The sequence below is a fragment of the Legionella dresdenensis genome, assembly GCF_042649825.1.
Lineage (GTDB): Bacteria > Pseudomonadota > Gammaproteobacteria > Legionellales > Legionellaceae > Legionella_C > Legionella_C dresdenensis.
On record NZ_JBHSAB010000002.1, the window covers coordinates 1 to 56970 of the forward strand.

Genomic DNA, 56970 nt, shown 5'->3' on the forward strand with positions numbered 1-56970 from the left:
GGTTTCCCCATGTGAAAGTAGGTCATCGCCAGGGCTTTATTAAAGCGCAGGTTGGGCTCTAAAGCCCAACTCTCCGTTACCAATCAAATCCAAAATCAAATACAAATCACCCAGTAGGTTGGATCGTTTGACCCAACATGAAGCCTAAAAAACTCCTTTAAATACATTATTAAAATCCCCTCTCTTAAAAATACAAAAAAATAACAAATTAACTAATTTTCATATATTTATTTTACTAATTTAAGGTTATAAAATAAGCTCATTCAAAAAAGGAAGAGGAAAGGAATAGCACTGTATGATAGTCCAACACATACACCAATTTATGAAAGATTTATCAAATCTTGAGCAATTAAGAGATTATGATCAAAATTTTTTACGCCAGTTCAATGATAAATTCAAAGATACCGAACCCGGCAAGAACTTCATGACCGAAAAGGAAGAAAAAGAGGCCATTACATGGTTGCTTTTATGCTTTGAGGAAAGATGGAAAAAAGTATTTGATAAGGCTGAAGACTATACTTTTATTCAGACACGCGCTAATGCTGCCTGGGAGAAATTAGGCCTTGAACTTAGCAAGGCAACTGGAAAACCTTTTTTATCTGTTTTAATGAGTACCCTGTCAACGCAATACAGTTTTAATCGATTACGGGATGCTGAGCAGGATCCCCGCCGTCTCCTTATTGGTGATAACAACCCGGACAAATCCAATTGGTATAAAGTTGGTGATTTGATAAAAAGGTTAAACGATAAAGGTAACCTGACTCTGTTTGAAGGAAATAACCGCACTGCGCGTGCTTTATCCATAAGAGAATTATGGCGTATCCGTAATAAGACGAGCCAGGGCTCTTTATGGCAAAAGATTCTCAATGAAAACCATTTAAATTACGAAGACCGCGATTTACGATGCCGTGGTAATTTGTCTTCCGAGCTGATCCGGCTCTTTTCTGAAATGGCTGAGCAATATAAAAGGGACGTAGCTGCCAATTCTGATGGTAAAAATTTCGAGCAGGCTTTTGAAAAACTAAATCAGCAGTTGATGCAGGCTAATTGTCTCGATGCGCTATATTTTTATGGCATACCTGTTAGTTTTAATGAAAAAAAGTACTATCTTGCAGAAATTCTGATTAACTGTCTTGATCGCAGTCCTGATTTACAGGAAAAATTGGATGCGGCGTCTGACGCTTTAACCCGGAATAAAGAACATATTAAAGCACGCTATTTTGATCTGAATGAGATTGATCGTTTTTATGATGAACCAGGCGTCAGTTTGCCTGAATCCTGCAAAGTAATACTTGAAAGCATTACCAAAGCAAAACATATAACCGTCGGCATGTTTGATAATCTGGCATTATTATTTAATTCTTATGGTGTTATTACTGAGACCAAAAGGGATAACATTACTTCGGAGTTAATCCGCCATTGGGCGCCAAAATGGCGTATAACAGATGAAGTGCCTCACCACCTGTTATCGCTTTTGCATAATTTAATTGAAACTTACGTAGAAGCGGAGCAGAGTAATAACAATCACATACTTTGGAAAAATACTTTAATTGAATTCCTGAATATATTAGCGCAATATCCCTTGGCTGAAACAAATAATTTTTATAGTGTCCCTATTAAAGTCGAAGGAAAAGACTATCCCATACTTGAAATAGTGCTGGCTTTTTTTACTCCTGATGAGTCGCTTTTAAAAAAACTAATTGAAACTTCACGGTGGTTATGTCAAAAAAACCCCTCTTTAATTATTGACTATCCTCACTTTGAAGCAGTTTACCAGGAGCTTGGACTTGGTAAAGGGTTTACAATTACTACGTTAAAAAAGTTAATCGATCAACTGCCAACCGATACTTTTGGTAAATCGAATAAGCGATTTGAACAGCTTAAATTGCAAATTGCCACTGAGACCACGATTAGCAGAAAAATGCTCGAAACATTAGAGCTATTATGCCAACAACGTTTCAAAGAGGTAGTTGATACAGCCAGTGATTATTTTTGGTCGATTAATCTGTCAGCTATAACTATTCCGAAACAAAAAGAGATTCATGAGCAAATCATAGTTGAACGAGCGGCTTTGATTTATTTAGCCCAGACTTTGCAGGGAGCAGGTTTAACGTCAAATGCATATCAGTTTTTGTTGGGAATCAGGCAAACCCACATTTCGTTAACTGGCGAACTGATTACCAATTATCCCTTAAGTGACTATATCTTATCAGATGATGGCAGGAATTTGATTTCATTAAGGGTCACCGTTGCTGAATCCAGGAGAACCGGACTATTTTATAATTATAGTGAATTGGAGCCAGGCAGTACGGTCAGGCCAAAACGTTTCACTCACAAAGAAATAAAAAGACTGGAGCATGCTGAATCTGAATATACGAATGCGTATATAACATTTGTCATGAATGAATCCGGAGACAATCCTGGTATAGAGGTAAGAACATACTATGCTTTAAAAACATTACTTGATAAGAGCCTCCATGAAATTGGCTGGAGAGACGATTATAGTAAAAGAGAGCAGAGCGAAGCTGATGATGCCTATGATGAATTTTGGAAGTTTTGCGACGAATTACCTTCTGATGAACTGGATCGGCTTTATAATCAACGAATTCATTATCGTGAGCTGAAATTAAATGTTGAAAAAAACATCTCGGTCAAAGAATTATTACGGGATATACGAGTAAATAATCGTTGTATTGCTGTATATGGAAAATTTTTATTTCAACTGGTAACAGAATTTGTTCCCTGGGTTAAATTCCGTAAGGATCTTGAAGAAAATGAAGATTTAAAGGCTATTCGAGCCAAAGAACCAACCAGAGTATTGCGTGATTATAAGGCGCTCGGCATTGGCGAATTACGGCGTCGTGTTTTGATTATCACCTATTCGCTCCTGACGCATAAATTCAGTTATACACCCTGTACTGGCAATACGGTGTGCCTGGATAGTAAATATAAGAATACAGTAACACGTACTGGCAGCAGTATATTTGAATTTATTTCAAACAATATAGAGAAAATGTTTAGTAATTCAGGTAGTGAGCCAGACTTTTATTTGCTATTTCTGGAGTTAATGGAAGGTATTGTCAGAACATCGTTGGAAGACAAAAGCCCTACCCGTTATCCTGATACGGAACAATGGTTGAGGTCAATTATTGATGGTACGCTATTTAATAAAGCACCCTTCTTTCCACCAGGCAATATTTTAACAGTTTTGTTAGCTGATTTTAAAAGAAAGGCAAATGACAAGGCATGCAAAAAGACAATCGATGACATATTAACGATTGCTTCGGAAAATAAACACGTTTTAATTAAATGGGTAGGAATAAATATCTGTTTGAGCAAGTACCTGGAATCATTGAGAACAACGGCAAAAATCCAATTACTGAATAAATTGCGGAATCTGGCAAAACCTGATGAAAACGAGATAGAGCAGATTTTATCCAAAAACAGTCCATCTGTCATTCAGAAATCTCCACGAGGAATTTTTGGTTCGCAGAAAGTCGCAACTCAAATGAGTGAAGAATTATATATCAAAGCATATAATGTATTAACTGAAACATTTTGCGGCGAAAAGACTATTGGAAAACAGTTTGTACCTGGAAAGTCAGTTTTGGAACAACAGCCAGAGCCTTATGCAGTGCAGCCTAATGTAATAACGGAAGCAAGGATTGCAGCGCTGGTTTGCGTTTAAGTTCTTTGTTCGCAAAGACGTACTATCCTGGCGTGCCATCTATTATTTTCAGCAAACTGCCGTAGCGGCTTTGGGCAACCGCGCCTGCGTCAACAGCAGCTAATAAAGCACAACCTGGCGAGTCATAGTGATTGCAGTTACGGAATTTACAGGATTTCGCCAATGCTCTGAATTCCCGAAAGCCATAAAGAATATCCGATGCCGGCATCTGCCATAGGCCAAACTCCCGCACGCCTGGAGAATCAACCAGAGCGCCGCCATCAGGTAAATGATAATAATAGGAATTGCTGGTAGTATGGCAGCCTAATTCAGAGATAACAGAAATTTCGGCGACAGCGATTTCTTTTTCATTGGGTAAAATTCGATTAATTAATGACGATTTACCAACTCCGGATTGGCCGACAGTTACACTAACCTGATCACGCAATACTTGTTTAAGCTGATCAAAACCCTCGCTATCATCCTTGCAAGTAAAAATAAGTTTGTAGCCAAGGCTCTGGTAAACCGAGATGAGGCGCGCCTGGATATCAGCGCAGGGAATGTCAGTTTTATTCAGGATGATTACCGCGTTTAAATCCAGATTTTCTGTCATCACCAGATAACTATCCAACAAGGCCCAACTTAATTCCGGTTTAGGCGCAACGACGATCAGCACTTGGGTGATATTAGCGGCAACGGGTTTATTCCCGCCGCGTTTATCTGTCCGTTCCAGTACCGAGGCGCGGGGGTAACGGCTGACTACAACCCCTTGTTCCGTGTTGGCTGATTGCCAAATTACTTTATCGCCAGCAACCAGTGAATCAATATTGGGCCTGATTGAGCAATGAATACGGTGACCATTCTCATCTTCAACAACCGCGTGGCGGCTGAATCGGGTTAAGACCAGGCCGTCATGATTGTTTGAAGAAGCGCTATCGTCAGTGCGATACCTGGCCTGGATTTTTTCAATCCGTGCTGTTTGCTGTTTATTGATTCGCCTTTTACTCATGGTTACAACATGGTTTATAATAGTTTAAATTGTAATTGTATACCTTTTGTATACCTTCAGCTAGAAATCAGGAATGGCTTGCAGTATGAAAATTTATCTTGTTGGCGGCGCAGTACGCGATCAGTTGCTGGGTTATCCGGTGACTGAGCATGACTGGGTTGTTGTAGGCGCAACGCCAGAGTTAATGCTGGAGCAGGGTTATACTCAAGTCGGCAAGGATTTTCCGGTATTTTTGCATCCCAAAACGCGGGAAGAATATGCTTTAGCGCGTATGGAACGAAAATCGGCGCCAGGTTATTACGGATTTCAATGTGATTTTAGCAAAAGCGTGACGCTGGAAGAAGATTTGCAACGGCGTGATTTAACTATCAATGCCATCGCAATGGATGAAAAGGGCGAATTAATCGATCCTTACCAGGGCGCAAAAGATATCGAGGCAAAAATTCTGCGCCATGTTTCACCTGCGTTTGTTGAAGATCCGGTTCGGGTTCTGCGGCTGGCCCGCTTTGCTGCGCGTTACCATCATCTTGGCTTTACTGTTGCCAATGAAACCCGGCTGTTAATGTATAATATGGTAAAACAGGGTGAGTTAACCCATTTGGTTGCCGAACGGGTATGGCAAGAATGGTATCGCAGCCTGACGGAGCGCAATCCGGAACAATTTTTGAGCGTCTTACGGGCATGTGGGGCGCTTGCAGTTGTGCTGCCTGAAATTGATGCTTTGTTTGGCGTACCTAATTCAGTACACTATCATCCTGAAGTCGATAGCGGTATTCATACGTTGATGGTATTGCAGGCAGCGGTCAAATTATCTGATAAACCGTTGGTCCGGTTTGCGGCTTTAGTTCATGATCTTGGTAAAGCGCGGACTCCCATGACTGCGTGGCCTAAACACCATGGCCATGAAGAGGGCGGGGTTGCTGTGATTGAACAGCTATGCGAACGCCTGCGGATACCGACAGACTATCGTAAATTTGCGGTCATGGTTTCACGCTACCATTTGAATATCCACCGCCTGTTTGAACTGCGGGCAAACACTATTGTTAAAGTGCTCGACCGGACCGATGCTTTCCGCCGGCCTGAGCTGTTTGAGCAACTGTTGTTAGTTTGTGAGGCGGATGCTCAGGGTTGCGGCCGTACTATCGATTACCGGCAAGCACAGGGCTGGCGTTATATTCACAGTGAATGCCTGAAAATTTCTGCACAAAAAGTCATTGAGCAAGGTTTTCAGGGTATTCAGGTAAAAGAAGAGTTACACCGGCGGCGAGTCGCTTGTGTTGAAATAATTTTAAATAGTTGGAAACATAATGAAAAACAACAATAACCTGATTTGGCTGGATTTGGAAATGACAGGCCTTGATCCGGAGAAAGATCGGATTATCGAGATTGCAACGATCGTAACTGATTCTGATCTGAACATTCTTGCAGAAGGTCCAGTGCTGGCGGTGCATCAATCCGAAGAGTTACTGGCAGGTATGGATGACTGGAATACCAGACAGCATAATCAGTCAGGTTTGGTAAAGCGGGTGCGCGAATCGTCCGTAACCGAGGCGGAAGCCGAACAAGAGACCATTGATTTTCTACGGCCGTTTCTTGACGCCGGCAAATCACCGATGTGCGGCAATAGTATTTGTCAGGACCGACGATTTTTATATAAATATATGCCGCAGCTGGCTGCTTTTTTTCATTACCGTAATCTGGATGTCAGTACTTTAAAAGAACTGGTCAAAAGATGGCGGCCGCAACTGTTAAACGGTGTTATCAAGGATTCCAAACATCTGGCGCTGGACGATATCAGGGATTCGATTGCCGAACTTGTGTATTATCGTCAGCATTTTATCAATTTATCAGGTGAAAAAAATGACCCTGCGTGAAAAACTTGAGCTGCCTGACGGCGCTGATAAATTATTACTGCATTCCTGCTGCGCTCCTTGTTCGGGCGAAGTAATGGAAGCGTTATTGTTTTCTGAAATTAATTTTTCAATCTTTTTTTATAATCCCAATATACACCCAATCCAGGAGTATGAGATTCGCAAGCAGGAAAATATCAAATTCGCTGAAAAACATAATATTCCTTTTATCGATGCTGATTATGATAAAGACAACTGGTTTGAGCGAGTCAAAGGGCTTGAATGGGAACCAGAGCGCGGCAAGCGTTGCACAGCCTGTTTTGATATGCGGTTTGAGCGTACAGCGTTATACGCCGCTGAACATGGCTTTCCTGTAATCAGCAGCTCGCTGGGGATTTCACGTTGGAAAGACATGAATCAGATTAATCAATCAGGTATTCGTGCGGCCGATCGTTATCCGGGAATGGTGTATTGGACATACAACTGGCGTAAAGACGGCGGTTCAGGCCGGATGTATGAAATTGCCAAGCGGGAAAACTTTTACAAACAGGAATATTGCGGCTGTGTTTATTCGTTGCGGGATACCAACAACTGGCGTAAGCAGAATAATCGCGATAGGATAAAAATCGGAATAAATTATTACGATGAAGAGCAATGATTGCAGGTTGGGTCGTGTCGACCCAACATTATCATAATTCAAATAAAGGAGTTTTCGCATGGGAAGCCACCATCACAACCATGATCACAGCGACCATTCCCACAGTCATTCACATGCAGTTCCCGCAACGTTTAACAGTGCTTTTTTAATTGCTATTATTGCAAATGGCCTGTTTGTTATTTGCCAGATTACCTTCGCTTTTCTTGCCAACTCTTCCAGTTTGCTAGCTGATGCCGTGCATAACCTGGGTGATGTACTGGGGCTTGTGCTGGCATGGATTGCCAATAGCTTGCTGAAACGCTCGCCAACAGCAAGCACGACTTACGGCATGAAGAAAACCTCTATTCTTGCAGCGCTTGCCAATGGGATCATGCTGGTGTTTACCTGCGGCGTTATTGCAACCGATGCAATATATAAATTGTTTTCGCCGGGGGAGGTCAATGCCTTATCGGTAATGATTGTTGCTGGTATTGGTATAGTCGTTAACGGAACGACGGCAGCTTTATTCCTGCGCGGAACCGATGATTTGAATATCCGCGCCGCGTTTCTGCATCTGGTCTATGACGCCCTGATTTCTGTAGGGGTCGTTATTGCCGCACTGATTATCTATCTGACTGGCTGGGTCTGGGTCGATCCGGTAGTAGGGATTTTGATTGCATTGATAATTATTAAAGGAACCTGGTCATTGTTTACCGACAGTTTCCGGTTAATTATTGATGGTGTACCGCGCGAAATTTCATTGGCGCAGGTTCAGGAGTTTTTACAGGCTGAGCAAGGGGTTAAGCAAATTCATGATTTGCATATCTGGGCGTTGAGCACTAAGGAAAATGCGCTGTCTGTCCATTTGTGGATGCCGGAACAGGAACTGACTGATGAGGCTCGGCAGCGTCTTATTAAAACATTAAAAGAAAAATATAATATTCATCATGCAACAATTCAGGTGGAGCGTAGCCTGGATTTTTGTGATGATGCTTGTTAATTTCAAATTCCCTCTCCCCAGCCCTCTCCCGATACGGGAGAGGGGGTAAAGTGCAATAGATTCCCTCTCCCCAGCCCTCTCCCGATACGGGAGAGGGGGTAAAGTGTAATAGATTCCCTCTCCCCAGCCCTCTCCCGATACGGGAGAGGGGGTAAAGTGTAATAGATTCCCTCTCCCCAGCCCTCTCCCGATACGGGAGAGGGGGTAAAGTGCAATAGATTCCCTCTCCCCAGCCCTCTCCCGATACGGGAGAGGGAGTAAAGTGCAATAGATTCCCTCTCCCCAGCCCTCTCCCGATGCGGGAGAGGGTTAAAGTGCAATAGATTCCCTCTCCCGTATCGGGAGAGGGTTAGGGAGAGGGCATAACAGGAAAGCTCATCACAAACCGCGCATACTCCCCCTCCTGCGAACTACAGGTAATATCGCCGCCAAAATGATTCATAACCAGTTTGCAAAACGAAAGCCCAAGCCCGGTGCCCATGAAGGTGGTAGTATAAAAATGGCTGAATAATCTTGCCTGTTGCCGCGTAGACATCCCTTTGGCGGTATCCTCAAAATACAGCCGGTTACAATCAGAATCTGTTTCCGTCCATACCGTAATGCAGCCTTTTTGAGCGGTTGCTATAGCATATAAAGCATTTTTGATTAAATTAAACAGAATATGCTGCATCAATAATTTTGAGCCTATAAATTTAAAATCGCCCTGCAGGCTTATCAATTGTTTTTCTTCATCGTTTTTAAACGGATACCTCGCCAGTGCTTCATTCAGGCATTCCGCCATGGAACAAGGCTCCATGATGCAATTTTGCAATGAATGGTCGCGTCCGGCTTTAATCAGCAACATATCGATAATAGTATTCGCGTAGTCAGTTTCGCTGATAATGCGCTGATTGACCTCCCTTAATTGTTGTAGCCGGGAATCCCGTAAAGTGTGCTGTAGCAGACCGTGTTCTTTGGCCAGCAAATAGGCTTCAATAAGTTGGGGGAAATAGTGGGTGCTGGCAGCCGCACCGCTTTTTATTCCCAATAATGGGGTTCGCAGCTCATGGGCGATCATCCCGGCTGCGGCGGCAATGCCATCCAGCTTTTGTTGCTGCAGTACAGCGGTTTTGTGACTGACTGCTGAGCCGGCCGCAATCACAAAGATGACCATCACCAGCATTTCCATATGTTCTTCGCCAAACATCATTAGCGGTAAACTCAAATAATGAATAATGAAAGCAATTCCCCAGCCCAGAACAATAAAAATGACCAGACTTGGCAGATCAACCAGCAAGACCAGTAAAAAAACACTGCACAACAATGACATAGCTGAAATGACGCTGGCATAATTCATTAAAAATGAAAAAGCGAAAAAAAACGATAGCGAGTAAAGAATGGTACAAAACCAATACCATGGTAAATACCGTTTCCACCGCTCTGGCCAGTAAGGCGAAAGCACAAGCCCCAATCCCAGAAAGCTGCCGATAAGCCGTAGAGATAAACTTTCATAAGGCTGAGGGAACCATTCGGTCCAAATCCAGTAAAACAGCGGAAAACCAAAACAAATAATAAATCCGACAGCAACCACCTGATGCATGGAATAAGACAGGCTTCGCTGCATGGCATTATGAATATAAGCAATCAGATTCGTTATCAGTTTCATCATTCAACACATTTAGGGATGCCTGATTATCTATGCTATCATGCCTTATTTATCTTTTACCAATTTCTGTCATGCACAATAACGTATTACGAATTGCCACCCGTAAAAGCCCGCTGGCGCTCTGGCAAGCACAATTTGTTGGTGATCAGATTAAACAGTACTGGCCTGAGTTAACCATTGAGCTTGTTCCCATGCTGACATCCGGGGATCGTTTTTTAAAAGACAAATTGCAAGCCATTGGCGGTAAAGGGCTTTTTGTTAAAGAACTGGAAGAGGCGATGCTTGCCGGCCGGGCGGATATTGCAGTCCATTCCATGAAGGATGTGCCGGCCCAATTACCAGATGGCTTACAGCTTGCCGCTACCTGCAGGCGCGATAATCCTTTCGATGCGCTGATCAGCATAAAATATGATTCCCTGGAATCATTGCCGGTAAACAGTGTAATTGGAACAACCAGTTTACGCCGTCAGTCACAACTTTTGGCTTATCGTCCTGATCTGGTTATTAAGCCATTACGCGGTAATATTCAGACTCGGCTGGCCAAACTGGAGAGTGAAGAGTTTGACGCGATAATCCTGGCCGCAGCTGGCCTTGAACGTATGGCCTTGGATCAGCATATCCGGCAAATCCTGGATGACCGGTTGATGCTGCCAGCTTGCGGACAGGGAGCTTTGAGCATAGAGTGCCGAAGTAATGATGCCGTTATTCAGCAGATCTTGCAGCCCCTTAACGATAGGGTGACTGCGGCCTGCGTTAATGCGGAACGGTTGGTTAATGGTTTGCTGGGGGGGAACTGCCATGTTCCGCTTGCAGTATACTGTTCTCCTGAACAGGAGCAGCAAATCAGACTACGCGCCAGGGTACTTGCACTGGATGGCTGCATTGTCATTGAAGATACGCAAAACGGCAAACTTGCAGAGGCAAATGAACTGGCGCAACAATGTGCAGACAATCTGCTGGCTAAAGGGGCCGCTGAGCTATTAAGCAATGATCATGGCCAGGATTGATTTGACAGGATTACGGGTGTTGAATACCCGGCCCTTTCCTCAGAATAAGCCCTTAAGCAGGTCAATCACCAATGCTGGCGGTGAAGTTATCGAATGCCCTGCTTTGGAGATTGTTGCTAATGCTTTCCAGCCGCCGGAACATGGCAAAGCGGATTATGCCATTTTTACCAGCGCCAACGCGGTGACTTACGCGCAAGCCAGTCTGAAAAACTGGCCGCAGCATATGCAAGTGATAGCCATTGGCCAAGCAACCGCGAATGCTCTGCAGCAATACGGCATTACAGTAACTGCTATTCCAACTTCCGCGGACAGTGAAAATCTGTTGGCATTGCCAATGCTGCAGCACATCAGCCAAAGCACTATCTTGTTGTTTAAAGGCGTGGGCGGCAGGACGCTGATTGCTGACACATTAAGACAACGTGGAGCTCATGTAATCGAGCTGGCTGTTTATCAACGGGCTATGCCGCGAATAAACCAGGAACAATTGGCAGCATGGTGGCACAATGACGCAGTCGATATTATACTGTTTACAAGTCATGAAGTTATGTTAAATATTTTCAAGCTGTTTGGCGAACAGGCTCATGCATGGTTAAGGCACAAACCTTGTCTGGTTTTTGGCGATCGTTTGGCTAAAGAAGCAAACCGGCTTGGTATAGTTACAATAATAATAAGCGCCCCTGAAACCATTTTAGAAAAATTACATCATTTCAACCAAGGATTAACCCATGGCAACAAGCGATGATGCACAAAAAGAACTTCAACCCCAGGTGCAGGAAATAAAAAAATGCCGCTGGCAACACTACCTGCTTTTACCGGCTGCCGTTCTGGCACTTATATTATCTGGTTACAGCAGTTATCAGACCTGGCAACTCAAATCACAGGCTGGCCGAATTCAGACCGGTTTACAGGAGGATCTGGCTGCGTTCAGAATGAGTCAACAGGATGCAAATAACCAGTGGCAGACTGCCAGTCAGGACCGACAGCAAAAGTTGCAAATACGGGTCGAGGAACTGAATAAAACCCTGAAGACAGCCCTACAACAACGCTTTTATCAGAAACAGGACTGGTTATTATTAAAGGCGCGTTATCTGCTCGAACTTGCCCAGATTAACGCCCATTGGAGTAAAGACCAGCAGACAACAGTTGTTTTATTACAGGAAGCTGACAAGGTTCTGCAAGATACGGCTGAACAGAGTATATATCCGGTTCGGCAGGCGATAGCTGATGAGATTGCCCAGATTCAGGCCAACCCCGCTGTTGATATTGTCGGTATTTTAAGCAAACTTGATGCGGCTCAAAATACGGTCACCCAATTGCCGGTACGTCGACAGACAACTCCTGTAACAAGCGGCGCTGAAAAAACGACGCAATCGGCATGGCGTGAGCGTCTGAGTGAAAATATCAGTCTGCTTGAGAAGCTGGTTGTGATCAGGCACCATAACAAGGATATCAAGCAGATGCTGTCGCCGGTTTATCAATCACTGCTCATTGAAACCATACGGATGGACTTGCAGGAAGCGCAATGGGCCGTATTACAGGGAAATTCAACGATTTATCAGCAAGCGCTGGCTCAAGCCTTGCGTGAGATTAAACGGGTATTTGAACAGAATGCTCAAGGAACGCAGGCATTAATCAGCCAGCTTGAAGCCTTGCAGCAGAATAAACTGGATATCGCACGGCCGCAGTTAGAGCAATCATTGTCGCTGCTTAACCAGTTTATCGAACAGAAAACGCAAGTACCGATGCCCGCAACAGAAGGAAATCCGCAATGATTAAACTCCTGCTGCTATTTGCTGTATTACTGGTTTCAGTCTGGGTGGGTGTGCAGTTAAGCCATGATCCGGGCTATTTGTTAATCGCGATTAATCATTGGACGGTTGAAACGACTCTCTGGGTTGCTATCACTGGTATGATAATTGTGTTTTTGTTATTGCATGGCTTACTGGTATTATTGAACCGGCTCCATCGGTTGCCAGAAAACTACCAGCAATGGAAAGTAAAACACCGGACGCAAAAAGCGCAGGCAAAAACCCGAAAAGGGTTAATTGAATTCAGTGAAGGGCATTGGCAATCTGCACAAAACCATTTAATTAAAGCGTTGCCGAATACTGATACGCCTTTAATCAATTATCTGACTGCGGCGCGCGCGGCACAGGAGATGGGTGATAATCAGCTGCGGGATGATTATCTGCGTGAAGCACAACAATCAATGCCTGATGCCAAAATCGCGGTCGAATTAACCCAGGCGCAGTTACAACTGGCCAATCAGCAATGGGAGCAAGCGTTGGCAACCTTGCGCCACTTGCAGGATATGACGCCGCACCATGCCTATGTGCTTAAATTGCTGACCAAACTATATCAGGAAGTGCGTGATTGGCCGCAGCTGATAGCCTTATTGCCAGAACTACAGAAATACAAGATTTTTACCGGTTTAAGCTTTGAAAAATTGCGGCATCAGGCTTATTTGCAGGCTCTGGCTGACATGCTTCGTTTGTCGCACGCGGATGCTGCGCGTAAATTAATGGACAGTTTACCCAAACCCTTACGCTATGATCCAGAAATTAACGCCAGCTACTGCGAATTTCTTATTAAGGACAGTCAGCAGCAACAGGCTGAAACCATTTTGTACCGCTGTCTTCGCCATCAATTTAACAGTAAATTAGTGGCTCTGTACGGTAGAATTAATGTCAATGACCGGCAGTTGACTTTTGTTGAATCATTATTAAAGAAATATCCCGATTCAGCGGAGCTTTTTCTAGCCGCCGGGAGGTTATGCCTCGCCCATGAGTTGTGGGGAAAGGCCAAGAGCTATTTTGAACAGAGCATTGCCATTAAAGCAATGCCTGAAACCTATATGGAACTTGGCAAGCTGCTGGAACGCTTTGGCGATCAGGGTGATGCAATGCAAGCGTACCAGCAAGGCTTAAGCCTTAGCTTATAGAGACAAAATTCGATCTATATCTTCCTGAGTGAGCGGTGTTTCTTCTGCGTTGTTGGAAAAATCAGGGCTTTGTGGGGCGTAGTTTGTGGTTGATAGCTTGCTAATGGCATCCGCGAATTGGAAGCGATACATCGAAGACTGGTCTGGTGAGCTGTCCTGCACGGCTCCTTTCTGCATCGTTGGCTTATTGGGCGATGCTTTATCTCTTTTATTGAAAAAATCAGAGCCTTGTACGCTCGTGCTGGTCTGAGAGTTAGCTCGTTTTTGCCTCACCATTCTGGCAGTATCTTCAATTCTTGATGGTAAGGGGCGTTTGTTAGCTGGTTTTGTTGGAGTTGGCGGGCATGTTATATTTGAGGAAAACAATTGTTTGCCATCAATCTCTCCCATTGTCAGCCGCCGCGGTGCGGTATACGTGCGTGTAACAGGTTGTTGTGGCTGATCTTTCATTTTAGTACATATATCTTCAGGTAGTGTGGCTACCCAGGCGTTTAATTCATCGGCCTGAGCAGAATATCTAACAATATCAGGTGATTCAACTAATTTGAAGTTTGCTGCCAGAGGAATTTTGAGATGTTCGCGGTTAACAATAAATATAGCCAAGGGCCATTTGACGCGGTCAAAGATTGGTGTGAAATCACCGCTTTTGTTATTAATATTTTCAATGGTTGTGTAATCAGCAGATAAAGTAATAATACCTGCTGCAATTGATTTGGCGTCGAGATGGGTTATTGCCCCAGTCATTTTCCAATGCGCGAGGATTGGACCGCCATCACCGCCCTCGAGTGTAAACCAGAGGTTATAATGTGCATCAACCAAATAACGTAGTTCTCTTTTTTTAGCGGCTCTTTCAGTCTTCATCAGTTCGATTAATTCTGGTAACTGCTCAAGAGGATATACCTCAGCGTTATTGTTTTTTGGTTTTGTATTCTTACTATGCACGGCGGTAATTTTTTTTTGATTTTCAGTAAAGGGCCGAAAAAGGGTGGAAAGCGTCATAAAAAAGTCTCATTGAGTTAAAATTAATCAATTATAATTTTTTTGAACAGAAAAGAAAAGAGTTTTGGTGAAAAAAAGTGGCGTAATCAAATTTTTCCTCAAAGGAGTGTTGGGCTTTACAGCCCATTCTACAGGGTTTGAATGATATTAAAGCAGCAACAATTCTTCTGCATCAATCTCATCAAGATAAGCATAATAAGATGAAATGCGGTTTTTATCAAAGGCTGGCGCAATACCCTGAATATGAGCATATAGATAATCAGATTGGGGCGCTACCTGGTGGCCGGTTATAAGCGGCAGCGGTAAATTCTGCTCATCCAGCCGGCTGCGATAAAGAATTTTCTCGCCATTTCTGATTTGATTAATAACATCCTGGCTTGCTCCCCGGCTTGCTGCCAGTTCAGCATCGGATTCGAGCCGGGTTTTATGTTTGACAATCAAAGTACTAGCCTTTGCATCATTGTCCAGCAGAAAATAATTGCCATCTTCATCGGAAACATAATGCTCAATAATCATTTTCTGGCGGCAAAAATCTCTGAAAAAGCCTGCGAAGGTGCGATCGAGCAAGTTGTCGGATAAATGCAGCGATAACCTGCGTACCAGACTGTTGGACATATTTTGAAAATATTGCCATTGCAAATCATAAATACTTTGAGTAATTAATTCAGCGGCTTCGGGGTCGCTTTTGTGAATATAGCGTTGGATTAAGCCCTCATTAAAGGCTTCCACGGCCAGCTTTTCCTCAGCTTTGCCGGTTAACAGGATTTTCTTGATATTACTGTTGCTCAGACGCCGGCAAAACTCGAGCCCATCCATGCCAGGCATGGCATAATCAACCACCACTACCGAGATTTCGGCAAAACGCCGTTTATTATACATTTCATTACAAATTGCTGCAAAGTTGTTCTGATTGTTTTCATTGTAATAATTATGACAGCGCTGTCCCAATGTACTGATTTCAAGATTTTTTTTATGAATAAAGTCAAGGGCATCAAAAGGAGAATCAAAAATGCGATAGGCAAGACCTTCATCCAGCTGGAGTACAAAATTGAGCAGAAAATCCCGATTGTCATCAATAAATAATGCAGTGCTAGGAAAATAGCAGGCCGGTATAGAAAAATATTGCATAGCTCCTCCTGAGCAAAAACTCCTGTGACAGGCTGTCTACAAAAATAACACGATTATCAGGTTCTGTGAACCAAATTTAACAGGTTGAAAATATGTCGTCTTCGCTAATGCCCGCAAAGACTCACGATACTCACTGCCATTAAGTTAAGAATACTGTCATTCCCGCGAAGGCGGGAATCCATTTATCAGGTTGGCTCCTTACCTTGTTTGATGGATGGATCCCCGCCTTCGCGGGGATGACACATACTGCATACTTAAAAATAACAGCCATAGATTGCATGTTCACGGCCAGTCATATAAGCCCAATAGCGATCGCCATATGACCAGTGCCAGTACTCAGTTGGATAATTCACAAAACCGGCTTCTCCCAGTACCTGGCACATGATGCGGCGATATTTTTTAGCCTGATCCGAAATCAGCTTACAATCGGTTTCTGAAAGAAGCGCATCAGTATCAGACAGCCAGTCCGCCGGGTGGAGGCCCATATCAACCACACAATCATTTTGATCAACCAGATAAACATCAATAGCAGCGCCGGTTGCATGAGGCGGTATATTGGGTGTGCCATCCAGATTAAGCACCGGAGAAATCAATTTCATCGTTTCATTAAAAAGCTGCTGGTGACGCCAGTCAGGATGACAGGCTGCAATTTGCCGGTAACGCTCTTCAAATAACGTTTTTTGCAGAGACAGGCTGCGGTAGCCCTCATACAGGCAGAATTTCAGATTGTCAGGCAGCGCTTTCTGCGCACTCAGCAGGCGCCGATAGACTTCACTGCGCATTTTGGTGTAATCGGTATTATCCGGGATTTCTGGTGATGGGCCGATTAATATCTGATTATCCTGACGGATATCGATTAACGGATCGTGGTTTTCCTGTACTGGTATGGCCAGAATTTCCGGCGCTGCAATTAGTATAATCTCATTGGTATCTATTACCGTCATGGTACACCTCCTGATCCTGACTAAGAATATATATCTCCATTGTGCCAAAAAATTTTCAATAACGCATCAGGGAAAAATTTCTGTATACCCGATAAAGCTGAATATGGTATTTTGGGATATTGATATTTTACCAAGTTTTTGGAATGACATAGTCTGGAAAGGATAATATGCGTTGTTTGTGGTTGATATTGTTAATTGTTACCGGGGAAGCCCATGCTGCAGATGGCAGCCGCCAGGAGATTGAGCAGCGGATTCAGCCGGTCGGCAAAGTCACGATTGAATCTGATGCTGTTGTGCCGCCTGCTGAGGAACCGCAAAAAACAGAGCCTGGACGGGCAACCTATCAGCAATATTGCATCGTATGCCATAAAGATGGTCTTGCCGGTGCGCCCAAATTCCGCAATACTGAGGATTGGAAGCCGCGGCTTGACCAGAAGAAGCTGGACGGGTTGGCAGCATCAGCCATTATCGGGCTTAATGCCATGCCAGCCAAAGGAACATGCTCGGGTTGTAGCGAGCAGGATATTAAAGATGCCATTCAATACATGTTGCCTGAATCATGAATAAAATAACTTACAGACAGTGGCAGGGAGCCGTTTTTATTATCAGCCTGATAGTGCTTTATCTCTCCCTCTATTTTCAATATGTCAGGGATTTACAACCTTGCCCCTTGTGCATTATGCAGCGTGCCTGCGTCATTTTGCTGGTGATCTTAAGCATTATCGGCATTATGGCCGGCCAGCGGAAGGCGACCCGAATCTTGACAATCCTGCAATTGTTTGCTGGTATCGCCGGGTTATTTTTTGCGGCGCGTCAATTATGGTTGCAATCATTGCCTGCCGATCAGGTTCCCGCCTGCTTGCCTGGTCTTGATGTATTGTTTAAGTACTTCCCATTAAGCGATGTGTTGCATGCGTTGTTTTGGGGGGCTGGTGATTGTGCTGAAGTAGATTGGCAATGGTTAGGCGTTTCTATGCCTGGATGGGCGGCATTGTATTTTGTAGCTATGATAGGGGCGGCTTTTGTGACTCAGTTAAAGTATACCCGTTTACAAGCCCCGTGAGCTTGGCTATTATTGCCTTTTTGTTAATTTGATGACCATGACTGCATTTTCTTGTCAGCTACTGCATAAATACAAGCACAATCAAGCACGCGTTACCCGGGTAACGACACCGCATGGCGAGTTCATAACGCCAGTGTTTATGCCGGTTGGAACCCGGGCCGGGGTTAATAATATGATGCCTTCGGAGCTTTGGCAAGCAGGCAGCCAGATTATATTGGGCGGTAATACCTATCATATGTTGTGCGCTCCAGGCATGGAGATTATTGAGCAGGCCGGCGGCATGCATCCTTTTATGGGATGGCATGGCCCTATGTTGACGGACAGTGGAGGGTTCCAGGTATTTAGCTTATCCAGAAATCAGCAGATATGTACCATTGATGAAGAGGGCGCGCATTTCAGTTTGCCGGATAGTAGCCGTCTGATTCATATGACGCCGGAAATGTCGCTGGAAACCCAGAAAATTATCGGCGCCGATATCATTATGGCTTTTGATCAATGTACTCCTGACAGTGCATCACGTGAGGATGTCCAGCATATTATGGCACGCACTCATCGTTGGTTAGGGCAGTCAGTCAATTATCACCAGAATAACCCCTTATCACGTTATGGCAACCCCCAGGCGCTTTTTGGCATTATCCAGGGCGGCATATATCAGGACTTACGGCGAGAAAGCGCTGAGTGCGTAGTAGCCATGAATACCGATGGTGTAGCCATTGGCGGTGAAACCATCGGTTTTGATATGGTAAAAACGGTGGAAATTATTCGCTGGGTGAATGATTTATTACCGGAACATAAACCCCGCTACAGCATGGGGGTTGGTATGTCGCCGCAGGATTTGCTGGATGTGGTTGCCGAAGGAATTGATATGTTTGATTGCGTGGCGCCAACCCGCAATGCCCGGCATGGCGCGCTTTATTGTGGGGAAATCGTGCGTGACGGCCATTGGCTGCGTTTTGCCAGCGACTATGAAAATCAGCGTCTCCAAATTAAAAAAGCGGCATTTGCCAATGATTTTTTGCCAATAATGGCTAGCTGCCGCTGCTATACGTGCCAGAATTATTCTCGCTCAGCTTTGCATCATTTATTTAAACAAAAAGCCAATTTATTTACCGCACTGGCCAGTATTCATAATATCCACGTTATGCATGATGTTTGTGCTAAAATGCGGGATTTGATTACTGGCGCGATTTCACAGGAGAACTCATGATTATTGTTACTACTTCGCTGGGCGAGATTCATATCAAGCTTGATGATGAAAATACCCCGGATACGGCTGATAATTTCCGCAGCTATGTCAACTCCGGCTTTTATGATGGCACAATTTTTCACCGGGTTATTGGCAATTTTATGATTCAGGGCGGTGGTTTAACTCCCGAACTGACTCAAAAAGAAACTCAGGAGCCTATTAAAAACGAAGCAAAATACGCGCAGCCAAACAAACGAGGCACAATTGCCATGGCTCGTACCGCTGATCCGCACTCTGCTACCGCGCAATTTTTCATTAACCTGGTTGATAATGCCTTTTTGAATTTCAGCGCTGAAAATATGCAGGGTTATGGTTATTGCGTATTTGGTGAAGTAGTTGAAGGAATGGATGTTGTTGATGCCATTGCCAAAACTGCAACTGGAAACCGCCGTGGTTATTCTGACGTTCCGGTTGAAGATATCGTTATTGAGAAGGTTGTTGAAGTAGAGTAATTCGTACTTTTGTCCCCCTCTCCCGTATCGGGAGAGGGCTGGGGAGAGGGTTAAAATGGTTAAAATGCAAGAACAGCTGGTGAATTTGATTGTTCAACGATTAAGCGATGAGAAAGCGCAGTTACAACAGCAGTTTGCCCGAGAGCATGCAATCAAAGTTGCCCGGCATTTTGTACTCGATAATCTGCTGCCTGTCGAAATAGCCGAGCAAATACACGCTCATTTCCCCAAGCCGAAAGAAATGCATGTGATTAATAGCCCCGGGCGGTTGAAATTAAAATACAGCCACTTAAAGGATACCGCCAGTATAATTCGCGACATCAATGCGGCTATTCAGGACCCACGGGTTGTTGCGGTAATAGAAGAGATAACCGGAATCAGTCAGCAAATTCCCGATACCTCCCGCTTTTCCGGAGGGGTAAGCGCATTGCTGAAAGGGTATTATATTAACCCGCATCTGGATAATTCCCATAATGTTGAAAAGAAGCAATACTATCGCACGGTCAATGTTCTTTATTATATCTCGCCGGACTGGAAGCTTGAGAATGGCGGTAATTATGAACTATGGGATGCTGCTGTGGAACAACACATTGTGGTTCCGAGTTATTTTAACCGGTTAGTCGTTATGGAAACCAACAGCGCCTCCTGGCATGCTGTAAGCCCGGTGGTGTGTAATGAGCCGCGCCGCTGTGTGTTTAATTATTATTTTTCACCGATATCGCCAGAAGGGCGAGAATATTTTTTCGACGCCCCATCTTTCAGGCCGCGTCCGGAGCAGAAAATACGCCGCAGGATTATTAAGTTAAAAGACAGGTTGTTTGGCAAGGCCTGGTAGGTTGGGTCATTTGACCCAACAAAAGAGGGTGAATAATGGAAATGGGGTCAAATGACCCAACTTACAATGATTTTAACAGTTTTGCTTTAGTTTCCTCATCTACGAACGCATGCTCAAGCGCCATCCGGGTGAAATCTGTCATCTGAGCATCAGAAAACTGATGAAATGCCTGAATTCGCTCATACTCATTTGCCAGATTAGTACGGAAAAATGGCGGATCATCTGAATTTAAACTCATTTTGACGCCGGCATCCATTAACTGTCTCAGCGGATGGTTTTTTAAATCAGGAAATAACCCCAGAGCAATATTACTGTGCGGGCAGATTTCCAGGGCAATATTATTGTCAACCAAACGGGCAATAGTTTCTGGAGAATGCATGGACATTACTCCATGACCTATTCGAGTAACAGGCAAATTATCCATTGCTTCCATCATGCCGCTTGCCGGAGCGAATTCACCCGCGTGGACCGTGCAATACAAGCCGCCTTCTGAGGCAATTTGATAGGCTCTTTTAAACAGTTTGGGAGGGAAATTAAATTCATCGCCGCCCAATCCGAAACCGGTAACGCATGGAATATTATCTTTAAGCGTCTGAACCGCTACTTTTTCTGCCGCTTCTGCACCAAAATGGCGTACTGCGGTGCTGATAATACGGCCAACGATATGATATTTTTCTTCGGCATCGTCAATGGCCTGCTGAATAGCCTTCAAATGTTCAATAGACGGTATACCGCTTGCCTGTTCCGCATGATCAGGCGAATACATCATTTCAACATAAATCCCGCCGCTTTCAGCGGTAGATTTCAGATAATCAAAAGTAATGTCATAATAATCCAGCGGGTGTTTGATCACTGCCGCCACTTCATCATAAGCTTTTAAAAAATCAAGAAAATCGTCATAAAGATAACTTTTATCATCTTCAGATATCAACCCCGTTGGCAGAGTGATTTTATTACGGTCAGCAATCTTACGTGCTAAATATGGTGGGATAGTGCCTTCCAGATGCACATGTAACTCAGCTTTCTTTATAGTCATTATTTTTATCATCCAATAACATTAGTGAGAGGACGGCAGTCTACAGAAAAAATGGTAATCGTTCCAGATAGAATTATACTGGGCATGGTAACCTGAGCAAAAACGCGATAAAATCGGGATAGTTGAATAACCAGGAATAATTAATATATGAGCAGTTCAAATGATCTTGATAAGGCTTATGTCAGTCCTTACGATAAATTCATGTATAAATTTGATCAGGAACATGAAAAAAGCCCTTCTCAAATAAAAGAAATTAACAAACACAAACGTATCGCCAACCTGCGCGATAATGCAAATCCGGTAGACGACTCAGACAGCATCTGGGAACAATTCTAACTAGTAGACTTGATGCAGTAATAATGTTGAAAACTTACAACCTGTTGCACTACCCAATCAGGGCGTGCAACAATTTATAAGCCGCGATAGTCAGTACGGATGCTATGGGTAAAGTCAGTATCCAGGACATAAAGATATTGCGGATGACAATCAAATTCAAAGCGCCGATACCTCTTGCCAGACCAACACCCAGTACAGCGCCCACTAAAGTCTGAGTCGCCGATACAGGAATCCCGGTGCTGGTTGCAACAACAACCGTGGTCGCAGCAGCCAGGGTGGCGGCAAAAGCCCGGCTGGGCGTTAACGCAGTAATCGAGCTGCCTACCGTTTCAATCACTCTTCGCCCATAAACCAGTAAACCGGATACCACTCCAATACAACCAAGCAGAGTAATCCAGGCAGGGTAATTATCAACACTTAATGACTGAAAGGGATGGGTAAGCAGGCTATAGATGATTGATAACGGTCCAACTGCCAGGGCTACATCGTTAGAGCCATGAGCAAAAACCATTGCGCATGCAGTTAACGCCATTAATACCGCAAAGTATTTTTCAACCTGCAAAAACCGTTCACGTCTTCTGATTTGCGGTTGTTCAGGAATGTGTCGGATTACAAAAATGCCGATAAGGGTAATCGTTATACTGGTTGCCAGCGTAACAGCCAGCTCCTGTTTCAGGTTAAGGCGGATATCAAAATGGTTTAGACCTTTAAAGACTGTGATAAACGATAAAATCGTACCAACCAGGAATAAATACACTGGAATATAAATTTTTGCTTTGGCAAGCGGATCGCTTTTAACAAAAATGGTTTGCTGGATACTGATAAATAACACATAACCGGTGATGCCGGCGATTAATGGCGAGGTTATCCAGCCTATGGCAATATGAGAAACCTGTTCCCAATGCACGGCATCCGCGCCTAGAACTACACTGCCGAAACCAACCATGGAACCAACCAGGGCATTGGTAATGGACACTGGGACGCCCAGGTAGCTTGCCATATTCATCCAGAACGTACAGGCGAACAGGACGCCCAGCATGCCTTCAACCAGAATCAAAGGTTGTTCTGAGAGCTGACTGCTGTTAATGATGCCGTCGCGCATGGTTTCAGTCACCCCGCTGCCGCCTAAAAAAGCGCCGGCGAACTCAAACACAATGGCAATAATCATCGCCTGGCGTACCGTAATCGCCTTTGAGCCCATAGTGGTGCTCATGACGTTAGCCAAATCATTCGCCCCGACTCCCCAGGTCATGAAGAAACAGAGGGCAACCGCACAACTAAGTAATATAATCGAATAATCCATCTAACATTTTACCGAGCAATAAGAATTTGAAGCTGACCGCCAACTATCTGGGCCTGGTCAGCAAGATCGTCAATCCATTGAACCAGTTTGTATAGAAAGACTACCTCTATCGCAGGAAGATCCTCTTCCATTTCAAAAATGCGATGTCTTATATCGGCAAGTTTGTCATCACTGTCGTGTTCAATTTCGTCAAGCGCCATAATCATGTCTTCGACGATTTTGACTTCACTGCCGCGAAATCCTGTCTCCAATAACTCATCAAGTTCGTTAATCGCTTTGCAAGCCTGCCGTGATGCATCAATGCAGCGGCTGAGCAGGGAAAAGAACGGTTGCTGCAGATTCGCAGGTACTATCATCCGGCGGCTGATAATCAAACCGGCAATATCTTCTACTTTATTGGCGATACGATCCTGTGCGCTCAACAGCTCCAGCAAATCTGTGCGGGATACCGGAAGAAACAAACCGGTAGGCAGATGCAGCCGCAAATCACGTTTTATGACGTCAGCTTCTTTTTCGAGCGCTGCAATTTCCTGTTGTATTTTACCGGCGCTTTCCCAATCCTGAATTTGCACAGCCTCAAAAAAAGGGTGCAGCTTCTTGGCACACTGATGCACTTTGTGCATGTGCTGTTCGATAGGCTTGATCGGAGACGGTCCGAACATGTTAAATATACTTCCCATAATGGATGTATACCTGAGTGTAGGTTGGCGAAAGTATACCGCAAGTTTGGCTTATGTCACGACTTTTTTTGTGTGAGACCGTTATCAATATGTCCTATATTTCAACTAAACTAAATGAAAAACCAGGCATGGAGCGTACAGAAGTGAAAAAATATATCGTGTTATTGTGGTTGCTAAGCGGAAGCCTTTTTGCTGCCGGCATGATGACGAAAGTCATTAATTTACATTATCAGCAGGCGCAAACTGTAATTCAGCTTGTTCAACCCTTATTACAGCCTGGAGAACAGATAACAGGCAACGGACAGACTCTGGTCGTCAAAGTGTCGCCGGAAACGTTAACGCAAATCCGGCTGGTACTGAATAAAATCGATGTGCCTCCCGTTACTTTCCGGGTTACAGTTTATCAGGGCGATCCCAATTTTTTAAGAAACCAGAATAGTATCGGACTAAACATTAGCACCCAATCGCGTGCACGTCTTAAACGTTATCAATCGGTAACAGTCCTCAATGGAGAATCGGCATTTATCAGTTCCGGCGATGATCAGCCGTTGGTTAGCACAGTAGGCGTTGGATTATGGACAGGGGTAGGTTATCAACGCCGTCAGGTACAAAACGGATTGTTGGTTGAGCCGGTTTTACAGGGGCAGCAAGTAAAACTGGTAATCAGGCGTATCCGGGAGCAAACCAGTCCGGTTAACAATCAGGTGATTCAGCAGCAGCAAGTGGATACTACGATTATGGCGCCCTTGAATGAATGGGTAAACCTGGCTGCAGCAGAGGGGCCGCCAGCGGGGGCTAATACTCAGATGGTTATTCATGCCGGCAATAGTTTTGCCAGGTATTCCAATGTTTATATTAAGGTTGAGATTATAGGGCGGTAAATAGAACCCAACAAAATAATCTTGACTTCATTTGGCAATGACCAAACAATATCCGCTGGTTATTTTTATTGGTATAGCTATGCATATTCAGACTATTCACGCGCGTGAAATCCTTGACTCAAGAGGTAATCCGACTGTTGAAGCGGATGTTATTTTAACCACTGGCGAAACCGGCCGAGCCTGTGTTCCCTCTGGCGCTTCAACCGGTACACGTGAAGCATGCGAGCTCCGTGATGGTGATAAAAGCCGTTATCTCGGTAAGGGCGTAGCCAAAGCTGTTGCCCATGTTAACCATGAAATAAATAATGCTTTGCAAGGGTATGATGTCAGCAATCAGGGGCAAATCGACGCTCGTCTGATAGAGCTGGATGGAACAGAAAATAAATCACGTCTCGGCGCCAACGCCATTCTGGCCGTGTCGCTGGCAAGTGCACGCGCTTACGCCGCAGCGATTAACAAGCCTTTATATCTGGCATTAAATCAAGGCGAACAAATGTCGCTGCCTGTGCCAATGATGAATGTGTTAAATGGCGGTGCGCATGCTGACAATAATGTTGATATTCAAGAGTTTATGCTCATGCCGGTCGGAGCGCCTGATTTTGTAACGGCATTGCAAATGGGCACGGAAGTGTTTCATAGCTTGAAATCAGTCCTGAAAAAGCAGGGATTAAATACTGCCGTAGGCGATGAAGGCGGCTTTGCGCCGGATCTGAAATCAAACCGGCAAGCGCTTGATATGTTATCGCTGGCGGTCGAGCAGGCTGGCTTTAAGGTAGGGGGCGAGATTGTGTTTGCTTTGGATGTTGCTGCTTCAGAACTCTATAAAAATGGTGTTTATCATTTGGCTTCAGACAATAAATCGTTAGATAGCCAAGGCATGGTTGCTTATTATCAGGAGCTGGCAGCATCGTATCCTATCGTGAGTATTGAGGATGGCCTTGATGAAAATGACTGGGCAGGCTGGCAGCTATTAACTCAGGCGCTCGGCGACAAGATTCAATTGGTAGGCGATGATTTGTTCGTGACTAATCCGGCTATTTTACACGAAGGGATTTCACGGAAAATTGCTAATGCTATTTTGATCAAGTTAAACCAGATTGGAACGTTAACTGAAACTCGAGAAGCGATTAAGCTGGCTCATGCCAATAATTACCGCTGCATTATGTCGCATAGGTCTGGCGAAACAGAGGATACTTTTATCGCGGATCTCGCTGTGGCAACAGGCTGTGGCCAGATTAAAACCGGTTCGCTGTGTCGGACAGATCGAGTGGCAAAATATAATCAGCTGTTGCGGATTCAGGAAGTGTCGGGCCTGGCATATGCCGGAAAAGGGGCTTTGGCAAGGTAAAAACACGTACCCCCCTCTCCCAACCCTCTCCCGATACGGGAGAGGGCTTAATAAGTTATACGTTATTTTCAACCAGACATTCAGCAATTGATTCCGTTGCGGTATAAATATTAATAATCCGGGTAACCTGACTTTTGAGTTTTACCAGCAGATGGATTTTTTTATCTACATCAAATAGTTCCTGTTCACACTGGATAATTACTTTTTTAGCTTTTTCAACCTCTTGCTCACGCAAATACATTTTATAGTTACTGTAAATAAATGATGCTGCATAATAGAGAGTGAGAATAATAGCAATGCTGAACTCCACCAGACGATAACCCGGGCTGCGTATAGTTTGTTCCAATGCTTCCATCCCCATTTCACGGGCGATATTTGGCCCGCCGGACAAGAAAACAAACATGGAGGCAAAACTACCGAAGAAAGTCGGAATAAGCCCGGCTAGAAGCGGCAGCATATTCTTACGAAACCAGGATTTGCTATGAGTAAGTGTTGGACTGGTTGGGGTCGTTAACAGAGTGCTCAGTAAGTTCGTATCATCCTTGATTGAGCGCTGACTAAATAGTTGCTGCGCTTCTTCTTTTTTGAGTTCCTCTTCAGGCATGGTAACAAGAAAATAATAGATTGCATTGTCGATATTATCGATAATTTTGTGCAGACGAATGCAATAAAAACGATAAATACACTGTCGGTAAAGTGCATGTGTTTTTTGCGAGATTGCTGCTGTAAGTTTTTCTTTCCAGACGGAAAAGTCTTCCCCGCTCTCAAAAGCAAGATTCAAATCCGGGTCCTTACTGATTCCCGAATGCTCTTGAATATAGTGCAAGGCGTTATTTAAATACTTAATGTGAGACGATAATTCCTCTTTTTTTCTGGCAATAATCAGTTCAATGACATTAATTTGCAAGTTATAGATTTTCTGATTATGAATGGCTGATTTGGTATTTTGCGCGGTTAACTTAAAACTTAAAAAACCGACGACGATACTGGAAAATAGCGCCAGGCCGGTAATGGCTATCAGCATCGATATTGAATTCAGATGCAGGCCGGCAAAGCCTGAAAATCCCATCCAGGCACCGAAAACACTAGTAATAACCGTATTTAGCCCCAAAGCGATATTGCCCGATTTTTCAGCACGATTTGAGCGAATTTTAAAATTTTGTTCCCGGTTAAGGGAGCTTAGGTCCAATAGCATCCGATACTGATTTTTATCAAGCAGGCTGGCAAGATGGCCGGCGCCCAGACGAAGATGGCCTAACAGGATATTCAGTTCTAGCAGATTTAAATTTTCCAATTGCATGGCTGGTCCATAATAAATCAGAAAGGTAATTATTGATCAGGTTATTTAATTTCAAGGCATGAGTCCAGCTTTTTTATTTGAATATTGGGTTTAAACGGATAAACGTATATAATAAATCTAATTATCTCTTATTTAATTAACCATGCGCTCATTCATTCTGGTATTGATTCTGGCTCTGATTGGCCTGCAATATAAGCTTTGGCTGGGTGACGGCAGTATTAGCCAATGGTATACGCTTGAAGAAAAAATTGAGCGGCAGACTCAGGAAAATGAAGCGCTCGCTGCCCGTAACCGCGCTATTGAGGCAGATATTATGGAACTGAAAAGCGGTGATCAGGCTTTGGAAGAGCAAGCTCGATATGAGCTTGGCATGATTAGGGATGATGAAGTTTTTTATCAGTTTGTTGAATAATCCTGGGTCGGAACGACCCAATCTGTTTTTTTAGGCTATACTTCATAATATATGGACATAATCCCAATGTGACCAATATGCCAGCAAGCGCCATTTTTCGATTCAATAGGCGGTTAATTGTCTGCAAACCACATGCAAAGGCTGGTGTGGTATGAATAATTATTACAAATATTTCCCCTTGTTAAGCAAAACTGTCGATGGCATGCCGATTACTTATCTTGATTCCGCATCCACAACGCCCAAGCCCAGATCCGTTATTGATGCAGTTAATCATTACTACACCAATCTGGGAGCGAATGTTCATCGCGGCGTACATCCTCTCAGCGAGGGTACTACGGAGGCGTTTGAGCATGCACGCTATGCGGTGGCTGCCATGATAGGCGCGTCGCCCTCAGAAATTATTTTTACCCGTAATGCCACTGAATCATTTAATTTAATTGCGCATTGTATTGGCCTTGAAAAAAACGATGAAATTGTTCTGGCTGCGTCCGAGCACCATTCTAATATGTTGCCCTGGCAACATAAAGCCCGGTTGAAAATTATCGATCTCGATGATGATGGCGTTGCCAAATGGGAACAGGCAAAAGAATTGCTGAACCCGCAAACCCGTTTATTAACAATCGGTCATATTTCCAATGTTACCGGCGTTATTGCACCGGTACCGGAATTAGTGGCGCTGGCACATAGCCATGGCGTGCCAGTCATGATTGATGCTGCCCAGTCAATATCGCATCTGGCGGTCAATGTGAAGAAAATAGGCTGTGATTTTATGGGGTTCAGTTCTCATAAAATGTTTGGGCCGTCTGGTGTTGGCGTGCTGTATGTTAACAAAGATAAATATAACAAGTTGAGTTTGTTTAATATCGGCGGCGGGATGATTAAAGAAGCCACAACCAGCCATTTTATCGCGCTTGAACCGCCTTTTGCCTATGAGTCAGGTACGCCGAATATTGAAGGAGTGATTGGTTATGGCGCTGCCGTGAATTTTATTACCCAGATTGGTTTTGATAAAATAACCAATCATAACCGGGTATGGGGAGAATATTGCGTCAAGGCAATAAGCAGTTTGCCCGGTGTCCGCGTGATGGGCGGCAAGACCCCCTCAATACAACGCACCTCAATCTGCTCGTTTGCTTTTGATGATTGTCTGTTGTCGCCAACGCAACTTGGCCATTTGCTTGCCAATACCCATGGTATGTATATCTCAGCGGGAACACATTGCACACATGTGTTGCATAAACAGACCCAATTTCCGGCAACTATGCGGATAAGCGGCCATATCTTCAACGACACCAGCGATATCGACCGCCTGGTTTCAGCATTGAGAGAGTATCTCGAAAATCCGTCAAAATATCAGCATCAACAGTAGTTTTAAGTAAAGGAATGTTGGGCTTTACAGCCCAACACTCTTACTAAGAGATTAAATTGCAGTCAGCATTAAATCAATTTCAGGTTCCTTATCCCATAAACTGATCACATAACCGCCATTCCCTGAACCAGTCGGTTTTACTGCCAACGCGCCATTTTTCAGCAATAAATCCATATGTTGCTGCAGATTATCGCTAACCAGGCCCCAATTATAAAAACACTCAGCGCCGCGGTTGATGGCCTGGCATAAGAGGGATTGTGAGTCTTCATTGTATGTTTCAAGTGCAAGCCGGCATTGATTAACAACGGCATCCATTTCGTCATCTATACTTTTTGCTTTAATCGGATCTGCTATCCATAAATCGTTTACTCGGCTGATGCAATGCGAGGTAATGCCTATTTGTCCGCAGGAGGATAAATACCATTTGGGATGCCAGGCCAGGTTAACCGAAGTTAAAATGCCCTGATTGAAATAAATGCCGCCCTGGGCGCCGACACCGGCAATATCAAGGCCGCTGCTTTTACCATGGAACAGATTTTCAAGTTGGCGGGCAAAATCAAATACCGCTTCTGAGCCAATCAAACGCTGCGCCGCAAACCAACGGGCTACCGCTACGCATAAGGCGGCTGAAGCCCCCATCCCTACGCCAACCGGGATTGAGCAATCGAGCTGAAAATGACCGGTCAGGCGATTGAGAGAATCGCCCAGTAATTGCTGACTATATTCCAATACGCTCCAGAACAGCAGATGGATATCAGTGCCGCTGGCTCCGGTATAATCAGCGCTTAACTCCTTAGCGGGCTGATAATGCAAGCGGAGTTCCTTTTCACGAACCGGGAAAACAAGAGCGCCATGAGAACGTAATACCGCATGCTCTCCTGCCAATATCCATTTTCCGTGTGTAGTGGTCTCAAAATCACAAAACATCATAATTCCCGATCAAATAATCCTGTTTGAATTGCTGTGCCATTTCTATTTGATCAGCGCGGTACAGGAGATGAATATTAGGTCCGGCGTCCATGGTAACAATAGGTCCGTCGCCTTGTTTTAACCACAAGTCCTGCAGATTCCTTAAAACCTGGCGGCTATCGTCCGTAATGTAAGAAAAAGGCTTATCGCAGGTGGCGAATAATTGATGCATATCCTGAAATTCACGCCAGCAAGTCTGATAGGCGCTGCTCCAGTCCTTGAGCTCAAGGGCTTGCATAAGCATCTTCAGGTTTTCTGTAGCGCGCTGGCTACGGCCAGCATGAAGCGAACTGTTTTTGATTCGTCGATGAGCTTCACTGGAAGAAACTTTTTTTTCATCATGGCTGATAATGATTACCTGATGATGTAAATCATCATAAGGCAAATCAACAGCCCGAACGCTATCATCCTGCCACAAAGCCCAGGGTGTGAAAAAAGAACGGCAGGATGAGCCTGAACCCAGACGGCTTAACCGTGCCTGTTCTTCAATCGCGGGTTCAGCAATATTTTGTAATTCAGACAGGGCGCGTACCGCACATATCGTCAGGGCGGCAAAGCTGGACGCAGAGCTCGCCAGGCCGCTGCCGTGAGGAAATGTATTCGATGAGCGGACTAAAAAAGCGCCGGAATAACCAAAATGCTGTTTTAAGCGCTCCAGATGCTGTAAAAAACGTTGTTGCGCCTGTTGTGACAGGGTAAAAGGGATTGCGCCGGGCGTCGGCAGCGGCTCCCAGAAGTCTTTTTTTCCGGAGAGGCTTTCCATTTCCACATGGCTTAAGAGATTGGTCAATGTATAGGATAAAGAGGGATTTTCCGGCAAATTGGATTGTTCATCCTTTTTACCCATGTATTTAATCAAGGCAATGTTTGATGGAGCCTGAGCAAACCAATGCATAATATGTTTCCTCAATTTAAACTTTGCAGGTTGGGTCGAAACGACCAACCTGCACAAAACTCATGAAGCACTAATTGATTTCAGCTTGGTTGCCGCCAATTGTGCTGTTGGGGTATCGGGATAATTATTAATAACCTGTTCCAGACTATGTCTTGCCTCGGCTTTTCTGCCGGACGCTGCCTGGGCATAACCAATTTTGAGTGTACAGGCTGCGGCCTTACTCGATGCCGGGAATTGTTTCAGCACCGTCTCAAAGTGGCTTATGGCTTCAGGATAATTTCTTTTAACCATATATAGTTCACCCAGCCAGTACTGTGCGTTTGCCGTATAACCGCCATTAGGATATTGACTGACAAAATTCTGCATGGCAATTAATGCATCATCGTATCGTTTGTTCTTCACCAGGTCATAAGCAGACATGTAACTGATTTGCTCATCAGCCGGATTATTCCGGCCCGTACCGGCAGGGATGACCGGCGCAGTGAATGAACGAGACGCTGACGGCGGCAGGCCGGGGCGTTGTAAGGCTGCTGCCGGAGCAGGTGGTGTGCCGCCTATGTCCAATTGTGTTGGTTGCGGCGTTGATGTATTTTTAGCCGTTGCAGCGCTGTTTAATCGGGCATCAATGTCTTTGTAAAACGAGAGCTGTTGCTGTTGCAGCAGTTTAAGCTGGTGATCCTGAACTTCAAGCAGCCCGCGTAATTCGCGGATTTCCTGCTGCATGCTTTGTACTTTGGCAGCTACGCTCATGTTACTGGCATTATCGCCAATTTCACCATTATCCTGTGCTAAAGCAATTTCTTCTTCAGCATTGGAATCATCATACCGTCCATTGGCCACAGGCCGCTCAGCTGCGGCCTGTTGGTCGTCAAGAATTGCAAAGTTTTCGCTGTCGTCAACGACCGGCGCCTCGGCAAAAGCCGGGGCCGGTAGCAGGCAGCTAAACCATAAAGCCAGAATCAGGCTTGGCAATTGCTTCATCGGGTTGCCTCGTAAGTTAACTCAACACGACGGTTCTGCATGTGAGAGCCTTCGTCATGGCCAAAGTTGGCAGGGCGCTCTTTACCGTAGCTGACTACCCGGATTTGATCACGGCTGACACCGGCCATACGCATTAAGTCAGCGACAGTGTTGGCACGGCGCTCGCCAAGGGCAATGTTATATTCACGGCTGCCGCGCTCGTCAGTGTGTCCTGCTAACAGAATACGCGCGCCTGGATGTGATTTCAGGTAGTCGGATTGGGCATCCAGGGAAGCCATGTATTTTGGAGCAAATGTACTATCGTCATAAGAGAACAGATAACGTTGGTTATGCGGTGCCTGAGTTGTATAGGATTCACCTGGCTCCTGGCCGGCAAAACGGGTAAACTGACCCAGACCATGGGCTGCTGCATCGCCGTCAGCATAGCCATAACCGCCGTGTGGATTTTTAGAACAGGATGCGAGTAGGACCATACTTGCTGCAACAAGTCCGAATTTAACAAATGATTTAGCTTTCATCCTCTATTCTCCTAATTATTCTGAATTATTTTTAAACGCCATTGTGGCGGCACATTGTACAATAATCTATTTCGTGTGGCTAATAATAAACGTAACAAGCTCCGCAGTAAATTGTCTGGTTGCTGCGTTCGCTGCAACAACGCCGCCATAAGGCGTGTCGGCAGCGCAGGGTATCCGCTTGCTGATTAGCCGGGAACCAATTATCCGGTTATCACTGGTTCGGGTAAGCACGATTTTGACTGTAAATTGCAACTGGCTTGGCCGGGTCAGGAAGTTCTGTTGCAATTCAATCAGCTGGGTATCAAGCCGATAATCAGCCCGCTCAGCGCTTGGGCTTGAGGCAACAGCATAAAAATAACCGGAATATTGCAGGCTTTGCACCATCAAGGGTAATAACATGTCAGCGGGTTCATCAAACCAGGCGTTATGGGCGAATGCATTAATTTCATAAGGCTTTTTCAAATACAGCATTTGCTCAGTCTGATAACCAGCCGCTGCTTCCGGTGGAGTAACCAGAATAGTATGGCTGCCAGCTTGTCTGGTCATGCGTTTGGCGCTAAACGCGCTTAGTTTGTATTGGTTCGTTATTTCCTGTTTGACAGGCGAGCACGCCGTCAGCAGGAGTAAAGAGCTGCCTAACAAACAATAGACTAATTTTCTCAAGGTTATTCTCCTGGCCCAGGTTTGGATGGTGCCGTTCCTCGAATGATGACGGATGGGTTTTGGCGCATTTCTGAGCTTACTTTTTCCAGATTGGCAGCAATATTGTCAAGCCGGCGCAGCAATACTACGGCGGGCGGTATAGTTTGCTGGGAAATTTTATCAAGCGCTGTTTTGCCCGCGTCCATCGTCGCCGATACTTGTTTGCCGGCATTACTGATATCTGTAGCCATCGTGCCGATTTTGTCTGCGCTTCTGCGTAAATCCTGCATGGTTTCCGGCAGTTGATTGCTGACATTGGCCATATTACGCAGCAAAATATTGGTGTTTTGCAGGCTTTGGCTAATATTTTGATTATTTGCCGACAATACTTCAGTAAACGTTTCCAGATTGGCAAGCGATTTCTTTAAGTTTCTGGCATTTTCACTGTCAAAGATGCGTTTGACTTCAATACTGACCGCATTAACGTTTTCTGATACCTCTTTCAATACGCTGTCTAGCTGATTAAACAGCGAAGGCCGCGATGGAATAATGGGGTAAGGTTCTTTGGGAATTTTCCGGAGCGGCGTTAAATCTGATGAACTGGCCGAAAGCCCGACATAGGTTGTTCCGGTTATACCTTGTGAAATCAGGGTTGCGGTTGTACTGGTTGTAATGGGTGTACCTTCTTCAATACTCAACAGAATCTTTACCTGTTGGGGATCAATATGGCTTAATTCAATTTTACGAACCTGACCGACTTGAACGCCATTATACTTGACCGGCGAGTCTTCACTTAAGCCGGATACGGCTTCGTGCATATAAACGGCATAAGTAGTGTAATTTTTTTGGTCGAAGCCAACCGATAGCCAAAGGGCAACAGAAATCAACGCTACCGTTAATATAATTACTGCCAGGCCGACCATTGTGTAGTTGGTTTTCGCTTCCAAAAATAAACTCCGAACGTTATATCTTACTAAAGTAATCAGCAATCATAGGATTGTTATTCTTCATCAATTCATTGATTGGTGCAACATCTAATACTTTACCATCGCCAATAAAAGCTACCCGATCAGTAGCATGTTTTAATGATTCCATGTCATGGCTTATCATCACAATGGTTAAATTCAGGGTATCCCTTAAAAAAACCACCAGTTCATCAAATTTTCTCGCGCTGTGCGGATCCAGGCCGGTTGTTGGTTCGTCAAGGAATAATAACTCCGGATCCATGGCAATTGCCCGGGCTGCCGCTGCCCGCCGCTGCATACCGCCGCTTAATTCAGAAGGAAATTTGCCTGCCGCATCTTTTGGTAATCCTACCAGAGCAATTTTAAGCATAGCTAGCTCTTCGAGAAATTTTTTATCAAGATCGGTAAATTCATGCATGGGGAACATGATATTTTCCAGCACCGTCATGGAGGAAAACAGAGCGCTGTGCTGAAATAACATTCCCCACCGCTGCCTTAGGCGGGCAGCATCCTGGTTTGATAGGGTTGAAATATCCTTGTCAAAAATCTTTATTTCGCCTTCAGTTGGTTTTAATAGCATCAGCAGACAACGAAGGATAGTTGTTTTTCCGCTGCCGCTGCCGCCGATAATCGCCAGAATTTCGCCTTTATTGACGGTTAAATTGACATCTGAATGTACCCAGTGGCCGCCAAGATAATTTTTTAAGCCTTTGATTTCAATGACCGGATCACTCATTAAATGCCCATCCAACTGTAAATCACGGAAAATGCCGCGTCAGCAATAATAATTAAAAACAGGGATTGAACAACACTGCGCGTGGTCTGGCTGCCAATGCTGTCTGAATTTGATTGTACCAGAAACCCTTGATAACAACCTACCATAGCAATCAGCAGAGCAAATGCGGGCGCCTTGTACAAGCCCAATAAGAACTGTTTTACGCCGACAGAATCTTTCAGGCGGGCCAGAAAATCATAATATCCGACGCCAAGCATTGATTTTGACATAAACATCGCACCCAGGATGCTAAACAGGTCGGCCCAAAAAATCAGCAGTGGAAACACTAGCAATAATCCGAAAACTTTTGGCATGACCAGTAATTCGGTAGGCGAAAGCCCCATGGTGTTAAGGGCGTCGATTTCCTCGTTGACTTTCATAGTGCCTATTTGAGCTGTGAAAGCAGAACTGGTCCGGCCCGCGACAATAATTGCGGTAATCAATGGACCGAATTCCCGAAAAATGGCCATGCCGGATAAATACGCGATAAAAATATTTGCGCCGTAAGTTTGCAGTTGCAACCCCATCTGATAGGCCAAAACCACCCCAATCAGAAAAGCGAGCAATCCCACAATAGGCAGTGCCTGAATGCCGGCGGAGTCGATATTTGATGCAATCCCCGGCAAACGGAATCGCCGCCAATGTCCCAGCGCGTCAAAAATTTTCGTGGCCAGATCGCCTAATAAAATAATAAAACCATCAGCCTGGGTTAATTTGCACATCGTTTCTTTGCCGATGCGGTATAAGATATTTTTGGGCTTGGCAGGCGGTACCTGGTAAGCCATAACTTCTTTTTTATCGTCAAGCAGATCAAGGAGCTCCGTTTGCCGGTCAGTAAAATCCTCGAGTTGAACCTTTTTCCCCTGCTTTTTCAGACTTTCGATAATCTGCCGCAGCATGAACGCGCCGGCACTGTCAAAATGAGTGATATCTTTGCCATTGATGACAATATCACTGTTTTCAAGAGCAGGGAGTTCCTGTCGCTGCAAATGATCAATTCTGGTAATTGACCAGGGGCCTTCACAGAGCAGACAGTTTTGCTCTGCATTATAAGTAAGCCGGGTTTGTGGTTTGACTTTTGTCATAATTGCTATTGTTACCGGAAATAGCCTAGGATAATACGAAACCACTCCCGGCAGCAAAGTGCCTGTAAAAAAATGATAACAGTTGAACGGCTCCAGACTTTTTTTTGGGATATCGATCCTGGTTATTTTCGCCTTAAACATGCTTTTAAAACGGTATTGGCAATTATGCTTACCCTGATTGCGGTACGTAATGAGCCGATATTATCCAAATTGATGGCAAGCACAGCTTGTGGTTTGTCGATGCAGGGAGTTGTCGCCCGTAATTTTTATCTGCAAATAATTCATGTCATTTTTTTTAATCTGGTTTATTTTTTTGTTGCAGTTCTGGGATTAAGCGTTCACGACCATCCTGATCTGAAAGCGTTGTTATTTATTGTATTGGCTTTTGCAGTAAACTATATCCGGCGCTTTGGTTTGCAGGCGAGTATGACGCCGATGATGATCTGGGTGTTGTGTTTTATGGCCACTAATATGTCGTCTGTTCCGCTTGAGGAAACCCTGGCCCATATCCACGGCCTGATTGCCGGTCTGGTTATCGGCGGTCTGGTGTATCTTCTGGTTTTCCCGGAAGATTATCCCCGTTTGTTTATTGCTAACTCCAACCGTTTGTTCAGGCTGCTGGCAGAGGGGCTGTATGATGTCCGGCGTTATTTGCTGACAACAGGCATGCAGCCTTTTGAGCGCGAAAATTTTGTAGTAGTCAAACGAAGTCTGAATCGTATGATCGAAAGCAATTACGCCATGCTGCAGAGCGAGGCATTTGCTGTTCGGCAAACCCGATTCAGCGAAACTATGGTTCATATGTACGCCTTGGTTCATGCCTATTCCATGATGCTTGACTCCTACCGGCTATTGAAAATTCATGACTATAAACTCAGTCCGGCTTTCAGGCTGGTTTTAAGCCGGATAAACCGTGATTTTGTCCGTTTTTTCAGCTCGGTAAAAATCGATGAAAATTATACGGTTACGACTCCCAGACATGCTGTTTCGCTGGCAAAAATTAATGAGCAGTTCAGCCGGGAAAATGCACAATTTGAACCCTCATTAATTATGGCGCTACTTAATCTGAAACTCAGTTTTGCCTTGTTTAATGAACATTCAACTCTGTTAATGCGGGGCGCTAATGCAGCAACTAAGTAATACTACCCGTATGGGAATACAGGCTGCAGCGGCAGTCGCTATAGCCGAATTTATCAGTTATCTGTTTCATATGGAGCGTGGTTATTGGACAGTTCTTACTGCCATGGCGCTGATTACTCAGACTTGGGGAGAAAGCTTAAAACGCTCATTTGAACGTGTTGCAATGACTGTTTTAGGCGGTGCGGCTGGTACATTACTTTATCTGATTCTGCCGCAGAACCAATTTATTATTCTTGGCGCATTATTGCTTTTTGTGTTTTTCGCGGTGTATCTGCTGCAGATATATAATATTCTGGGTGTGTTTGCCATGACCGGCTTTGTCGTGTTTTTGTTTGCAATGGCCGGCGCATGGACTTTTGAATTGCTGTGGGCGCGTATTGTTGATACGGCGATTGGCGCATTAATCGCCCTTGCTGTCGGAAGGTTTTTTTTACCGGTACGCACTGATGTTGCGGCTCTTTTTGCCGGTCATTTCGATAAAATCGACGCCTCCTTGCAATTGGCTTTTGACAATAAGCAAACCAACCAGATTATCACCAGCCAGCAGCTTTTTTATGATTTTCAGCAAATCAGGAAAAATTCGCTGGCAATCAGTTATGAGATTCTGTTTCATCGCATGAGCCGAAAAAATTTCTATTTTCTGATTACCCAAACTGCATTTTGTACCCAGTATGCAATCAGTTTAATGGATGCTTACGGCTGGCTTGCGTCTGATTTGACCAAAGAAGATATGGATAAAGTCAAAAAAGCACTGGATGCAACCCGGCATAATCTGCAATGTCTGAAACAACGTCTGCTTAATCAGGATGCGCCAGCCATGTTACCGGCAATAAATCTGACCGATGAAATGGTCCGTGCAATCAACAAAGAACCTGAACGTTTTGCAACCCTCGATACTGAGGTACTGGGTTTTTATAATATTATGTACTTTTTTGGACGATTTAATACCCGTCTGAACGATATCTATTTTTTATTAGAAAAAATATTAGCCTGAAGAACTGGGAATGTTGGGTCGGAAGGACAAATTGCGGTTTTGCACAGACAATTTTTGTAGGTTGGGTCGTTTGACCCAACAAGCTTTTTATCAAGCACTCCAAGCCAGAAATTGAGTGGAAATTGGTAATGTTGGGTCAGAACGACCCAACCTGCATGTAATACAAAAAAATTGTCCGGCACAAAGCGATTGCCGGCTTTAAAAGTTATCATTAAGTATTCCTTAATGTTTCAGGAGTAAAATATTAATCAGAGTGATTGTTTTGCAGAGAGTAATATGCCAGGTTCAAATAACGATATACATAACAGTCAGGGGGGGCTAAACAACAATTGGGCGTTTGATCTATTTACTGTACGTAGGGATGAAATAGCAGATCTTTTTGAACAGCTTCCTGAAATAAGTATTTTCAATCTGTGGCAATATCAATCACAGGAAGTACCCCCGGAAATACTCCAGGCGTCTAATGAGCACTATGCGGCATGGAGAGAGGCTGCCAGAAACGCAATGCGCACCTTTGATGACTCAGAGATAGAACCTGCTATCCAGTTTTTTAAACTGGTAATAAACGGTGGTGAGGGCGGAGGACAGTTTAGAGATAACCTTTTTGAGAAAGCTCGAAACACAGAGATTCCTTTATTTAGTCCCAAACAGCGGCTGGAAATTGTTGATTACTTAATCAGAAAATATGATGTCAGCGGGCAGTTTCAAGCTCAACAAGCGATGGAAAATAAAATTAAGCCGCTTGATGATTATGGGATTTTTCAATCAGTTAATGAAGCAGTTGCAAAAAGTGTAAGAAAGCCGTCTGCTGTTTTAACGCCCGTGCAGGAAACAAGAGTAAAAAATGAAATGCATAACGCCCTGAATGAGCTTAAGGAAATTATCCAGGAAGATTACAAAAAGCGGTTACAAGAATTAATTGAGAAAAAATTTGGTAAAGACTCGGCCTATATTAACAGATCTCGTATCACGCGCTCCTCTCAACGCGATAATTTGATTCGCGAATTGAAAGAGTTTGCTGCCCGTAGAGAAACAACCGCAGGTCAAATCATGGATAAAATAGAATCATTTGGCCAACTCGCTCAAAGCGATCATGAAACCAAGTCTGGCTGGCGGTTTTTTGCCATAGGCCCTTTGTTCCACAAAACCAGCGGATTCAAGCAGACTGCCAATGAATTACTGGCTGAGACAGAAATCTCCGCACCCAGATTATAATTATTTCTGTTAAAAAATAGAGTGTTGGGCTAAACAACGTGCAGCCCAACACTCCTTTTAATACCCGGACAGACTTTTGCGCATTCTCACCTGATTATGCTAAAATACGAACCATTTTGATTATAGGCGTATTTGCATGCAAGACAATCACAGCCAATTTGAACAGCGTAAACAGGATCATATCAAATTGGCCTTGTTGCCTGCTAATCAAGCCCGTGAACTTAATTTGCTTGACCAGATCCAGCTAACTCATGAAGCGTTGCCCGATTTCGATTTTAGCGACATTGATATCAGTGCTGCGCGCTTTGGTAAACCAGTAACTACCCCTTTTTTAATCAGCTCAATGACTGCCGGCCATACCGACGGCGCTGCAATTAACCGGAATCTGCTTGAAGCGTGCGCTCGCAGCGGATGGGCAATGGGGGTTGGTTCACAGCGGCGTGAATTATTTGATCGCGAAGCGGCATTTGAATGGCAGCCGCTCCGCCGTGATTTCCCTGACGTTTCGTTATTTGGCAATCTGGGAATTGCCCAGTTAATTCAGGCGCCCTTGAGCCAAATCAAACAATTAATCGACTCATTGCAAGCCGATGCCCTGATTATCCATTGCAATCCGCTGCAAGAAGTTATTCAACCGGAAGGTACTCCACAATTTAAAGGCTGCTGGCGGGCGTTAGCAGAACTGGTTGAAAATATCCCGGTACCGGTCATTGTTAAAGAAACCGGTTGCGGTTTTTCCAAAGTAACGTTACAGCGTTTAAACGATCTTGGCGTCGCGGCTGTTGATGTAAGCGGAGCAGGGGGAACTCATTGGGGCAGAATTGAAGGCGGCCGTGCCAGCCATGATCAAGTTCGCCAGCAAGCCGCGGTTACCTTTAAAAATTGGGGAATAAGTACGTTGCAAAGCTTGCAGAATGCAGCGGCGATTAGTCCGGATTTTGAGGTATGGGGTTCAGGCGGTGTGCGTCATGGATTAGATGCCGCAAGATTATTCGCGTTAGGAGCAACGACAGTCGGTTTTGCCAAACCGGTTCTTGAAGCGGCTCTGATAAGCGCACAAGAAGTGTATGATTTTATGATATCTGTTGAATATGAATTGCGGGTTGCTATGTTTTGTACCGGTAGCCGGATTTTAAGTGATTTAAAGGAGAAGGCATGCCAATAAGCAACCAGGCCAGTCAATTATTTCAAGGTTTTTCCCGGCTAGACAGGGCAGAGCGGTTTCAACGCCTGCTGCAATTGGGCGCACTGACTGTTGAGGATATTGAGTTCCTGCGCGATGGCGGTGTCAAAGATACCGTGCTTGCTGACAAGTTAATTGAAAATGTTATTGGATATTTTCAATTGCCCTTAGGTGTAGCGACCAATTTTTGTATCGATGGCCGTGATTATGTGATCCCGCTGGCTGTGGAAGAGACTTCGATTATTGCTGCACTATCCAAAACCGCCAAATGGATAAGGCAGCAGGGAGAAATTACTACCTGGGTTGAAGGCGAGTGCATTATAGGCCAGATCCAGCTGGCTAAAGTGAAGGATTTTGAGCGATTTGAGCGTATTTTTAATGAAAACAGGCAGTTTTTTATTGAAAAAGCGAATGAAGATGTTGCCATGAATATGGTGCGTCGTGGCGGCGGTGTAGTGGATTTACACTTAAGGCGGCTGGCGCGCGGTGATGGATTTGATATGGCGGTTGTTCATCTCACTATGAACAGCTGTGATGCCATGGGGGCTAATATCATTAATCAGGTGCTGGAATACCTGAAAACACCGCTCGAAAACCTGACTGGCGAACAAGTGACGATGTGTATTCTTTCCAATCTGAACGATCAAAAGCTTACTACCGCGCAGGTCGTAATTGATGACGTTGACAGCGAGCTTGGCGAGCGTTTGCAAGAAGCGTCATTGTTCGCTGAGATGGATCCTTACCGCGCCGCTACGCACAATAAAGGGGTAATGAATGGCATTGATCCGGTACTGATAGCAACCGGCAATGACTGGCGTGCAGTGGAGGCGGGTATCCATGCTTACGCTTCCCGTAATGGCCAGTATGAAGCAATTACGCGCTGGCGCTATAATGACGGCCGATTAACCGGCCAACTCACCGCACCAATCATTGTTGGTACTGTTGGCGGCGTTACATCTTTGCATCCCACCGCAAAATTATGTTTGCGGATGATGGGTATAGAATCAGCCAATCATTTATCAAGCATTATTGCGGCCGTTGGTCTGGTGCAGAACCTTGGCGCCATCAGAGCGTTATGCACCGATGGAATTATCAAAGGCCATATGAAGCTGCATATTGATAATTTGTTATTAGTCGCTGGCGCTGCTGAACATGAAATGCCAATCCTGAAAGAACGCTTGCAACGCTGGTTAACTGATAATAAACGGGTAAGCTTAAATAATGCCCGGGAACTGTTGGCGGAAATCAGACAACAACCGGTGGCCTGATGAACTGGCATATTCCAGCCAAAACCTTTCTGGTCGGGGAATACGCCGCTATTGCTGGCGGCGCAGCAATTATTCTTACGACAAGCCCCTGTTTTCAGTTAACTCTTACTGATTATGCTGAACAGACAATCCACCCCGAATCGCCAGCAGGCCTCTGGTTGTCGCAAAGCAACATAACGCAGGCAATAGACTGGCATGATCCTTATCAGGGAATCGGCGGCCTGGGCGCTTCCAGTGCACAATTCATCGGTGTTTATCTGGCTGATTGCGAAAACCAGGGTATCGAGCCTGATTGCGACAGTTTATTGACGGCTTATTATCAGAACGCCTGGCAAGGCAGGGGGTTAAAGCCCAGCGGCTATGATGTGCTGGCGCAGACGCAACATGGCTGTGTTTATATCAACCGCCAAAAAAATTTAATGCAAAATTTTGACTGGCCATTTGCCGATCTCGGCTTTTTACTACTCCACAGCGGCCATAAACTGGCCACACATCACCACTTACAGGCGATAAATCCAGATTACCCGGTTGAAAGGCTATCAGCAATCAGCGAACAGGCAAAACTCGCCTTTGAGACAGCAAACAGCAACCTTTTAGTTCAGGCTGTTAATGATTATCAGCATGAATTAGCCCGGTCAGGGTTAACGGCACACCATACGCTGGAAATTGTTAAACAAATGAAAGGCGCTGACAATGTGTCAGCCATAAAAGGCTGCGGCGCAATGGGTGCAGATGTTCTGCTATTACTGGTTCCGCAGACAGCGCTGTTAAACAAGATAAATGCATTGCAAAATGACGGTTGGAAAGTACTGGCCAGTAGCCATAATTTACACACTCAGCCACCATTAATTAAAAAATATCGAAAAAAGTACTTGAATTTTTCTACCGATAAGTTATGATTGCACCCTCTTTGGGCCGTTAGCTCAGTCGGTAGAGCAGAAGGCTTTTAACCTTTGTGTCATAGGTTCGATTCCTATACGGCCCACCATTTTAAGGTGGCAACAGCCAAAGATAGTTTGTACAGTGTTTCATATGGGTCGTTAGCTCAGTCGGTAGAGCAGAAGGCTTTTAACCTTTGTGTCATAGGTTCGATTCCTATACGACCCACCATCACCTTACCCCATGCGCTCGTAGCTCAGCTGGATAGAGTACTTGGCTTCGAACCAAGGTGTCGGGGGTTCGAGTCCCTCCGAGCGCGCCATTTTAAGGGTCTTCCCCAAATCCGGGGGCACTTCACTCATCCACAAAGCACTCTAAATGCTCATCGATACCTAACACCCTAGGGCATAAAGGTGAGGTAATTCGCTTCTCCTGCCGTTCATAACCATAATGATACCAGCGTTCTATCGTTGATTTGCCTGTATGGAAATGAGGGCTTAAATCCTTTTGGCTAACCCCCTCTGTGTGATGATGAAACACCTCTTTTCGCAAGCTTTCTGTAGCTCGCTGGTATTTACCTATCCCTGGAAAACGCTGATTAAAATAGCGCTTACATCCATAGCATTGAAATTTATGCGCCTTGATCAGTATATAGCTATAACGCAATCCTATAGACTCATGGCGTATCTTACGCTCAAAACTATCCTTCTTCCTTAACCGCTTTTCATTACAGTAAATACAGCGTACTACTCGGTTATAATTTACTCGTATATAAACAGGATTGTTTCCTGTCACCTTGGTTATTGTGTAACCAGGCAAATTTAGGATAATATCTTTTCCCGGCACTTTAATCCTCTTTTGATTGGGGAATCAAAGAGTTAGATTACTATAATCTGATTAAAGCGCCCCTACATTTGGGGTAGAGCCAAATAGCCCAATTATTTTATTCATATTTTTCATTTTTTTATGTTAGATGATCATTTCACACTAAAACTGCCGAACATTTATAATATCTTTTTACAAGCTCTTTAACCATTGAGTAGTAAAAGAATCAAAACTAATGTGTCATCACTGAGATATGAATATGCAGTTTTTGGCGGTTTTTAGCTTTATCATTTAAAGAAATTGAAGGAATGTCCACAGAACTTAGAATAAGTCTCGCTTGCTGCTCAGAAAAAAGCTAAAGCAAATACAGATGATTGGATCCTTTAAAAATCTGAAAATCATATTGAATAAAAAAACGCATTAAAAGATAAAGGCTGACCCGGGTCAAAATTTATCTAATCCATTGATAAATATAAGATAAAATAAAATTTTTGATTTTTTTGATTACTACAATGAGTGATTTATGACAGAGAAAGAAAAAATGGCTTGGGTGTATTTGATTGGTAATCCACCGCAAAATTAATGATGTCAAAAGTAGAATTGTTCGTAACCGATACCGAAGGAGATTCTTCATGAAAAAAATCAAAATTTAGCAACAGTCAAATATTATTGAATTTACAGATACAATCCGGACCTGTTCATTGATTCAATATCCATTAGGAATATTTTTCATTCTGCTAAGTAAAGCGATACAATTAAATTTCTAGTTAAAATAGCAACTAATTCTAAAGAGGCTTATGTGTCAGAAATTGTTATCTATACCGCTAAAGATGGGCATGTTGAACTTGATGTTAGTCTTGCAAACGAAACGGTTTGGCTAACTATAGCCCAGATGGTGCATTTGTTTGGGCGCGATAAATCAGTTATTTCTCGTCATTTAAAAAATATATTTCAAATTAATGAATTGGATAAAGAAGCAGTTGTTGCAAAATTTGCAACAACTGCCTCAGATGGTAAAACTTATCAAGTTGATTACTATAACCTTGATGCTATTATGGTTTGGTCGCCCTGGCGCTGCTGGTTGCTGAAAGTAATCCGAATCAAAAAGATATTCTTATTCGTTTGATTGTTAATCTGCTAATTGACTAAATAAATGATGTAGCAAATTTGTAACAAACAGTAGTATAACTACTGTTGTTACAGGCTGTTTGAAGCAGTAAAAGGCATCTTAATAATTCGTTAATTAATTGATTTTATTGATTTTCCAAATTGATCAAATTGGCTTCGAACCTAGGTGTCAGGGGGGGTATATACCCGGTTTTTTAGCCTTAACGACTAGAGTTTATTGGGGAGCGTTATCAAATAAAAATTCGTTTTGTTTTTTTGTAAACCGATTATGCCATGTGTTCTGTCTAAAGTACCATCTAAAGAAAAATCATTATCTACAATCAAGGCAATTTGATTCGGCCCTACTACAGTAATGCCTTCAACTTTGGAGTCTTTAATCCCTAGTGCTGCAAGATTCAATATTTCTTGCTTACGTACCGGTTGAATGCCCTTCGCTTTAATTTCCTTAGGGGTTAAACTTTCCAGGCTCCCCCCTGCCCCGATAATATTGTTATCTAAAGCCTCCAGATTGGTGGCTTGGGTTAAATCAATCAGGAAAATTTTCTTATCAATATGCTCATCTGTTTTAATGTTTTGCTCAATAACCAAAAAACGTCCATTACCAAGAGAAACCATATCACCTAGACGATCAGCCTCTTTGTCTACAAGCAAATAAAGAAATTGGCCTGTTGTTTGTTTACTGTGACTATCAAACTCAATAAGACGAATGTTTTTTGATTTTTTTCCATTCCGCTCATCTTTGCTTTTCGGATTATCTAAGGGACTTTGGACTAAGGCATAGACCTTCTCTCCTTGTAAAGCAAGCCCTTCAAAACCGCGGTTTAACTGACGTTGTTCGAGTACTTGAGGTAATCCTTTCCCAGGAGAAAATAATTCTATTAGCTGGCCTTGAGGTGAGAAATGAGCAATTGATGGCCCATATTCATCCCCCATCCAGTAACTTTGATCACCAGCTACATCAATACTTTCTAAATCCATGCCTAACGGGTCAAATGGGATATTTTTTCCAGAAATATCAACAGGTTGCTCATTATGCGTAGCTGAACGAGGTAGCCCCGTTATGAGTTTATCAACAAAATTTTTAAGAGGAATTTGCTTGCGCAGCTGGAGAGTCTTATTAATGGGATCGACCACTAAAATTACTAAACGTGGGTTAAAATCAGGAATCGGAAATGGACGCTTTACTTTTCCTTGGTCTATGTAAAATTCTGGATTAGGTCCTCTATCAGTATGTGTTAGAAACAACAACTTTCCATCGGCTGTTTTTCCTAGAAATCGCAAACCGGAAAATCCTCCCAATTCAATTTGTTGCCCGGCAGCAGTCGTCCCTATCATAGGCACAGTGGTTAACTCAAAGCGCTCAACTTTCGCAGAGAAGTCCTCATTAGCATGTCCTTGTATAAAGTAGAGCATTAAAACAAAAAGTGTTACGAAAGGTTTCCGCTGTTTCATCAAGGGCCCTCATGTTGTAGTTTTGAGTTACAGGTTAAAGCGCTGAAATTACTGTGATAGAGCATAGCAGTTCTAGGCGGCTTTTAGCAGTTTTTTGTACTTTTATGCTTCCCAACTAATTGATTTATAATGTTTTATACTGTAAGTATAAGGCTTCGAACCAGGTGTCGCGGGTTCGATTTCCTCCGAGTTCACCATTTAAAATCAATGATTTAGCTACAGATCTGCAAACATAGAAAATAAATTATCTTTTAAGGTTTTACTTTTATTAATTAATGCATTTAACCGCCTTCGCTCAGGCAAAAGACCAGCAAAAAAAGGAGGTAAGTTATCGCCGTTTTTATTAGTGTAGCCAGGGTAACGGTCCTGCGTTACCTCAGGCTGCGCTTGATGAGAATTTAGCGGTATGGTTTTTCTTCATTGGCTTTCTGCGAAGATCTGCACCTCTTTAGCCTGCCATAAAATTTTGTTAGAATAGGAAAGCATTAACCTTTCCTTTGTTAACGGCATTAGACTAGTTAAAAATAAAATAAAGGATTATTCTCAATTAGACAATCAATGATAAATATCAACGAACTTATCGCTCAGTTACCTCAAACCGATAATAGAACAGAGCCCTATGTTATAAATGCACGTAAACTGTTTAAACGTTCTTTTATTACGTGGACAGATAAAGAGGACTTGATTTTAAGTTATCTCTGCCAGCAAAAAACGTCCATTTCACAAATTTCTCAAATTTTAGAACGTACTGAAAAAGCAATCGATTCACGTATAAAATCAAAGAATCTGACAGATTTTCCAGAATGCCCTCTGGAAGCCAAAAATGAAATAGTTGCGGATTCAATTGATTTTAACAACAGAGATAGTGCACTTAATTTGCTTCATTATTGGCGAAGTTCTTTAGCTGATGAAAGTAAGTTAGGCCTGTCGCCTAAAACAATGCGAAAGGGAGCGAGTTTTTCATTAAATCACTTTGCTTCGGGTAATTTGCCAGCTCCTGATATCCAACGATTCTTTTTAGAAGCAGAAGAGCTGATACGGAAAAAAAATCGTTTCTCTGATCATAATAAAACTGAGATAAATATAAAAAAATTACCAGTTATCATTGCCCCCTACACTGCAGTTAAAAAATATGAAAATACCAGAGAAATAGGTGCAAACACTATTAAGGAGTGCTTTCCGTTGTGGCTAACGGCTGTATTAACCAAAGATGGAATACTTTTACCAGATGAGGAAAATACTTACCCATGGTTAGAAAGAAGATGTCTTTCGCCTAACGAAATGAATGAGAAAAATCTTGGATTCCCTATCATTGGTGATATTAGGGATGTTGATAATTATTATATAACCAACAATGAGATCATTAACTCTGAAAAAAAGGATTGGAACATTTTTTTTAATTTTGCCCATAACCTTTTGCAATTAATCATTAAGAAAGAGCCCAATATATTTGAAAAACAGAATTTTTTACTACTAGAAAAAGGATATATCCTCCCTCTTGTCACAACTCAAGATGCCGTGAAGCCGATTCTTAATACATACGATCAATACTTGTTTACTAAAAATAGAGAGCTTCCTTCTTTATTAAAATCTTTTTTATCATTTAGTGGAGATGAGACAGAAAGCAAAATTAGTAATATAGATTTTACAGATCTTTTATTAACTAATCAGAAACATCTAGGGCAAATGGAAAAAAAGTACCCCTTATCCAAAAGCCAGCGCTTAAGTATGAATTATCACTTGTACCAACATGATAACGAAATTTTTACTATTCATGGACCACCTGGTACAGGTAAAACAACTTTGCTTCTCTCAGTTATTGCATCGCAATGGGTAGAAGCTGCTATTGAGAAAAAAATGCCGCCCTTGATTGTAGCTTCATCAACTAATAATCTTGCGGTGACTAATATTCTAGATAGCTTTAATAAAGCCAAAGAAGAATCGATTTTAGAAAATCGATGGCTTCCTGACATCAATAGTTTCGGAACTTATTTATGTTCATCCTTAAAAAAGGAGGATGCCGAAAAAAAGAGTTACCTTTATGCTTTATTAAAAGAAGACGCTGGCTCACTTGCTCGCTTTTATGACGAAGATTATAGAGTGTCGGCAACTTTGTTTTTTTTAGATCAATTTAATGCTTGTTTTAATAAAGAAGAAAAAGACTTGCAGAGTTGCATAAGATATATACATCAGCAACTGATAGCCAAGAAAATCCTCCTGACAGAGACAATTAACTTAGTTGTGAGTTATAAATCAATTCAAAACGAATTATTGCAATATGCTGATAACCTTCAGTCACTGTATATTTTAATAAAATCGCATGAAGATGAGAGAGCGAATCTTGAACTCCTAAAGCATAATATAAAAGAATTACGAGCACGTTGGTTTTTATATCAATCGACAAAACTTAAATGGTTAAAAATATTCCGTTCATTTACTTTTATAAAGACGTTGCTTAGTGAAAAAACGAAATTATTCACAGCTCAAGAGCATCTCTTTTTTGATGAACTAATTGATATTCCTGAAAAAGTAGATGTGTATTTTGAAAAAAAAATAAACACAAACAAACTTGCACGTGAACAAAACCAAGAAAAATTATCTCAACTTAATGCTATAAGAGAAATTACAGAAGATTTTAATGAAAAAAAGTTTAATTTAGAAAAGCAATTAGGTTTTGAAATATTATTAGACAAAATATATGACTATACGGATTTACAACATATCAATTGTCAGTTGGATAAAACATTACGATACGAGCTATTTGTTCTAACCTCTCACTATTGGGAGGCTAATTGGTTATTGGAAAGTTCTAGTGTACGCTCACTCGAAAAAACTCTTGTGGGCAGGCAAAAGTATTGGCAAATCCAATCGATGTTAACACCTTGTTTTGTTACTACTTTTTATACAGGGCCAGCATTTTTTAGTTATCTGGCTCCATCAAAAGAATTTGAAACCCTAAACAACTTTATAGATTTATTAATAATTGATGAAGCTGGGCAGGCATTACCCGCTTTATCAGCTGCGATGATTTCTATCGCTAAAAAAGCTCTTTTGGTTGGCGATGCTATGCAAATTGAGCCCGTTTTTAAAATTCCTGAAAATATAGATATTGCAAATGCCAAAAAATTTCTGTTATGTAAAAATAATTCCGAATACGATAAATTAAAAAATTTAGGCATTCTTTGCTCAGGTAATCCGTATACGGGGCAGTCCTATGGAAATTTAATAATAGTTGGCCAACGTAAGACAAAATATCATTTACAAGATCAAAAATTGCCTGGAATGCTTTTGTTGGAGCATCGACGTTGCCCTAAAGATATTATTAACTATTGTAATGAGCTATGTTATGACAACCAACTTATTCCTTTAGCCATAGAAAAGGAAAGTGTATTTCCAAGGATGGGGTATGCGCATTTTAAAGGATTTGAAGAGAAATCAGGCGGTAGCCGGTGTAATAAAACAGAAGCTAAAATAATTGCTGATTGGGTAGCTAAAAATAAAAATAAAATTTTAAATGATTGCCAACAAGAGGAGCTCGATGATTGTTTGGCAATCATCACACCTTTTGCAGCACAAAGGAATGAAATACAGGCAGCACTTCTCCAACATGGAATATGCTTGGATAAAGTCGGGACTGTTCATTCCCTGCAAGGAGCTGAAAAGGACATTATTATTTTTTCTCCTGTGTATTCAGCAGATAATAATCAAGTCAATTTTTTCTTTGATAAGACTCCTAATATGTTGAATGTTGCTGTATCTCGCGCTAAACGTTCTTTTCTGGTTTTTGGTGATATGGATATATTTAATCCATCTGGAAACAGTCCATCATCACTGTTAGCAAAATATTTATTTGCCAGCGAACATAATGAAATTATAGATATCTCTATACCTCCATTGGCTGAGGCAAAGCTCGAAGAAATTGAAGTGATTATCTCTTTAAGACAACACCGACAGCAATTAATCAGTTGTTTTACTAATGCACAGTATGTGTTAAATATTATTTCACCCTATTTAACTAAAAGCGCAATTAAATATGATGATATTGAACAGCATATTGCTGATAACTCTTCCAGAATAACGATTAACATTTATACGGATCCATTTTTAAATAAAAATAATAAATATTTTGAAGAAATTTTAATCTCATTAACTGCTGCTGGTGCAAATGTCTTTTTGGTTGAGCGAGTCCACTCCAAAATTATTACCATTGACGATAAAGCGATAATTGTGGGTTCATTTAATTGGTTATCCGCATCCAGAGATAATCCTGATTATATACGTGAAGAAACCTCTTTAATTCATCGAGGCGAGCGAACATTCTCTTTAATTGAAAAAGCGCTTAAGCCAATAAAAGAGAAAGTTAAACGGGAAATCAGAAAGACAAGGAAAGAAATAATTGATTAATGCTTGTACCCGGCTATGTTTGATTTGGAATAAAGTATGATGTTTAGGATAGTGAGTTATACGGAGCAAAAAACCTCGGGATGAATTTTCTTATGCAGATTTATGCATGATTGCAGCAGCTTATTTTATCTTCAGGGGTTAAAGAGCAAATGGTTCTCATTTGAATATATTATTTGTTGGGTCGGAACGACCCAACCTTACGATTTAAACCCGGCCCACGTCATAAGGCAGCGAAAAAAAAGGGCTGCTAACGCTAATACACACACGCTACTGGTCCAGATTATTATTAACCAACCCCAACGTTTCCAAAGCGGCGTTTTCATTAATGATAACCCTCATTAGAATTGATCTTGCCGCGAAATACGTAATAAGCCCAAGAGGTATATACAAGAATAAAAGGAATAATAAACAGGGCGCCGACCAGGGCAAATCCCATACTTTGCTCGGGCGCTGCAACATCACGCATCGAAATATGAGGAATAATATCCGGCCACAGGCTGATACCCAAACCTAAATATCCAGTGAAAATAATGATTAATGTTAAAATAAAAGGTGCAGTATGTGTTTCCTGGCCTAATTTTTTATACATAAACCAGGCAGCGGCAAATGCTATGAAAGGAAATGGCGCGAGCAAAAACAGGTTAGGCAGAGAAAACCAGCGATTGGCAATGTATTCATGGCTTAGCGGCGTCCAGATACTAACTATTACTATAACCATCAGCAAAAGCAGTAAAGCCGGTTTGGCAATCGTTAACATCTTTTTTTGCAATTGATTTTCGGTTTTCATAATTAACCAGGTGCAGCCTAAAAGAGCATAAGCTACTACCAAACCAAAGCCGGTAAACACACTGAAAGGAGTAAGCCAGTCAAGACTGCCGCCGATAAAAACGATTTCGCTTCCCTGAAATTCGAGCTTAAACCCATTAATAAAAGCCCCTAAACTTACACCCTGAAAAAACGTGGCAACAAAGGAACCCCAGATAAACGCTTTATCCCAAAAAGGCTTATGATTCTCTGTTGCTTTGAAACGAAACTCAAAAGCGACTCCTCGCCAGATAAGCCCGCAAAGCATTAAAATAAGGGGTAAATAAAGCGCAGTGAGAATAGTGGCGTATGCTTTGGGAAACGCCGCCAATATGCCTACACCGCATAATACCAGCCAGGTTTCATTCCCGTCCCAGACGGGAGCTACAGTATTGACCATCAAATCCCGTTCTTCTTTATCGGAAATAAAAGGGAAGAGAATGCCAATGCCAAGATCAAAACCATCCATAACAATGTACATCATCAAACCAAAACCAATAATCAGAAACCAAATGAGAGGTAAATCAATTCCCATTGTTATTACTCCTTCTCTTTGTTTGTTTCAATAACCGGATCGACTTCATCAGGCGCGGCAGATAAAGGCCGCGCAGGTCTATGGAGATTGTTTAAATCAGGCGCTTCAATTTCACCGGTAATTTTCGGGCCTCTGGCGATTAATTTTAATAAATAACTAATGCCTACACCAAATACAGCCATGTAAACTACTATGAAAATCATAAGCGATAATGATAACGTCAGGCTTGAATGATTTGATACGCCGTCTTTTGTGCGCATCAGACCATAAACAAGCCAGGGTTGACGTCCTATTTCCGTAGTATACCACCCGGCAAGAATAGCAATAAGACCGGAAGGCCCCATAAGAAGGGCAAATTTTAAGAACCATTTTGATTGGTATAACTTCTTCTTAATGCGTAAAAAAAGACTGCTCAAGCCTAAGCCAAACATTAACAGGCCAAGTCCTACCATTAATCTGAACGACCAAAAAACAATGGTTGCGTTAGGCCGGTCTTCAGGCGGAAACTCTTTCAGCGCTGGAATCTGTCCATCTAAATGGTGAGTCAGAATAAGTGAACCTAGATAAGGTATGCCAAACTCCCAATAATTTTTTTCTGCTGACATACTGGGGAGCGCAAATAAAAGCAAAGGCGCCGGTTCATTTGGCTTATTTTCCCAATGGGCTTCAATTGCTGCAATTTTTGCAGGCTGATATTTGAGTGTATTCAAGCCATGTTGATCACCTAGAATTACCTGCACTGGCGTCGCTATCGTAATCATCCATAATGCCATGGAAAACATGAGTTTTACGGCAGGGCTGTTGTTCCTTTTTAACAAGTGCCAGGCTGCAGAGGCTGCAACAAATAAAGCCGTTGCCAAATAGGCCGCCATAACCATATGCGCTAGCCGATAAGGGAACGAAGGGTTGAAAATAACTTCCAGCCAGGAGACAGGTACAACCTGATTATTTACAATGGAAAAACCTTGCGGTGTTTGCATCCAGCTGTTAGAAGCAAGGATCCAGGTTGCAGAGATTAATGTACCAAGAGCTACCATAATCGTAGAAAACCAATGTAATCCCGGTCCAACTCTATGCCAGCCAAAAAGCATTACTCCCAGAAAACCTGCTTCAAGAAAGAATGCGGTTAACACTTCATACATTAATAAGGGGCCGGTAATGGTGCCGGCGAAAGAAGAAAAATTAGCCCAGTTGGTACCAAATTGATAAGCCATGACTAATCCGGATACCACACCCATAGCAAAATTAACGGCAAATATTTTCACCCAGAAATGATAGAGATCACGATAGATAACGTCTTTCTTATAAATCCACAGACCTTCAAGAAGCGCTAAATAACTAGCCAGGCCAATTGTGATTGCTGGAAATATAATATGAAATGATATGGTAAATCCAAACTGAATTCTGGCTAATTCAAGGGCAGTGAAACCGAGCATGTATGACTCCTACTTAAATGGTATTCCTTTCTTCATTTATTACTACTCTCTTGAAATTACCAGTAAATCGTTAACAAAGCCAGCGCATCACAGCAAAATATGGAAATCACATTATACATTTACCCTGGTTTATGGTCTGGCAGACTGCCGCATTCTTCAAGATTTTTTAAAACCATCTGAGCTAATTCATGACAATTATCTTCTGCAGACCACATGCGATATGCAGAATTGGAAGGCTGCTTTTTGGGTTGACTGGCTTCTTGCTCTTTTGCCTGTTCGCAACGTACTTTGGAGGCTTTTTGTAAAAACAGTGTTTGTCGTATGCATTGCTCAAAAGTGAGTTTGTGCATTTTTATTCCTTAAAAATTAAAGACGTATAAAATATATTAATGTCGAGTGAATTGCTATATCCCAAATAGTTATGGTTTCTGCAGGATAGGCTATTATATGTAATGGATTCATACTATTTGAAAACTCAGGGAGACAGGAATGACTAATTCAAGAGTAGATTTCTACAAAACGTCGCCAGATGCGATTAAGGCAATGATGGGGCTTGAAGGATATGTGAATCGATGTAGTCTGGATAAAAAACTTCTTGAGCTGATAAAGCTTCGAGTTTCACAAATTAATGGCTGCGTATTCTGTGTTGATATGCATTGTGCGGATGCATTGAAAGCCGGCGAGTCGCAAAGACGGTTAAATGCAGTTGCTGTATGGCAGGAAGCGCCGTTTTTTACTGAGCCTGAACGAGCAGCTTTGGCTTGGGCTGAAGCAGTGACATTACTATCAGAAACGCATGTACCGGATGATGTATACGAGGAAGTGCTTAAGCATTTTAGTGAAAAAGAAGCGGTAGATCTGACAATGGCGGTTATTGCAATTAATGGATGGAATCGTCTGGCAGTAAGTTTCCGTAAAATACCGTTAAATAATCAATAGACAACACTATCTTGCCATGGAAGATATTATTGTCCTTTCAAAGCGTTTTTATAGCTTATTTTCCAGTGCAGTTTTGTTATTTGTGCCCTTTAGAGCAGCAAGTTTGTAAGATACCGTGAATTTCACAAACTAATTGAATTTTTAATTGACAAATTTAACTCGGAAGGATTTAGAATATTGTATATGCGTTTTTTTTATCTATGGATTTTTATGCCTAAAATACGAATATCCAATCTACCTTCCGGCATTTCTGAAAAACAATTGAAAAAAAGTCTTTCTCTGCTCAACAGGACCCGCTTTTTTAAATCGGCAGAGCAAATAACTTTATCGTATCTTGGAGGTATTACCAATCATGGATTAAAAGATAATACGAGAAATCTATTTATTCGTGTTCCCGGCAGGGATTCAGGGCATTTAATTGATAGAAGAGCAGAAGCAGATACAATCACCAAGTTGGTGAGCCACAGTTTATATCCTGGCGGCGGTGAAGTGTATTCTGAAGGTGAAATGAGTGGTTATAAAGTGGAGCCTTTCATAGAGGGCGAAACATTGCAATTTGATACATTCCATATGCATCAGCAGCAGGTATTGCCTGTTTTAAAGCAATTACATGATTCAAATATAGAGTTTAATAATGAGTTTAATATTTTTACTCGCTTAAATCTTATGTCTGACACTTTACAAGTTAACGGTATTCAGGCTGTTCCCTGTTTTGCTGATGGTCATTTATCCTCAATAGCGCTTGATAAGATTAAAGTTCATATTGAAGAGCTGCACCGGAAAATGAGTCAATTATTTTGCAAACAGATCGCATTAAGCCCTTGCCATAATGACATCACTCCAACCAATTTCATCAAATTAGCATCGCCTGTTGCCGGTCGTAATTATCAAATAATTGATTGGGAGTACGCCGGGATGAATGACCGAATGTATGACCTGGCAATATTAGCAGCCATGTCAGAATTAACTTTTGAGCAGCAAACAGCTTTTGCTTTAAGTTATTTTAATAGCCAGGATGAAGAGCTGTATGCTGAGGAAATTAAACGTCTTCAATTTTATACTCCATTAGTCAAATTGTATTATGGCCTTTGGTCAGCACTGCAAATTGCAATGTGTAATGAGTCGACTTCAATTAACGAGTTAAGGGAAGGTTGGGGGCCGCAATCCATCTCGGTATTTTTAGAGCAATATCATTCTGATGAATATCAGGCAATTATTAATGGCGAGTATGTAAACTGCTTGATGAGTAGAAGGCCTTGATGCACGCGGCGTAATGCGGGTTAATAGTTACTCGTCCGAGCGTGGCGGTTTCCGTAACGATTTTATTTCACCTTTCCTGGCTTTTCCCTCTAATATCTTTTGTTTGGTTCGTCTTGAGCGCCGCTGCTTTTGCCGTTTCATTTTTTCAATTTTTTGTTGTTCTTTGGTTTTTTCATCGGTAATGAAAGAATGAAGCTTTTCGCATAATCTTGCTCGTGCAAAATAGCGGTTATCTTCCTGGCGTCTGGATTCCTGACATTTGATTTCTGTACCTGACGGGAGATGTTTCAAATAAACTGTCGATGCGGTTTTATGTAACTTTTGCCCGCCTTTACCGCTGCCGATAATAAATTTTTCAATAAGATCAGTTTCATGAATACCAAGACGGTTCATCCAATCGTTTAATTTATCCCATTTTTCTTTATTAATCATAGCTGTTGGAACTTAAAAAACCTTGATTACGCTGCGCTGCATTAAGGCTACGCTCTTAATGACAGCGCTTGATAAATATCGTTTATTTGTTACTGCTTCGTATTGCCAAAGCCAGGAAAATATAGGTCCAGCCATCAACCAGTAATTCAATGGCAATAAACAGGCCAATAACCCATAAACCACTCAATGGCCAATGTGCCAAAATCATTATTCCCAGGGCAATAGCCACCAGACCGGCTAAAAATAGCCAGAACCAGCCTGTAGTATGTCTCAATTGCATAGCCATAAGCAATCGGCTTACTCCGATGATTATAAGCACCGTTGCAAGCATGGCTGTGATTAAACTGGAGGCCAGAAAGGGATCATAAATGACTAAAGCGCCGCCGATAATGTAGAGTACGGCAATCAATGCATGCCAGGTTACGCCATTCCAGTGTTTGCTATAAAACGCATCCACAATTTGTGAACCACCGGCAATAAGTAATAATGCGCCTAAAAAAATCATACTCACAAAAGTCAGCCCGACAACCATTCCCAAGCCAAGTGAGCCTAAAACGATAAAAAGAATTCCAAGCGCCAGGAGCCATTTCCAACCGCGTTTAATATCGGTCGCTATTTGTTTATTAATTGTGACTGGTTTGTTCATGTTAAAGTCCTTTTATTAGCATGGTATATTAATATTAGTTAAATAAAACCAAGCTGTCATCAGATAAATAAATAGAGAGTAGCCTTGATGCAGCGTAGCGTAATCAAGGTTTTTATTTCACGTTCAGGCACAAAAGCCTTTAAAGGAAAGGGATTACTGGAGAGAGCAGTACTTTCTTACTCTGAGCCAACTGGAGCAATGGATTCCCTAATTCGCGGGAATGACTGTCCTTAACTTAATGACAGTGTGAACCTGCACCCGGCTATATGTTATCGTAGCCCGGTGTTAATTTCAGCTTATGCTATGCTTAAATTATCAGCCATTCGCTTAATAAAAATCTATGAAAAACAAGCGATTTTTAATTATTTTAATGCTAATCACCCATTCTGTTTTCGCGCAACTTTACCCGCACGAGCGGATTATGCACGCGGCCGGGGCAGAATCGCTGGTCTATTTTCAATCGGCCGATAAAACCAAACCAATGATTATTTTTATTCCGGGCGATGGTCATT

The 56970-nt window shown here is 42.8% G+C and carries 56 protein-coding genes, 3 tRNA genes and 1 pseudogene (1 of these 60 only partly in view); 33 read left to right on the top strand and 27 right to left on the bottom strand.

What is annotated here, in order from left to right; genetic code table 11:
* Window positions 1-295 precede the first annotated feature (295 nt).
* Window positions 296-3688: a hypothetical protein gene (locus ACFORL_RS02705; RefSeq protein WP_382340875.1), complete on the top strand. Its 3393-nt coding sequence runs from the start codon at window positions 296-298 to the stop codon at window positions 3686-3688.
* Between the two features lie 22 nt (window positions 3689-3710).
* Here ACFORL_RS02705 and rsgA read toward each other — a convergent pair whose 3' ends face one another.
* On the bottom strand, window positions 3711-4676 hold the full coding sequence (rsgA, locus tag ACFORL_RS02710; protein WP_382340877.1) for a ribosome small subunit-dependent GTPase A: 966 nt from the start codon (window positions 4674-4676) through the stop codon (window positions 3711-3713).
* A gap of 85 nt (window positions 4677-4761) precedes the next feature.
* Between rsgA and ACFORL_RS02715 the strand changes: the two genes are divergently transcribed.
* Genes ACFORL_RS02715 through ACFORL_RS02730 form a run of 4 tightly spaced genes read left to right on the top strand, consistent with a single transcriptional unit; the run spans window position 4762 to window position 8163 of the window.
* Window positions 4762-6000, top strand: coding sequence for a multifunctional CCA addition/repair protein (locus ACFORL_RS02715; protein WP_382340879.1), 1239 nt, complete (start codon window positions 4762-4764; stop codon window positions 5998-6000).
* Window positions 5984-6550, top strand: a complete 567-nt coding sequence (gene orn, locus ACFORL_RS02720; RefSeq protein WP_382340881.1) for an oligoribonuclease — start codon at window positions 5984-5986, stop codon at window positions 6548-6550. Before ACFORL_RS02715 ends, orn begins: the two co-directional genes overlap by 17 nt.
* Window positions 6537-7184 carry an epoxyqueuosine reductase QueH gene (locus ACFORL_RS02725; RefSeq protein ID WP_382340883.1) on the top strand — a complete coding sequence of 216 codons (648 nt, stop codon included), beginning with the start codon at window positions 6537-6539 and terminating at the stop codon, window positions 7182-7184. Before orn ends, ACFORL_RS02725 begins: the two co-directional genes overlap by 14 nt.
* 58 nt (window positions 7185-7242) lie before the next feature.
* Entirely contained in the window at window positions 7243-8163 is a 921-nt protein-coding gene (locus ACFORL_RS02730) for a cation diffusion facilitator family transporter (RefSeq protein ID WP_382340885.1), read from the top strand.
* A 349-nt stretch (window positions 8164-8512) separates the two neighbouring features.
* On the opposite strand, the gene ACFORL_RS02735 is transcribed toward ACFORL_RS02730, so the two are convergent.
* Window positions 8513-9811, bottom strand: coding sequence for a sensor histidine kinase (locus ACFORL_RS02735; protein ID WP_382340887.1), 1299 nt, complete (start codon window positions 9809-9811; stop codon window positions 8513-8515).
* Between the two features lie 68 nt (window positions 9812-9879).
* Between ACFORL_RS02735 and hemC the strand changes: the two genes are divergently transcribed.
* From hemC to ACFORL_RS02755, 4 genes are read left to right on the top strand one after another with little or no spacing between them, the layout of a single operon-like run.
* Window positions 9880-10815, top strand: coding sequence for a hydroxymethylbilane synthase (gene hemC / locus ACFORL_RS02740; protein WP_382341109.1), 936 nt, complete (start codon window positions 9880-9882; stop codon window positions 10813-10815).
* Window positions 10802-11557 (top strand): uroporphyrinogen-III synthase, encoded by a 756-nt coding sequence (locus tag ACFORL_RS02745; protein WP_382340889.1) that lies wholly within the window; start codon window positions 10802-10804, stop codon window positions 11555-11557. Before hemC ends, ACFORL_RS02745 begins: the two co-directional genes overlap by 14 nt.
* Window positions 11541-12587, top strand: a complete 1047-nt coding sequence (locus ACFORL_RS02750; RefSeq protein ID WP_382340891.1) for a uroporphyrinogen-III C-methyltransferase — start codon at window positions 11541-11543, stop codon at window positions 12585-12587. The genes ACFORL_RS02745 and ACFORL_RS02750 overlap by 17 nt, the downstream gene beginning before the upstream one ends.
* Window positions 12584-13756 carry a heme biosynthesis HemY N-terminal domain-containing protein gene (locus ACFORL_RS02755; protein WP_382340893.1) on the top strand — a complete coding sequence of 391 codons (1173 nt, stop codon included), beginning with the start codon at window positions 12584-12586 and terminating at the stop codon, window positions 13754-13756. Before ACFORL_RS02750 ends, ACFORL_RS02755 begins: the two co-directional genes overlap by 4 nt.
* Here the strand turns inward: ACFORL_RS02755 and ACFORL_RS02760 are convergent.
* From ACFORL_RS02760 to ACFORL_RS02770, 3 genes are all read right to left on the bottom strand, one after another.
* Window positions 13751-14755: a hypothetical protein gene (locus ACFORL_RS02760; RefSeq protein WP_382340895.1), complete on the bottom strand. Its 1005-nt coding sequence runs from the start codon at window positions 14753-14755 to the stop codon at window positions 13751-13753. The genes ACFORL_RS02755 and ACFORL_RS02760 overlap by 6 nt on opposite strands.
* A gap of 147 nt (window positions 14756-14902) precedes the next feature.
* Window positions 14903-15883, bottom strand: a complete 981-nt coding sequence (locus tag ACFORL_RS02765; RefSeq protein WP_382340897.1) for a response regulator — start codon at window positions 15881-15883, stop codon at window positions 14903-14905.
* Window positions 15884-16137: 254 nt separating this feature from the next.
* Window positions 16138-16827, bottom strand: a complete 690-nt coding sequence (locus ACFORL_RS02770; RefSeq protein ID WP_382340899.1) for a M15 family metallopeptidase — start codon at window positions 16825-16827, stop codon at window positions 16138-16140.
* 167 nt (window positions 16828-16994) lie between these two features.
* Between ACFORL_RS02770 and ACFORL_RS02775 the strand changes: the two genes are divergently transcribed.
* From ACFORL_RS02775 to ACFORL_RS02795, 5 genes are read left to right on the top strand one after another with little or no spacing between them, the layout of a single operon-like run.
* Window positions 16995-17390 (top strand): c-type cytochrome, encoded by a 396-nt coding sequence (locus tag ACFORL_RS02775; RefSeq protein WP_382340901.1) that lies wholly within the window; start codon window positions 16995-16997, stop codon window positions 17388-17390.
* The gene (locus ACFORL_RS02780; RefSeq protein ID WP_382340903.1) at window positions 17387-17890 is read left to right on the top strand and encodes a disulfide bond formation protein B; all 504 of its coding nucleotides are present in this window, start codon (window positions 17387-17389) and stop codon (window positions 17888-17890) included. The genes ACFORL_RS02775 and ACFORL_RS02780 overlap by 4 nt, the downstream gene beginning before the upstream one ends.
* 37 nt (window positions 17891-17927) lie before the next feature.
* On the top strand, window positions 17928-19097 hold the full coding sequence (gene tgt / locus ACFORL_RS02785) for a tRNA guanosine(34) transglycosylase Tgt (protein ID WP_382340905.1): 1170 nt from the start codon (window positions 17928-17930) through the stop codon (window positions 19095-19097).
* On the top strand, window positions 19094-19588 hold the full coding sequence (locus ACFORL_RS02790; RefSeq protein WP_382340907.1) for a peptidylprolyl isomerase: 495 nt from the start codon (window positions 19094-19096) through the stop codon (window positions 19586-19588). The genes tgt and ACFORL_RS02790 overlap by 4 nt, the downstream gene beginning before the upstream one ends.
* A gap of 55 nt (window positions 19589-19643) precedes the next feature.
* The gene (locus tag ACFORL_RS02795) at window positions 19644-20423 is read left to right on the top strand and encodes a 2OG-Fe(II) oxygenase (RefSeq protein WP_382340909.1); all 780 of its coding nucleotides are present in this window, start codon (window positions 19644-19646) and stop codon (window positions 20421-20423) included.
* A 61-nt stretch (window positions 20424-20484) separates the two neighbouring features.
* Here the strand turns inward: ACFORL_RS02795 and ACFORL_RS02800 are convergent, their stop codons facing one another.
* Window positions 20485-21459 (bottom strand): adenosine deaminase, encoded by a 975-nt coding sequence (locus ACFORL_RS02800; protein WP_382340911.1) that lies wholly within the window; start codon window positions 21457-21459, stop codon window positions 20485-20487.
* A 147-nt stretch (window positions 21460-21606) separates the two neighbouring features.
* Between ACFORL_RS02800 and ACFORL_RS02805 the strand changes: the two genes are divergently transcribed.
* Window positions 21607-21795, top strand: a complete 189-nt coding sequence (locus ACFORL_RS02805) for a CBU_0585 family protein (RefSeq protein ID WP_382340913.1) — start codon at window positions 21607-21609, stop codon at window positions 21793-21795.
* 49 nt (window positions 21796-21844) lie between these two features.
* Here ACFORL_RS02805 and ACFORL_RS02810 read toward each other — a convergent pair whose 3' ends face one another.
* Window positions 21845-23098 carry an inorganic phosphate transporter gene (locus tag ACFORL_RS02810; RefSeq protein WP_382340915.1) on the bottom strand — a complete coding sequence of 418 codons (1254 nt, stop codon included), beginning with the start codon at window positions 23096-23098 and terminating at the stop codon, window positions 21845-21847.
* 8 nt (window positions 23099-23106) lie between these two features.
* Window positions 23107-23778, bottom strand: coding sequence for a TIGR00153 family protein (locus ACFORL_RS02815; protein ID WP_382340917.1), 672 nt, complete (start codon window positions 23776-23778; stop codon window positions 23107-23109).
* 53 nt (window positions 23779-23831) lie between these two features.
* On the opposite strand from ACFORL_RS02815, the gene ACFORL_RS02820 reads away from it, so the two are divergent.
* Together ACFORL_RS02820 and eno are read left to right on the top strand one after the other, a co-directional pair.
* Window positions 23832-24659: a type II/III secretion system protein gene (locus ACFORL_RS02820; protein WP_382340920.1), complete on the top strand. Its 828-nt coding sequence runs from the start codon at window positions 23832-23834 to the stop codon at window positions 24657-24659.
* Between the two features lie 79 nt (window positions 24660-24738).
* Entirely contained in the window at window positions 24739-26007 is a 1269-nt protein-coding gene (eno, locus tag ACFORL_RS02825; protein ID WP_382341111.1) for a phosphopyruvate hydratase, read from the top strand.
* A 55-nt stretch (window positions 26008-26062) separates the two neighbouring features.
* Here eno and ACFORL_RS02830 read toward each other — a convergent pair whose 3' ends face one another.
* Window positions 26063-27307, bottom strand: a complete 1245-nt coding sequence (locus tag ACFORL_RS02830) for a hypothetical protein (RefSeq protein WP_382340922.1) — start codon at window positions 27305-27307, stop codon at window positions 26063-26065.
* A 142-nt stretch (window positions 27308-27449) separates the two neighbouring features.
* Between ACFORL_RS02830 and ftsB the strand changes: the two genes are divergently transcribed.
* Complete coding sequence (gene ftsB, locus ACFORL_RS02835) at window positions 27450-27719, top strand: cell division protein FtsB (RefSeq protein WP_382340924.1); 270 nt, start codon at window positions 27450-27452, stop codon at window positions 27717-27719.
* Window positions 27720-27870: 151 nt separating this feature from the next.
* Complete coding sequence (locus ACFORL_RS02840; RefSeq protein ID WP_382340926.1) at window positions 27871-29088, top strand: aminotransferase class V-fold PLP-dependent enzyme; 1218 nt, start codon at window positions 27871-27873, stop codon at window positions 29086-29088.
* Window positions 29089-29139: 51 nt separating this feature from the next.
* Here the strand turns inward: ACFORL_RS02840 and ACFORL_RS02845 are convergent, their stop codons facing one another.
* From ACFORL_RS02845 to ACFORL_RS02880, 8 genes are all read right to left on the bottom strand, one after another.
* Window positions 29140-30015 carry a mevalonate kinase family protein gene (locus tag ACFORL_RS02845; RefSeq protein WP_382341114.1) on the bottom strand — a complete coding sequence of 292 codons (876 nt, stop codon included), beginning with the start codon at window positions 30013-30015 and terminating at the stop codon, window positions 29140-29142.
* The gene (locus tag ACFORL_RS02850) at window positions 30005-30952 is read right to left on the bottom strand and encodes a diphosphomevalonate/mevalonate 3,5-bisphosphate decarboxylase family protein (RefSeq protein WP_382340928.1); all 948 of its coding nucleotides are present in this window, start codon (window positions 30950-30952) and stop codon (window positions 30005-30007) included. The genes ACFORL_RS02845 and ACFORL_RS02850 overlap by 11 nt, the downstream gene beginning before the upstream one ends.
* Before the next feature lie 60 nt (window positions 30953-31012).
* Window positions 31013-31933, bottom strand: a complete 921-nt coding sequence (gene ybgF, locus ACFORL_RS02855; RefSeq protein ID WP_382340929.1) for a tol-pal system protein YbgF — start codon at window positions 31931-31933, stop codon at window positions 31013-31015.
* The gene (pal, locus tag ACFORL_RS02860; protein ID WP_382340931.1) at window positions 31930-32451 is read right to left on the bottom strand and encodes a peptidoglycan-associated lipoprotein Pal; all 522 of its coding nucleotides are present in this window, start codon (window positions 32449-32451) and stop codon (window positions 31930-31932) included. Before pal ends, ybgF begins: the two co-directional genes overlap by 4 nt.
* Window positions 32452-32517: 66 nt before the next feature.
* On the bottom strand, window positions 32518-33114 hold the full coding sequence (locus ACFORL_RS02865; protein WP_382340933.1) for an ABC-type transport auxiliary lipoprotein family protein: 597 nt from the start codon (window positions 33112-33114) through the stop codon (window positions 32518-32520).
* Window positions 33115-33116: 2 nt separating this feature from the next.
* Complete coding sequence (locus tag ACFORL_RS02870) at window positions 33117-34040, bottom strand: MlaD family protein (RefSeq protein WP_382340935.1); 924 nt, start codon at window positions 34038-34040, stop codon at window positions 33117-33119.
* Between the two features lie 16 nt (window positions 34041-34056).
* Entirely contained in the window at window positions 34057-34794 is a 738-nt protein-coding gene (locus ACFORL_RS02875; protein WP_382340936.1) for an ABC transporter ATP-binding protein, read from the bottom strand.
* On the bottom strand, window positions 34794-35918 hold the full coding sequence (locus ACFORL_RS02880) for an ABC transporter permease (RefSeq protein WP_382340938.1): 1125 nt from the start codon (window positions 35916-35918) through the stop codon (window positions 34794-34796). Before ACFORL_RS02880 ends, ACFORL_RS02875 begins: the two co-directional genes overlap by 1 nt.
* A gap of 72 nt (window positions 35919-35990) precedes the next feature.
* Between ACFORL_RS02880 and ACFORL_RS02885 the strand changes: the two genes are divergently transcribed.
* Window positions 35991-37058, top strand: a complete 1068-nt coding sequence (locus tag ACFORL_RS02885; RefSeq protein ID WP_382340939.1) for a hypothetical protein — start codon at window positions 35991-35993, stop codon at window positions 37056-37058.
* The gene (locus ACFORL_RS02890; protein WP_382340941.1) at window positions 37042-38052 is read left to right on the top strand and encodes an FUSC family protein; all 1011 of its coding nucleotides are present in this window, start codon (window positions 37042-37044) and stop codon (window positions 38050-38052) included. The genes ACFORL_RS02885 and ACFORL_RS02890 overlap by 17 nt, the downstream gene beginning before the upstream one ends.
* Here the strand turns inward: ACFORL_RS02890 and ACFORL_RS02895 are convergent.
* On the bottom strand, window positions 38022-38264 hold the full coding sequence (locus tag ACFORL_RS02895; RefSeq protein WP_382340943.1) for a hypothetical protein: 243 nt from the start codon (window positions 38262-38264) through the stop codon (window positions 38022-38024). The genes ACFORL_RS02890 and ACFORL_RS02895 overlap by 31 nt on opposite strands.
* A 64-nt stretch (window positions 38265-38328) precedes the next feature.
* Between ACFORL_RS02895 and ACFORL_RS02900 the strand changes: the two genes are divergently transcribed.
* The 7 genes from ACFORL_RS02900 (at window position 38329) to ACFORL_RS02930 (ending at window position 42919) form a co-directional block, all read left to right on the top strand.
* The gene (locus tag ACFORL_RS02900; protein ID WP_382340944.1) at window positions 38329-39267 is read left to right on the top strand and encodes a hypothetical protein; all 939 of its coding nucleotides are present in this window, start codon (window positions 38329-38331) and stop codon (window positions 39265-39267) included.
* A 136-nt stretch (window positions 39268-39403) separates the two neighbouring features.
* A complete protein-coding gene (gene fni / locus ACFORL_RS02905) occupies window positions 39404-40432 on the top strand; it encodes a type 2 isopentenyl-diphosphate Delta-isomerase (RefSeq protein ID WP_382340946.1) in 1029 nt (342 codons plus the stop codon).
* Window positions 40423-41718, top strand: coding sequence for a hydroxymethylglutaryl-CoA reductase, degradative (locus ACFORL_RS02910; RefSeq protein WP_382340948.1), 1296 nt, complete (start codon window positions 40423-40425; stop codon window positions 41716-41718). Before fni ends, ACFORL_RS02910 begins: the two co-directional genes overlap by 10 nt.
* Complete coding sequence (locus ACFORL_RS02915; RefSeq protein ID WP_382340950.1) at window positions 41718-42617, top strand: hypothetical protein; 900 nt, start codon at window positions 41718-41720, stop codon at window positions 42615-42617. Before ACFORL_RS02910 ends, ACFORL_RS02915 begins: the two co-directional genes overlap by 1 nt.
* A gap of 13 nt (window positions 42618-42630) precedes the next feature.
* Window positions 42631-42706: transfer RNA gene (locus ACFORL_RS02920), tRNA-Lys, on the top strand.
* 46 nt (window positions 42707-42752) lie between these two features.
* Window positions 42753-42828 (top strand) — tRNA-Lys (locus ACFORL_RS02925).
* Window positions 42829-42842: 14 nt separating this feature from the next.
* Window positions 42843-42919: transfer RNA gene (locus tag ACFORL_RS02930), tRNA-Arg, on the top strand.
* Between the two features lie 56 nt (window positions 42920-42975).
* Here the strand turns inward: ACFORL_RS02930 and ACFORL_RS02935 are convergent.
* Window positions 42976-43443 (bottom strand): annotated as a pseudogene (locus tag ACFORL_RS02935) (helix-turn-helix domain-containing protein); the annotation flags it as partial.
* Window positions 43444-44221: 778 nt separating this feature from the next.
* Between ACFORL_RS02935 and ACFORL_RS02940 the strand changes: the two are divergent.
* A complete protein-coding gene (locus ACFORL_RS02940) occupies window positions 44222-44548 on the top strand; it encodes a hypothetical protein (protein WP_382340951.1) in 327 nt (108 codons plus the stop codon).
* A gap of 209 nt (window positions 44549-44757) precedes the next feature.
* Here the strand turns inward: ACFORL_RS02940 and ACFORL_RS02945 are convergent, their stop codons facing one another.
* The gene (locus ACFORL_RS02945; protein ID WP_382340953.1) at window positions 44758-46002 is read right to left on the bottom strand and encodes an esterase-like activity of phytase family protein; all 1245 of its coding nucleotides are present in this window, start codon (window positions 46000-46002) and stop codon (window positions 44758-44760) included.
* 216 nt (window positions 46003-46218) lie between these two features.
* The gene (locus ACFORL_RS02950) at window positions 46219-46410 is read right to left on the bottom strand and encodes a HipA N-terminal domain-containing protein (protein WP_382341116.1); all 192 of its coding nucleotides are present in this window, start codon (window positions 46408-46410) and stop codon (window positions 46219-46221) included.
* A gap of 150 nt (window positions 46411-46560) precedes the next feature.
* Here ACFORL_RS02950 and ACFORL_RS02955 point away from each other — a divergent pair, with 150 nt between their 5' ends.
* On the top strand, window positions 46561-50406 hold the full coding sequence (locus ACFORL_RS02955) for an AAA domain-containing protein (RefSeq protein WP_382340955.1): 3846 nt from the start codon (window positions 46561-46563) through the stop codon (window positions 50404-50406).
* A 197-nt stretch (window positions 50407-50603) separates the two neighbouring features.
* Here ACFORL_RS02955 and ACFORL_RS02960 read toward each other — a convergent pair whose 3' ends face one another.
* The 4 genes from ACFORL_RS02960 to ACFORL_RS02975 all read right to left on the bottom strand — a co-directional run bounded on the left by ACFORL_RS02960 (window position 50604) and on the right by ACFORL_RS02975 (window position 53531).
* Window positions 50604-50729, bottom strand: coding sequence for a DUF2474 domain-containing protein (locus ACFORL_RS02960; RefSeq protein WP_382340957.1), 126 nt, complete (start codon window positions 50727-50729; stop codon window positions 50604-50606).
* Window positions 50729-51745, bottom strand: a complete 1017-nt coding sequence (gene cydB, locus ACFORL_RS02965) for a cytochrome d ubiquinol oxidase subunit II (RefSeq protein ID WP_382340959.1) — start codon at window positions 51743-51745, stop codon at window positions 50729-50731. Before cydB ends, ACFORL_RS02960 begins: the two co-directional genes overlap by 1 nt.
* 5 nt (window positions 51746-51750) lie before the next feature.
* Window positions 51751-53181 carry a cytochrome ubiquinol oxidase subunit I gene (locus ACFORL_RS02970; RefSeq protein ID WP_382340961.1) on the bottom strand — a complete coding sequence of 477 codons (1431 nt, stop codon included), beginning with the start codon at window positions 53179-53181 and terminating at the stop codon, window positions 51751-51753.
* A 119-nt stretch (window positions 53182-53300) separates the two neighbouring features.
* The gene (locus ACFORL_RS02975; protein WP_382340963.1) at window positions 53301-53531 is read right to left on the bottom strand and encodes a hypothetical protein; all 231 of its coding nucleotides are present in this window, start codon (window positions 53529-53531) and stop codon (window positions 53301-53303) included.
* A 139-nt stretch (window positions 53532-53670) separates the two neighbouring features.
* Between ACFORL_RS02975 and ACFORL_RS02980 the strand changes: the two genes are divergently transcribed.
* Both ACFORL_RS02980 and ACFORL_RS02985 read left to right on the top strand, forming a co-directional pair.
* Complete coding sequence (locus ACFORL_RS02980; protein WP_382340964.1) at window positions 53671-54120, top strand: carboxymuconolactone decarboxylase family protein; 450 nt, start codon at window positions 53671-53673, stop codon at window positions 54118-54120.
* A gap of 210 nt (window positions 54121-54330) precedes the next feature.
* On the top strand, window positions 54331-55380 hold the full coding sequence (locus tag ACFORL_RS02985) for a phosphotransferase (RefSeq protein ID WP_382340966.1): 1050 nt from the start codon (window positions 54331-54333) through the stop codon (window positions 55378-55380).
* 27 nt (window positions 55381-55407) lie between these two features.
* On the opposite strand, the gene ACFORL_RS02990 is transcribed toward ACFORL_RS02985, so the two are convergent.
* Both ACFORL_RS02990 and ACFORL_RS02995 read right to left on the bottom strand, forming a co-directional pair.
* On the bottom strand, window positions 55408-55812 hold the full coding sequence (locus ACFORL_RS02990; RefSeq protein ID WP_382340968.1) for a peptide chain release factor family protein: 405 nt from the start codon (window positions 55810-55812) through the stop codon (window positions 55408-55410).
* 82 nt (window positions 55813-55894) lie between these two features.
* Window positions 55895-56458 carry an HdeD family acid-resistance protein gene (locus ACFORL_RS02995; protein ID WP_382340970.1) on the bottom strand — a complete coding sequence of 188 codons (564 nt, stop codon included), beginning with the start codon at window positions 56456-56458 and terminating at the stop codon, window positions 55895-55897.
* A 340-nt stretch (window positions 56459-56798) separates the two neighbouring features.
* Between ACFORL_RS02995 and ACFORL_RS03000 the strand changes: the two genes are divergently transcribed.
* Window positions 56799-56970: the 5' portion of a hypothetical protein gene (locus ACFORL_RS03000; RefSeq protein ID WP_382340972.1), read on the top strand. It continues 929 nt past the right edge of the window; 172 of the gene's 1101 nt are visible here — the first part of the coding sequence; it begins with the start codon at window positions 56799-56801; its stop codon lies off the right edge, out of view.

Excerpts from the sequence above, each read along its gene's own strand:
- ACFORL_RS02970 (WP_382340961.1), bottom strand. The coding sequence starts at position 53,181 with ATGCTCGGTTTCACTGCCCTTGAATTAGCCAGAATTCAGTTTGGATTT.
- rsgA (WP_382340877.1), bottom strand. The coding sequence starts at position 4,676 with ATGAGTAAAAGGCGAATCAATAAACAGCAAACAGCACGGATTGAAAAA.
- ybgF (WP_382340929.1), bottom strand. The coding sequence starts at position 31,933 with ATGAAGCAATTGCCAAGCCTGATTCTGGCTTTATGGTTTAGCTGCCTG.
- ACFORL_RS02780 (WP_382340903.1), top strand. The coding sequence starts at position 17,387 with ATGAATAAAATAACTTACAGACAGTGGCAGGGAGCCGTTTTTATTATC.
- ACFORL_RS02975 (WP_382340963.1), bottom strand. The coding sequence starts at position 53,531 with ATGCACAAACTCACTTTTGAGCAATGCATACGACAAACACTGTTTTTA.
- ACFORL_RS02980 (WP_382340964.1), top strand. The coding sequence starts at position 53,671 with ATGACTAATTCAAGAGTAGATTTCTACAAAACGTCGCCAGATGCGATT.
- ACFORL_RS02730 (WP_382340885.1), top strand. The coding sequence starts at position 7,243 with ATGGGAAGCCACCATCACAACCATGATCACAGCGACCATTCCCACAGT.
- ACFORL_RS02845 (WP_382341114.1), bottom strand. The coding sequence starts at position 30,015 with ATGTTTTGTGATTTTGAGACCACTACACACGGAAAATGGATATTGGCA.
- ACFORL_RS02765 (WP_382340897.1), bottom strand. The coding sequence starts at position 15,883 with ATGCAATATTTTTCTATACCGGCCTGCTATTTTCCTAGCACTGCATTA.
- pal (WP_382340931.1), bottom strand. The coding sequence starts at position 32,451 with ATGAAAGCTAAATCATTTGTTAAATTCGGACTTGTTGCAGCAAGTATG.
- ACFORL_RS02795 (WP_382340909.1), top strand. The coding sequence starts at position 19,644 with ATGGTTAAAATGCAAGAACAGCTGGTGAATTTGATTGTTCAACGATTA.
- ACFORL_RS02875 (WP_382340936.1), bottom strand. The coding sequence starts at position 34,794 with ATGAGTGATCCGGTCATTGAAATCAAAGGCTTAAAAAATTATCTTGGC.
- ACFORL_RS02885 (WP_382340939.1), top strand. The coding sequence starts at position 35,991 with ATGATAACAGTTGAACGGCTCCAGACTTTTTTTTGGGATATCGATCCT.
- ACFORL_RS02850 (WP_382340928.1), bottom strand. The coding sequence starts at position 30,952 with ATGCATTGGTTTGCTCAGGCTCCATCAAACATTGCCTTGATTAAATAC.
- ACFORL_RS02985 (WP_382340966.1), top strand. The coding sequence starts at position 54,331 with ATGCCTAAAATACGAATATCCAATCTACCTTCCGGCATTTCTGAAAAA.
- fni (WP_382340946.1), top strand. The coding sequence starts at position 39,404 with ATGCAAGACAATCACAGCCAATTTGAACAGCGTAAACAGGATCATATC.
- tgt (WP_382340905.1), top strand. The coding sequence starts at position 17,928 with ATGACTGCATTTTCTTGTCAGCTACTGCATAAATACAAGCACAATCAA.
- ACFORL_RS02790 (WP_382340907.1), top strand. The coding sequence starts at position 19,094 with ATGATTATTGTTACTACTTCGCTGGGCGAGATTCATATCAAGCTTGAT.
- ACFORL_RS02750 (WP_382340891.1), top strand. The coding sequence starts at position 11,541 with ATGGCAACAAGCGATGATGCACAAAAAGAACTTCAACCCCAGGTGCAG.
- ACFORL_RS02955 (WP_382340955.1), top strand. The coding sequence starts at position 46,561 with ATGATAAATATCAACGAACTTATCGCTCAGTTACCTCAAACCGATAAT.
- eno (WP_382341111.1), top strand. The coding sequence starts at position 24,739 with ATGCATATTCAGACTATTCACGCGCGTGAAATCCTTGACTCAAGAGGT.
- ACFORL_RS02945 (WP_382340953.1), bottom strand. The coding sequence starts at position 46,002 with ATGAAACAGCGGAAACCTTTCGTAACACTTTTTGTTTTAATGCTCTAC.
- ACFORL_RS02995 (WP_382340970.1), bottom strand. The coding sequence starts at position 56,458 with ATGAACAAACCAGTCACAATTAATAAACAAATAGCGACCGATATTAAA.
- ACFORL_RS02755 (WP_382340893.1), top strand. The coding sequence starts at position 12,584 with ATGATTAAACTCCTGCTGCTATTTGCTGTATTACTGGTTTCAGTCTGG.
- ACFORL_RS02900 (WP_382340944.1), top strand. The coding sequence starts at position 38,329 with ATGCCAGGTTCAAATAACGATATACATAACAGTCAGGGGGGGCTAAAC.
- ACFORL_RS02880 (WP_382340938.1), bottom strand. The coding sequence starts at position 35,918 with ATGACAAAAGTCAAACCACAAACCCGGCTTACTTATAATGCAGAGCAA.
- ACFORL_RS02735 (WP_382340887.1), bottom strand. The coding sequence starts at position 9,811 with ATGATGAAACTGATAACGAATCTGATTGCTTATATTCATAATGCCATG.
- hemC (WP_382341109.1), top strand. The coding sequence starts at position 9,880 with ATGCACAATAACGTATTACGAATTGCCACCCGTAAAAGCCCGCTGGCG.
- ACFORL_RS02725 (WP_382340883.1), top strand. The coding sequence starts at position 6,537 with ATGACCCTGCGTGAAAAACTTGAGCTGCCTGACGGCGCTGATAAATTA.
- ftsB (WP_382340924.1), top strand. The coding sequence starts at position 27,450 with ATGCGCTCATTCATTCTGGTATTGATTCTGGCTCTGATTGGCCTGCAA.
- ACFORL_RS02775 (WP_382340901.1), top strand. The coding sequence starts at position 16,995 with ATGCGTTGTTTGTGGTTGATATTGTTAATTGTTACCGGGGAAGCCCAT.
- ACFORL_RS02770 (WP_382340899.1), bottom strand. The coding sequence starts at position 16,827 with ATGACGGTAATAGATACCAATGAGATTATACTAATTGCAGCGCCGGAA.
- ACFORL_RS02960 (WP_382340957.1), bottom strand. The coding sequence starts at position 50,729 with ATGAAAACGCCGCTTTGGAAACGTTGGGGTTGGTTAATAATAATCTGG.
- ACFORL_RS02705 (WP_382340875.1), top strand. The coding sequence starts at position 296 with ATGATAGTCCAACACATACACCAATTTATGAAAGATTTATCAAATCTT.
- ACFORL_RS02990 (WP_382340968.1), bottom strand. The coding sequence starts at position 55,812 with ATGATTAATAAAGAAAAATGGGATAAATTAAACGATTGGATGAACCGT.
- cydB (WP_382340959.1), bottom strand. The coding sequence starts at position 51,745 with ATGGGAATTGATTTACCTCTCATTTGGTTTCTGATTATTGGTTTTGGT.
- ACFORL_RS02715 (WP_382340879.1), top strand. The coding sequence starts at position 4,762 with ATGAAAATTTATCTTGTTGGCGGCGCAGTACGCGATCAGTTGCTGGGT.
- ACFORL_RS02760 (WP_382340895.1), bottom strand. The coding sequence starts at position 14,755 with ATGACGCTTTCCACCCTTTTTCGGCCCTTTACTGAAAATCAAAAAAAA.
- ACFORL_RS02815 (WP_382340917.1), bottom strand. The coding sequence starts at position 23,778 with ATGGGAAGTATATTTAACATGTTCGGACCGTCTCCGATCAAGCCTATC.
- ACFORL_RS02745 (WP_382340889.1), top strand. The coding sequence starts at position 10,802 with ATGGCCAGGATTGATTTGACAGGATTACGGGTGTTGAATACCCGGCCC.
- ACFORL_RS02840 (WP_382340926.1), top strand. The coding sequence starts at position 27,871 with ATGAATAATTATTACAAATATTTCCCCTTGTTAAGCAAAACTGTCGAT.
- ACFORL_RS02910 (WP_382340948.1), top strand. The coding sequence starts at position 40,423 with ATGCCAATAAGCAACCAGGCCAGTCAATTATTTCAAGGTTTTTCCCGG.
- ACFORL_RS02820 (WP_382340920.1), top strand. The coding sequence starts at position 23,832 with ATGTCACGACTTTTTTTGTGTGAGACCGTTATCAATATGTCCTATATT.
- ACFORL_RS02800 (WP_382340911.1), bottom strand. The coding sequence starts at position 21,459 with ATGACTATAAAGAAAGCTGAGTTACATGTGCATCTGGAAGGCACTATC.
- ACFORL_RS02895 (WP_382340943.1), bottom strand. The coding sequence starts at position 38,264 with ATGATAACTTTTAAAGCCGGCAATCGCTTTGTGCCGGACAATTTTTTT.
- ACFORL_RS02805 (WP_382340913.1), top strand. The coding sequence starts at position 21,607 with ATGAGCAGTTCAAATGATCTTGATAAGGCTTATGTCAGTCCTTACGAT.
- ACFORL_RS02890 (WP_382340941.1), top strand. The coding sequence starts at position 37,042 with ATGCAGCAACTAAGTAATACTACCCGTATGGGAATACAGGCTGCAGCG.
- ACFORL_RS02830 (WP_382340922.1), bottom strand. The coding sequence starts at position 27,307 with ATGCAATTGGAAAATTTAAATCTGCTAGAACTGAATATCCTGTTAGGC.
- ACFORL_RS02810 (WP_382340915.1), bottom strand. The coding sequence starts at position 23,098 with ATGGATTATTCGATTATATTACTTAGTTGTGCGGTTGCCCTCTGTTTC.
- orn (WP_382340881.1), top strand. The coding sequence starts at position 5,984 with ATGAAAAACAACAATAACCTGATTTGGCTGGATTTGGAAATGACAGGC.
- ACFORL_RS02915 (WP_382340950.1), top strand. The coding sequence starts at position 41,718 with ATGAACTGGCATATTCCAGCCAAAACCTTTCTGGTCGGGGAATACGCC.